The following is a 57,671-nucleotide window of genomic DNA, read 5'->3' on the forward strand; positions in this document are numbered from 1 at the left end:
AGCCACCGCTACGGGACGTAGCCGAATTAAACACAGCCGTAAATAACTGCTGATGCCACTCAAGTCCTACGAAATAGTGATTTTTTTCTAAGGCCCAAATACCGATGACCCCAAAAATAAAAACGGCAAAAAAGGTCGTCGTGGTGATTTTGGTAAATAGGCTGAACGTAAAGTTCGGGTTCTCCTTTGAAAAGTAAGCGCGCACCTCAAGGAGAACAGGAAACCCGATAGCTCCTGCAAAGATAAGCAAAATCGTTACGAGTTGAACGTAATAATCATCCGCAAATGGGATAAGCGACTCTCCTGTTATATCAAACCCGGCATTGGTGAACGCACTCAAGGCGGCAAACGCTCCTTGATAATAAGCTTCTCCAACCGTATCGAAATAGCGAATATAATATGTACCAAGAATGAGCGCACCAATGAATTCAATGGATAACGCGACAAGAAGAATGCCTCGCATTAAATTGACTAACCCTGAAAACTGATTTTGGTTTTGGTCAACCATGATGAGCATTCGTTGAGAAAGGATGATTTTTTTTCCAAATAACATCCAGACAAAGGTTCCAAGCGTCATAATTCCAATTCCGCCGAGTTGAATCGCAAGTGCCAAAAACAAGATCCCAATGTAGCTATAGGTTTCTGAAACATTCACGACCGTAAGACCCGTAACACTCACGGCACTAACCGATGTAAATAGCGCTTCCGAAAACGTAAGATTGACCCCTGGTTGTTGTGAAATAGGCAAAAATAAAAGCACACTAAATAAAAACATCGCAATGATGTATGAGACCATAATCATTCGAAATGGGGTCATAAATTGATTCAATGCTGATTTCATAAAAAATCCCTCCGCGACCACTCGCGCTTAAGTATATCATGTCCAGGATAGACGATCTATAGAGAATGGCAACAAAGTAGTTTATAATATAAGGAGCAGAAGAGAGGGATTAGTTATGAGTACAAAAGAACAAGAAACAACCATGGAAACTGTACAATTATTTGGTTACGATCTACTTCGTAACGATGTTTTGCGCGAGATCCTCGGTTCGGAGCACGATGCCATATTGTATTGGGTTGGCAAATCATTAGCTCGCAAGCATCCGATTGAAACAATGGAAGAAACGTTTGCTTTTTTTGAGAAAGCCAATTGGGGTCAATTGTCAATCCTGAAACAAAAGCGGCAAGAATACACGTTTGAACTCCAAGGCCCGTGGATGACAAAATCAGATCAGCGCTGCTATCAGCTAGAAGCCGGGTTCCTCGCCCAACTCGTTCAAAACTGGTCGGAAACGATCGCTGAGGCTACATATGTCCGAAAAAGAGGCTCTGTTTTAATCGACGTTCATACAGACAAAGGAGACAGCGTTTGATTTTTTTCAGTACCGTTCAAACATAATAGGGTGACTCACATTCATGTGGTCACCCTTTGGTTGTTTTTTTAAACTTCAACAGCAACAGCAGGCTCCTCTTCATGAAGCTTAAATTGCTCATGGAGCATTTCAACCGCCAACACCATTAACTCCTCATCAATAACAGCAGACACTTTTATTTCCGATGTACTTACCATTTTGATCGCGATGTCATTGGCTGCAAGAATTTCGAACATTTTTGCTGCTACTCCTGGATTGGATACCATCCCAGAGCCGACAATTGACACCTTTGCCAACTCTTCTTCATAATCGATGCCTTGAAACGACAGTTCCCCTTTTAATTCTTCTAGGCGAGCGAGTGTTTCTTTTAATGAGCTTTGCGTAATCGAGAAGGAAATCGCCATTCCTGAATCTGTTTGATTTTGGATAATGATATCTACATTAATCCCCGCAGCCGACAAATGGGCGAATAGGGTCGGGAGTGTGTGGATTTCATTTGGTAACCCGTGCACCGTTACTTTTGTCACATCATTTTCAAAGGCAATGCCGCGTACTAGTAAATTTTGTTCCATTGTTCCTTCCTCCTCTATCATTGTTCCTGGCTCATCTACCATGCTCGAGGCGACAAGTAACAGAATCTCATAATTTTTTGCAAATTCAACCGCTCGTGGATGAAGGACACTTGCCCCTAGGTTCGCCATTTCAAGCATCTCATCATATGAAATCGTTTGAAGCTTGCGCGCTTGTTTCACGACCCGAGGGTCTGTTGTAAATACACCTGTCACATCTGTATAAATTTCGCATCGTTCGGCCTTGAGAGCTGCGGCAATCGCGACTGCCGACGTATCTGATCCGCCTCTGCCGAGGGTCATGATCTCTCCTTGTTGATCGATTCCTTGAAAACCTGCGACGATCACAACGTGGCCTTTATCTAGTAATTCATCCATCCGCGCTCTCTCCACTTCCAAAATCCGAGCGTTCCCATGGTGTGATTCTGTGATCATCCCAGCTTGCCAGCCCGTAAGCGATGTCGCTTCCTGTCCCCGTTTATGTAGGGCCATCGCCAAAAGCGCAATCGTCACTTGCTCTCCTGTTGCTAGGAGCATATCCATTTCACGCTTTCGCGGTTCGTCTGTAATTTCGCTCGCTAATCCAACTAACTCATCTGTCGTCTTTCCCATTGCTGATACGACAACAACGACTTTCTTTCCTGAAGCAGCCGTTGCGATGATCCGGTTCGCTACATGTTCAATTCGTTGAACGGAGCCAACAGACGTGCCTCCATACTTCTGTACAATGATTGACATAGGTTTCCCCTTTCTGTTCTTCGCTTGGAAATCGCGCATAAAGAAAACAGGTTCTTAGTCAAATGTTGGGGTGGCATAGGAGGGCGAGCCCCTCTTATCCTACCCCGAATGTCTGATGTTTGAATTGATGATGCAAGAGAATACGGTTTCGCAAGCGATCATAACGCCGAAAACCAAAGGCATTTCTCTTAATCACCTTCGTTTGATTATTCAGTCCTTCAATAAAACCATTGTTTAAGCCAAACGCGAGGCTATTCAAGATCTCGGTCTGCCAGTTCTTCAGCGTCTGAATGGCTCGGTGGAACTCCTTTAACGGGCTCGCCTCCACTCTTCGGTAAAAGGCGTAGAGCCCTTGTTTCACCTCGCTCATTCGTCCTTCCCTTCCTTGCATCTTCGCTTCTTGATACCACCGACGAAAATGTTCTTTTAGCTCATACGCTTCCCTTAAATCAGGGGATAGCTCTAAGTACCGCTCCACCTTCTTCTTTTGCTTATCATCCAGTCCTTCTCTCTCTTTCTGAAACAGATGTTTGATCCGTTTACATCGTTTTCGATGATACGGATGGAACGCTTTTTGCACTCGGCGGCGAACCCCTTCCAGAGCCCAGTAGATGTAACGACAGAAATGGAACGGATCCCCAATGATGAGCGGGTGGCCTAAGGCCTTTTGAACAGCCGACTTGAAGGTATAACTAAGATCCATCACGACCGTTTTTACATGATGACCCTTCTCTTGAAGATATCGTTTAAGCGTATCGGCTTTACGATCCGGTAAGATATCCAGTGGCTTCCGTGTATCTGCATCCGCAATGATCACTTGATATTTCCCCGCATTCGTATCCCCTTTGTAATCATCAATCGCAATCCGAGGAGGAAGGTGATCCACCTTCTTCACGAGGGGGGCCGCCAATTGATCAAACCGGCGCATGGCAGTTGTCACGGACGTTTGGAATTGATTCGCTGTGTCCGTAAAGTTCTTCCCTTGAATGAGCCGTAAGCGAAACGCTTGATTCCATTCCACTGTCTGACGCTGATATCGCTCTACAAAACAGGCTTTCTCCGCAAACCGCTTCCCGCATCTGCACGCGTACCGGCGCTTTCGATAGAATAGATACACCCACCGTTCAAAGAGCTTGAGATGTTGAACTTTTTGGATGCGGTAATCATGGATTCTCTCGGTTCTCTCCCCGCAGGATGGGCAACGATGAGGCGTTCGCGGCATTTCTACATGGAGCGCGATAAAGCCCTCTCGTTCCTCCATCTTTGTGACCTTCACACCTTTTAATCCGGGCAAATCCATGGTAAAATTCATCGTACACGCAGCTCCTATCCTTTCTTTGTTTCTGGACAATTCAAGGATAATGGATAAAGGAGCCTGCGTGCATTTTTTTTGCCCCTCTTTTGTGCAAAAACCCCAACATTTATTGTAGAGCCAGAAAACAAAAACGCAACAGCAGGAAAACTCCTCACCATTGCGTACTGTACACGAAAATAAAAACGTGCGCATTCCCGTAGCTACGTGAGATAGTTCTCCACAGCACTAGTTGGGGCTAGTGTTGTGACAGCCCTATGCTTATTCAACATAGGTCCAGCGCAAATGGGAATGAGCCCCGATCTGCACTTCGGCGAATCCCCCTTTCCAACAGTCGTCAACGATTCTCATTTCTCTCAGACTGTGTACTCTTGGTTTTCGCACCTCTACCATCACTTCAAATTGAAGCGCGGTTATTCAATTGGTTAATATCTTATCAGATGGCTGGAAATCTGACAAGAACTTTTTTTTACTTAGTTTGAAGTTTGTTGTATAACGTCTCTGCTACTGACTTTGGAATGCTAAGGGCTAAAAAGTCGTCGATACTAGCTTCCTTCATTTTTTTCACTGACCCGAAATGTTTAAGAAGTTGGCGTTTCCGTTTTTCTCCGATCCCAGGGACATCGTCAAGCACCGATTGGAAAAACGTTTTCGACCGTGTTTGCCTATGGAACGTGAGGGCAAATCGATGAACTTCGTCCTGAATTCGTTGCAACAAGTAGAATTCGTGACTATCCCGCTTCAGTGGAACGACTTGCGGCGGATCACCTAGTAGCAACTGGGATGTGCGATGCTTTTCATCTTTTGCAAGCCCACAGACTGGAATGCTCAGGCCTAACTCATCGTGCAAAATTTCTTGTGCTGCAGCAATTTGCCCTTTGCCCCCATCAATAACAATTAAGTCAGGCAGCGGTCGTTGCTCCTTTAATAGACGAACGTAACGGCGTCGCACCACTTCCCGCATCGATTCATAATCGTCAGGCCCTGTTACCGTCTTGATTTTATACTTGCGGTATTCTTTCTTATTCGGTTTTCCGTCAATAAAAGCCACCATCGCAGAAACCGGGTCCGTTCCTTGAATATTTGAGTTATCAAACGCTTCGATTCTGTACGGCGTCGGAATGCCCATCGCCTCGCCGAGCTGTTCGACTGCTTTGATCGTCCGCTCTTCATTTCGCTCGATTAAGGCAAATTTTTCTTTCAAGGCCATCGTCGCGTTTCGCATCGCCACATCGACAAGTTCTTTTTTCTTTCCCCTCTTCGGAATGTGAACCGATACATCTAATAGTTGTTCTACGAGGGCTGCATCCGTCCCAGCAGGTAAAAGCACTTCCCCTGGCTTAATATGATCCTTTTGCAAATAAAACTGCCCAATGAAGGTGAGAAAGTCTTCCTCTGCTTCCTTATAAAACGGAAAGATCGATACGTCCCGTTCAATCAGCTTCCCTTGTCTAACGAAAAAGACTTGTACACACATCCAGCCTTTATCGTATGCGTAGCCAAACACATCACGGTCCACACGATCATTCACCATCATCGTTTGTTTTTCCATAACGGCTTCCATATAGCCTAGCGTGTCACGCAATTCCTTTGCCCGTTCAAAGTTCAACTCTTCGGCAGCCTTGTGCATTTTTTTCTCGAGCTCTACTTTCACTTCCTTGTGACCATACTTGAGAAAACGAGTAATTTCTTGTACCATTTGTTCATTTTGCTCAGGTGTGACTTCATATACACAAGGAGCTAGGCACTGACCAATGTGGTAATACAAACAAACTTTATCTGGTAATGTCCGGCATTTGCGCAGCGGGTACAATCGATCGAGCAATTTTTTCGTCTCATTCGCTGCCCCCGCATTCGGATATGGACCAAAATACTTCCCACCATCTTTTTTCAGTTTTCTTGTCGTGACTAGGCGCGGATGCTCCTCATTCGTCAATTTTAAATAAGGGTACGATTTATCGTCTTTTAACATGACGTTATATTTCGGGTCATGTTTTTTAATCAAGTTCATCTCTAAAATTAACGCCTCGATGTTCGACGATGTGACGATGTATTCAAAGTCGGCAATTTCTCCGACGAGGCGTTGGGTTTTCGCATCATGACTTCCAGTAAAGTAAGAACGAACGCGATTTTTTAGCACCTTCGCCTTTCCGACATAGATGATCGTGCCTTGACGATCCTTCATTAAATAACAGCCTGGCTGATCTGGCAAGACGGTGAGTTTTTGTTTAATATGATCTTTCATTTAAGCGCCACCTCTCCCTTTATTGTTGGGGAGAATGAGTATTTTTTCAAGTAAACAGGGTTCCCTTCCTATAGGAACATGAAAAAACATCTGTCCCTATGCTGAGAGACAGATGTTTTTGAATTAAAGATGTTTGTTCAAAAGCTCAGCTAATGCGTCCTTCGGTTGGAAGCCAGTCACTTGATCCACGACTTGACCGTCTTTGAAAACGATCAACGTTGGGATACTCATTACATTGAATTTGCTTGCTGTTTCTTGATTTTCATCTACATCCAATTTTGCAATCTTAACTTTATCGCCCATTTCCCCATCAAGTTCTTCTAGAACTGGAGCAATCATTTTACAAGGGCCGCACCACGGTGCCCAGAAGTCTGCAAGAACAAGACCTTCGCTTGTTTCTTGAGCAAACGTTTGATCAGTAACATTTACAATTGCCATTCGATAACCTCCTCAAAGTTGTTCAACTTTCCTTCACAATTTGCATTATACCACCGCAGAAGATCACTTGCGAACAGTTTGCTTACGGCATGACGGCAAATTCTTATTTAACATATCCGTTGAACGTGTGTTTCAAACATTTTACCGAAATTGTTATATGTTTTCAAGAAGTTTGCACTTCAGCCAGAGCTTGAGTCTTTTTTCGGGTACAAGAAGAGAGAGCTGCCGAATGACAGCTCTCCATAGCCTTAGCTTGATACGAGAACATTTTTTAGCTCTTCTGTCAATAGCGGTACGACTTCAAATAGATCGCCGACAATACCGTAGTCTGCCACTTCAAAAATAGGCGCTTCAGGATCTTTGTTAATCGCTACGATTACTTTTGAGTTGGACATCCCCGCCAAGTGCTGAATCGCACCGGAAATGCCGATGGCGAAATAAAGATCAGGGGTGACGACCTTGCCTGTTTGCCCAATCTGTAGCGAGTAGTCGCAATAGTCAGCATCACACGCCCCACGGGACGCACCAACCGCTGCTCCAAGGACATCGGCAAGCTCTTGTAAAGGCTCAAAGCCTTCCTTGCTCTTGACCCCACGGCCGCCTGCAACGATTACCTTTGCTTCCGATAGATCTACCCCACCAGTCGCCTTGCGAACAACCTCACGAATCGTCGTACGTAAATCCTTAATATCGACCATTAACGAGGAAACATCGCCTGATTTAGAGGCATCCTGCTCTAATGGAGCAATATTGTTAGGACGAATCGTGGCAAATATAATGCCTTCATTGACTTTCTTTTTCTCAAACGCCTTTCCTGAATAGATTGGTCGTGTAAAGACGATCTCGTCCCCGTCTTTTTCTACTGATATTACATCTGAAATTAACCCAGCGCCTAGCTTCATCGCGACTCTTGGCGCCACATCCTTTCCGATGGATGTATGCCCCAAAATCAATGCTTCTGGCGATTCCACGTCCAGCACTTGTAAAATTGCTTGTTGGTAAGCATCTGTCGTATATTGGGCGAGATCAGGATGGTTCACAGCAACGACTCGATCGGCTCCATAGTGGATTAACTGATTTGCGAGATCGCTTATATTTTCACCTAAAAGGACACCAACTACTTCACCGCCATTTGCGACTTCTTTTCCTGCAGCCACCGCTTCAAAAGAGACGTTCCTTAATTCCCCGTCACGCACTTCTCCAATTACGAGTACTTTTCTAGCCATATGATCCCCTCCAGTTAAATCACTTTCGCTTCAGATTTAAGCAATGAAACCAATTCTTTGACCTGTGCTTCGACTTCCCCTTCTAACACCTTTCCTGCTCCTTTTTCCGGCGGAAGAAATACATCAAGCGTCGTCGTTTTTGCTTCCACATCTTCTTCTTCAAGGTCAAGGTCGTCAAGATCTAATGTTTCAAGTGGTTTCTTCTTTGCTTTCATGATGCCTGGTAGCGATGGATAGCGCGGCTCGTTCAGCCCTTGCTGAGCTGTTACAAGCAATGGCAATGACGCTGCAACGGTTTCTTCGTCCCCTTCTACATCACGAACGATTGTCGCCTTCCCATCTTCAATGTCCAAGCTCGTAATCGTCGTTACTTGTGGAATGCCTAACAGCTCCGCGACACGGGGAGCCACTTGTCCTGATCCTCCATCAACCGCTACGTTTCCACCGAGAATAATATCAAACTCTTGATCTTTTAAATATGCTGCTAGCAAAGTAGCTGTAGTATATTGATCCAGTTCATCTAATTCTTCACTATCAATAAGGACCGCCTTATCTGCCCCCATCGCAAGGGCTGTACGCAATTCTTTTTCTGCTTCTTCTTCTCCTACCGTTACGACTGTCACTTCTCCACCATGCTTGTCACGAAGAACAATTGCTTCCTCAATCGCATATTCGTCATAAGGATTAATAATGAACTCTGCACCGCTATCATCGATTTGCCCACTGCTAATCGAAATCTTTTCTTCTGTGTCAAAAGTACGCTTCATTAATACGTAAATGTTCATGTATGAGTCCCTCCCTAGTAATTATTGATCGTTAAAGTTCGGCTTGCGCTTTTCTAAAAAGGCTTGAATGCCTTCCTTTCCATCCGCAGAGTCGAAAGCTTTACCAAAAAGCTCCGCTTCTCGTTCAGACCCTTCTACGAACTTGTCGTCGCAAGCGTATTGAACGAGTTCAAGCACCATCGCTGTCGTGATTAGACTTTTTGCTGCGATTTTTTTCGCCAATGCTTTTGCATCATCGATGAGCGTTTGCTCAGAATGTAGGGAATTAATAAGACCTAAAGTTTTTGCTTCAGATCCAGTGATCGGTTCGCTCGTCAACATCATTTCCAACGCTTTTGCTCGGCCAACGAGACGTGGCAAGCGTTGACTGCCAGCAAAACCTGGGATTAATCCGAGCTGCAACTCTGGTAAGCCGAGCTTCGTATCTTCCGTGGCTAGCCGAATGTGACACGCCATTGCTAGCTCAAGCCCTCCGCCAAGGGCGGCCCCATGAATTGCCGCAATAATCGGTTTTGAGAACGCTTCCATTCGATCAAAAAGACGTTGGCCCTGCTTTGCTAGTTCTGCAAATTCTGAGCCATCCTTCACCTGCAAAAATTCCTTTATGTCTGCACCTGCTGCAAAAAATCGTCCTTCCCCGTGGAGGAGAATAACACGTACGTGATCGTCTTTTTCCACCTGCGTGAGAATGTGATCAAGCTGTTCCAATACCCTTCGAGATAGGGCATTGGCCGGCGGTCGTGCAATCGTAATCGTCGCAACACCGCCTTCGTCAATGGCAAGCTTCAAAGGTTCCACATCTATCACTCCCTTTTCAACGATGGCGCAACCCACCTAGCAAAAGTTGATGAACAGGTTTCACTAATGCGGTTAAATCATATTTGCAATCTTTCATCACCCAGTTTGTGACGACTTCGTCAAGTGTGCCAAAGATCATTTGGCGGGCAAGACGAGTGTCTAACTCTTGGAAAAAGTAGCCCTTCTCTTTTCCTTCCATTAATAGCTCATCGAGAAGGTTTAAGTAACCCTTTAGAACTTCATTTATTTTTAAACGAAGCTCTGTATTTGATTGACGGAGCTCCAATTGGGTGACAATGGCTAATTTATGATCAGCGGCAAGCTGTTTAAAGTGCATGTTTACAAGGATTTTTAACTTTTCTTCTACATCAGTGGCTTCGTTCATTTGCGAACGAATTTTATCAACGAACCTTCCCATTTTTTCTTGAAACAATGAAATGAGAACATCTTCTTTATTGTTAAAATAAAGGTAAATCGTGCCATCAGCTACTCCGGCTGCTTTTGCGATTTTTGATACTTGCGCTTGATGGTAGCCATGCTCGGCAATGACTTGTACTGCCGCATCGATTATTTGGTCATATTTTGGTCCTTTTTTCTTTCCCACAGTCATCTTCCTTTCAGAATGAATGAGTATTCATTCATGATTCTTATTTTAATCGATGACCTGGAATCTGTCAACGCCCCTTCTTTAACTTGATTGTTTTATCCCTTGTTTTTTCGTTTCCTCTTCAATAAGGACTCGTTTTAATACTTTTCCGACCATCGTTTTCGGTAGATCATCTCGAAACTCATATTTCCGCGGGACTTTATATGCGGCAAGATGGGTTCTGCAATAGTCGTTTAATTCTTTTTCTGAGACGCTTTCTCCTTCTTTGACGACAATAAATGCTTTAACAGTCTCCCCCCGATATTCATCTGGAACCCCTATGACTACCGCTTCTTGCACTTTGGCGTGAGCGTACAGAACCTCCTCTACTTCCCGTGGATAAATGTTAAAGCCGCCGGCAATAATCATATCTTTTTTCCGGTCAACAATATAAAAATACCCTTCTTCATCTTTATATCCCATATCGCCTGTATAAAGCCAGCCGTTTTGCAAGGTTGCGTTCGTTTCTTCTGGTCGATTCCAATATCCTTTCATTACCTGCGGGCCCCTAACGACAACCTCACCGATTTCACCTGATGGTAAGCTTTCGCCGGTTTCTAATGAGCGAATGTGCACGTCTGTATCCGGCCATGGGACACCAATGCTTTGGTCCTTTCGCTCTCCCCATACGAGATTGCAGTTGGTTACTGGCGATGCTTCCGTTAAGCCGTATCCTTCCACAAGGCGACCTCCTGTAAGCTGTTCGAACGTTTGTTGAACCTCTGCTGGGAGAGAAGAAGACCCACTGATACAGGCCTCAATGGAGGAAAGATCGTATTTCTTCAGGTCTGGGTGGTTAATGAGCGCGATATACATCGTTGGCGCTCCTGGGAACATCGTAATCTTCTTTTTATCAATCATTTTTAACACTTGTAATGGGTCAAATCGAGGAACAATATGAAGCTCTGATCCTGTCATCAATGTCAAGTTCATCGACGTTGTCATGCCATACACATGGAAGAATGGCAATACAGCTAACGTTCGCTCTTGCCCATCGCGCCATTTGTACATCCATTTTCGGCACTGAATCGTATTGGCTACTAAATTGTAGTGGGTGAGCATTACACCCTTGGCAACCCCTGTCGTTCCTCCAGTATATTGTAGTAAAGCTAAATCTTCCTTCGGATCAATTCGGACAGGGGTTGGATTAGTTGAGCCTGATTGTGCCATTGGAACGAAACGATGAACATGGCTACCATAGCCAATTTTTCCTTTTGGCTTCGGCTTTTGGATAAACGGATAAATCATATTTTTCGGAAATGGCAAATAATCCTTGATAGCGGTTACAATTACGTGTTCAAGTGGTGCTCCCTCTCTCGACTTTATGACCCGTGGATAAAGGACATCTAAACAAACGATAAAACGGGCACCAGAATCGATCAGCTGATGATTCAACTCCCGTTCCACATAGAGCGGATTCGTTTGCACAACAACCCCACCGGCTACCAATACTCCATAGTAGGCGATCACAGCTTGCGGGCAATTCGGCAACATAATGGAGACACGCTCGCCCTTTTGTAATCCTAGTTGTTGCAAATTAGCGGCAAAACGTTGGACCTGCTCATAAAACAACTGATACGTCATCGTTTTTCCTAAAAAATGTAGCGCTACGTGATGAGGGTATGTTGTCGCTGCCTCCTTTATTAAATCATGCAGCGTCTGATTCGGATAGTCGATCGTATGGGGAACTTCCTTCGGGTACGCGTTAAACCATTCTCGGTTCTCTACATCAACCAAGCCGATTCCTCCTTATCCAACCCCTCTCTTTCTAGCATTCCTCTCTTTCTCCATTCTAATGAATAATGATTCATTTTTAAATAGTTTTACTGAAATTTTTTTATTTTCATATAGAAAAAGAAAGATGCTGCACTCCGCACCTTTCTTTTTCAGTTTCATTTATCTGTTTAAACGCTACAAAACTTTAGGGATTTGAGTAATCAGTAAGGCTATGCTTAGAGCAGCTGGGTGCAGACCGAAACTCCCAAAGCCCACTGGCTGAAAGGTCACTTTATTCGTTGCTCACCTTTTGTTGCTCTGCCTTTTTCTTTTCCTCTTCGACTAAGACGCGACGTAATATTTTCCCGACGAGGGTTTTTGGTAGCTCTTCACGAAACTCATAAAGTCGTGGCACTTTGTATGCCGCTAAATGTTTCCGACAAAATGCATCTAATTCTTCTTCTGAGACCGATCTCCCTTCTTTTAAGACGATAAATGCTTTCACCGTCTCTCCGCGATAAGCATCTGGTGCACCGATCACAACCGCTTCTTTAATGGCATCATGCTCATATAAAATTTCTTCAATTTCCCTAGGGTAAATGTTGAAGCCGCCAGCAATGATCATATCTTTTTTCCGATCGACAATGTAAAAGTAACCATCTTCGTCCATATACCCCATATCGCCTGTTAAAAACCAGTCATCTTTAAACACTTGGGCCGTCTCTTCTGGTCTGTTCCAATAGCCTTTCATTACTTGCGGACCACGAACGGCAAGCTCGCCTACTTCGTTGACATCTGCAGGCTCACCCGTTTCCGCAGAAATGATCATAACATCTGTATCTGGCCACGGGATGCCGATGCTTCGTTGCTTTCGTTTCCCCCAAATCGGTGTCGCAATCGCTACAGGGGACGTTTCCGTCAGCCCATACCCTTCTACTAGCTTCCCTCCAGTCAACTGTTCAAATTTTTGCTGCACTTCAAGTGGAAGCGGGGCAGCGCCACTAATACAAGCTTCAACAGATGTTAAATTATAGTCCTGTATGGATGGATCGTTAATTAATCCTACATACATCGTCGGTGCCCCTGGAAATAAAGTGACTTTATGCTTTTCAATTGCTTTGAGAACGTCCTTCGGGTTAAATTTCGGTAAAATCACCATTTTATACGCATTCATGATCGCTAAGTTCATACCAGCGGACATCCCATAAACATGGAAAAACGGCAGGACGCAGAGTATGACTTCTTCTGCACGCTTCGATTTATACATCCAATGGAGCCCTTGAATCGTGTTGGCGACTAAATTGGCATGGGTTAGCATAACCCCTTTCGCTGGTCCTGTGGTTCCTCCCGTATATTGGAGCAGGGCCAAATCATCTGTTGGTGAGACATCCTCAGATGGCTCCGTCGTCACTCCTCCTTGGAGGAACTTTTTAAACGAAAGGGTATTTTCATTATACGTAATGTCAATTTTCATTCCTGTTTGCTTTTTTTGGACAAATGGATAAAGGACGTTTTTCGGAAATGGTAAATAATCTTTAATACTTGTGACAATGACATACTCTAATTGGGTTGCTTTTCTTACTTTTGACACTCTTGGGAACACGAGATCCAAACAGACAATGACTTTTGCTCCTGAATCAACTAATTGATGTTCCAGTTCTCGCTCAACATACAAGGGGTTTGTTTGCACAACGACGGCCCCGATCATTAACGCTCCGTAGTAACTAATAATCGATTGGGGACTGTTGGCTAGCATGATCGCCACTCGATCCCCTTTTGAGATACCTAGCGTTTTTAGCTGATTGCCAAATTGCTTCGCTTGTTCATACAGCTCACGATAGGTCATTTCCTTTCCGAGAAACTGAACGGCAATATGTGACGGGAACTCCTCTGCTGCTTGCTTTAAATACGATTGCAACGTCCTTTCCTCATAGTCAATAGAATGGGGAATTTCCTTCGGATAACTCTTCAACCAAACTCGATCAATTGTCATTGTCTCCTCCTCCTTAATTCCTAATCTCCTTCCCTATGTGTCAGTCTCCTCTCCTTCTATTGTATTGTAATCGCTTACAATTTTGAATCAATTTTTTCAATTTCCATTACTTTTCGTTTCGAAGGGGCCTTTTTTTAGGCGGCCAAGGACAATTGAACGTACGAAAAACCGGATCTACTATCGAAAAAATCGTTGAATCATCAAAAAGATCCTTCGAGAAGGTCATTTACCTAATACTTAAATCATGAGAAAAACGCCCTTTTGATCGATCAAAAGAGCGTTCTTTCTAACTGTTATTACATAATTGGAGCTGATATGACTCTTTTTCAAAAGTAGCACCGCTCATTATACAGCAAAAAAGATCATATAGATGACACCTGCAATAAAAAACGCCGCACAGCAAGCATAGAGGATTTTCATTAGTAACTTCACCGTTTGTTCGCTCCCCTCTTAACCTAAGCTAGCTCCGATAACATACGATAGCCCGACAGAAAGCACCATTGCAATGAATCCGACGGCCTTGTTTCCATTTTTGATCTCTTCATCTACTTTAAAGCTTGGGGTCAAAAACTCAAACATAAAATACCCAAGGAGTAGAAGCAAAAAACCTACAGTGCCCCAGCTAAGCATAACGAGTAACGTATCTGCTTGCTCTATCGAATGGCGAAAGATGTTGGCCACGCCAAAAATTTTTCCACCAGTTGCCATCGCCACTGCCACGTTTCCCCGTTTAATCTCTTCCCAGTTTTTATATTTTGTAACCGATTCAAAAATGGCTAAAAACACGATGAGGGCGAGCACGGCAACGCTATATGCGCCGGCCACCCGCACAATCTCATGTTCAAATAATCCTTCCAATCCTCTCGCCTCTTTTCTCGTCGATCATCGCAATTCGACGACGGTATTCCCGAGCCCGCCTTCATTTGCCCCGCCATCCCTTGCTGATTTGACATGAGGATGACGCTTCAGGAGGTCCTTCACACCTTTTCGTAACGCACCTGTACCTTTTCCGTGAATGATGGAGACTGATGCGTATCCTGCTAACAACGCGTCATCTAAATATTTTTCCACCTTGAGCATCGCTTCTTCGTAACGCTCCCCGCGAAGGTCAAGCTCAGGCTTGACGTGGTGATCACTTCCTCTTATCGTTGCTAATGGTTTCGTCTCGACAGGCTGTGGTCGATCAATAAGTTGAAGATCACTTGCCTCCACCTTCATCTTCATGATCCCCATTTGCACTTGATATTCTGCTTCACTCACTTTTTCCACGATATGACCTTTTTGGCCGAAGCTAAGCACTTTTACTTCGTCACCTGGTTTGAATTCTCGTTTCTTCTCTGCTGTTCGTTTCACTTTTTTCTGCTGTTTTGTCAGCTTTGGCGCAGCCTCCTCCAAATGCTTTTTCGCATCGATGATTTGGTGCTCCTTCACTGAGACTCCTTGCTTTTGCAAATCACGGAGCTCGGAGATGATGACTTCGGCTTCCTCTTTCGCATCTTTCACCGCTTGCTCGGCTTGCTGTTCTGCTTCAGCTAAAATTCGCTCTTTTTCCTTTTCAAGATCATCTAATTTTTTCTGAAGATCGAGTCGGAGCTGTTCTGCCTCCTGTAAAGCTTTCTCGGCCTCTTCCCAGTCGCTTTCTGCTGATTTTTGACTTTGTTCGAGAGAAGCGATCATGCTTTCCACTTGGCTTGCATCCTCATCAATATGTGCCTTCGCCTGCTCGATAATTTTCTCTTCTAATCCTAGTCGTTTTGAAATGGCAAACGCATTGCTTCGCCCAGGAACCCCAATCAGCAAACGATAGGTTGGAGAAAGCGTTTCAACGTCAAATTCTACACTAGCGTTCATGACCCCTTCTCGATTATAGGCGTACCCTTTTAGCTCACTATAATGGGTAGTGGCAACAATACGTGCCCCGCGGCGGTACACGTCATCAAGGATAGCGATTGCGAGTGCCGCTCCTTCTGTCGGATCCGTTCCCGCACCAAGTTCATCGAAGAGCACTAAGCTTTCATGATCTACCTTCCCTAAAATGTCAACGATGTTCGTCATGTGTGAGGAAAACGTGGACAAGCTTTGTTCAATCGACTGCTCGTCCCCTATATCGGCAAACACATGTTTAAAAACTGCAAGCTCCGATTCTTCCTCCGCCGGTACGTGCAATCCAGATTGAGCCATGAGGGTTAACAGTCCGATTGTTTTGAGCGTAACCGTCTTTCCTCCGGTATTGGGTCCTGTAATGACAAGGGAGGAGTAAGAATGCCCGAGCTCTATATCGATTGGGACAATTTCGTCATCAGGGATGAGCGGGTGTCTCCCTTGCTTGATGAGCAAGTAGCCTCGGTTATTCAAAATGGGCTGTGTGGCGCGAATCGCCTTCCCATAGTGTGCCCGTGCCATAATAAAATCCAACTCAGCAAGAACGTCTACATTGACGAACAGATCGTCCACGTGCTCCGACACTTGCATGGATAACTCGGATAAAATCCGCTCGATTTCTCGCTGCTCCTTTGCCTTCGCTTCCCTAAGCTGGTTGTTGATCTCGACAACCGCCTGAGGCTCAACAAACAATGTGGCACCTGACGCCGATTGATCGTGGACGATCCCACCAAATGCCCCGCGATACTCCTGTTTCACTGGAATCACGTAGCGATCATTGCGAATCGTCACAATGGCATCGGATAGCATTTTAGCTGTATTAGAGGAGCGTGTAATCCCCTCGAGCTTTGAGCGGACATTGGCCTCGAAACTACGGATTTGATGACGCAATGTTCGCAGCGTCGGACTAGCCGAGTCCAGAACGTGTCCATTATCATCAATACATTGCTTGATCGCTCGTTCCAAATCCGTAAGTGGGACGATTTGCCGAGCAAACTCCCCAAGCAAGGGAAGGTCGGCCTCCTCCTCCTCAATCATCGTCTCGATGAATTTTTTTAACTGCCGGCCGCCATAAATCGTGCTCGCTACTTCCAGTAGTTCTGAGGCATGCAGTAGGCCACCGATCTTTGCTCGTTTAAGGTGAGGTTTAATGTCAAAAATCCCACCGAGAGGAACATGTCCTTTAAGCCGTAGCATGTTGGCGCCTTCTTGAGTCTGTGCCTGCCAGAGCTTTACTTTATTAAAATCGGTTGACGGTGTTAATTGTTCAACCTTTTTCCGACCAAGGCTAGAAGAAACATGCTCCAGCAATTGCTTTTTCATTTTTTCATATTCTAATACGCGTAATACACGCTCCATGTTGCTACTCCTTTCAAGTACACCTATGGCTGGTGCCGTCGTAAAAAGGCGCAAAATCGTTCAAGGGGCCATGTGTTGATGACCGTTTCTGGACGAATAAGACCTTTTCTGGCAACCCCAACACCGTACTCCATATAAGAAAACGTTTCTTTTGTATGTGAATCCGTATTAATAGCCATAACAACGCCTTGCTCTTGTGCTTTTTTAAGCGCCTCAGAATTCAAATCCAACCGATTTGGATTAGCGTTTAATTCGAGGGCTGTGTTCGTCTCTTTCGCAAGCTCGATCAGCATGTCCACATCAACATCATAACCTTCCCGCCGGCCGATCAGTCTCCCAGTTGGGTGGGCAATGAGATCAACGTGATGATTCACAAGGGCTGTCTTCAGTCGGTCCATAATTTTTTCACGGGGCTGGGAAAAGGACGAATGAATGGAAGCAATGACGAAATCTACTTCTGCCAATATGGGATCCTCATAATCGAGGGTGCCATCTGGCAAAATGTCCATTTCAATCCCAGTGAAAATCGTAAAATCATCATATCGCTCATTTAGTTCACGAATTTTTGCGTGTTGTTCTTTTAAACGTTCCTCCGATAAGCCATTTGCCACCCGCAAAAATTTCGAATGATCGGTGATCGCAATATATTCATACCCTCGTTGTCGAGCGGCTTCGGCCATTTCCTCAATCGAATGAGCCCCATCGCTCCATGTCGTATGCATGTGAAGGTCTGCGCGAATGTCTTCAAGGGTGACAAGAGCATGAGCCTCTTTAAACAGCTCCACCTCTCCTTGATCTTCGCGGGCTTCTGGCGGGATGTACGTTAATCCAAAATGTTTAAAAAACGCCGATTCATCGGCAAAGGTTTTTACGTCCCCTGTCTCCGTGTTCTCCACCCCGTACTCGCTAATTTTTTCTCCACGGGCTTTCGCCAATTGCCGCATCTTCACGTTGTGCTCCTTAGATCCGGTAAAATGATGGAGCGTCGTCGCAAAGGCTTCGTCCTTAACGAGACGGAAATCAACGGAAATAGGATAGTCATATTCCAGTTCAACCGATACCTTTGTATCACCACTCGCAATCGTTTTGCCCATGTGCTTTAGCTGTAGCAGCTGTTCCCGCACGGCTTCTGGATCATCCGTGGAAATGATGTAATCTAAATCTTTTACCGTCTCTCTCATCCGCCGCAAGCTCCCAGCACGTGAAAAGCGATGGATGCTGTCCATTTCCTTGAGCTGCGCTTCAATCTCCACTGCAATTGGGAGGACAAAGGCAATAGGAAACCGTTCAGGCTTGTTCGATAATTCGGCAATCGCGGCTAAAATTTTTTCTTCAGACTTCTTCCCAAATCCGGCTAATTCGCGAACGTTTCCTTGCTCACATGCCTCCTTTAATGTAGCAAGATCAATCACCCCTAGCTCTTGATAAAGTTTGGCGATTTTTTTGCCACCCAAACTCGGAAGCTGGAGAAGCGGGATTAGGCCAGCTGGAACGCTTTCTTTTAATTCGTGCATAAGCGAGGATTCCCCAGTCTCTTTTAAGTCGAGAATCACTTCGGCCGTTCCTTTTCCGATTCCTTTTAACGTAGCCGGATCCTCGATCTCATCCAATGTTCGTTCATCTTGTTCGAGTGCAAGAGCCGCTTTTCGATAGGCGGATATTTTAAACGGGTTTTCCCCTTTAAGTTCCATATAAATGGCGATTCGTTCGAGTGTGCGAATCACATCTTTTTTGTTCATCGTCATCGTCCTTTCTTTCCTCCTCCATGATACCGAGTTTGCCCTATCAAAATCAAACGTTGCTCTCCGTACTTATCCGAGTTTTTATTTAGAAAAACTCGGTTAGGGCTAATTCCTATGGTGAAAACCGTTGTGTTTCTTAAAGTGCAAAAAAACTTCTCTTTGTCGTAAAGAGAAGTCCTATTCCAATTACATTGGGTTGTTAATCCACAAGTTGCGAATAAACTCAGATAAAAATGGTGTATGGTTCATGATAAACTGTGCGACTAACGACTGGTTTAAATGAGTTTGCACCGTCTCGATCGGCAGCAATGCACCAACATAGAGGAGAACAAACATAATTAAATACACTTCAACAAATCCGAGAATGCCCCCGAGCCACCCGTTAACCGAGCGCAATATCGGCAAATGGGTTAAAAAGTCAAGCATCGAGCCGACGATGTGCAATAATATCTTTGTTCCAATGAAAAGAAGGGCAAACGCAATTCCAGAATAATAGACATTTTCAAAGTTAAACGCTTCAATCAACATCGTCACAGGGCTGTCTGGTGAAAATTGAGGGTATGGAATCCATAAACGAATGTAGGTAGCAACTGGAGCATAGTATTTGTAAGCTACAAAAAACGCAGCAACGAAGCCGAGGAGATGTACGAGCTGTAAAATCAATCCCCTCCGCTTTCCGATAAAAAAGCTACATAGCAAAATAAACAATAAAATCACACTAAGCATTTTTTTCGTCTCCTGTTAATCTCTGCTGTTCTAAATAACGAATGTACTCTTCCAATTTTTTTAAATCATCCATCACATTTACGGCCGTTAATACGGCTAGTCTCGTTGTATCTAAGTACGGATTAACCTTCCGTAGTTCACGCATTTTTGCATCAATTTCAGCGGCCACTTCTTTCATGTATTCGGGACTATCATAGCCAGCAACCGTATACTGCTGTCCATAAATCGAGACGGTGGTACGCTGCTTTTCTCTTTGTCTCTCTTTCACCGAAAAGCCTCCTATTCGTCAAATCACACTATCAATAAATCTACATTCTATCATAACACGAAGCGCTATGGATGAAAACAGACATTGTAAAAAGGTGACAAATTCCTTAGAACTTTGTCGCTTCAAGCTTCTTGCCCCCTTTTTTTTGCGATTTGACATTTTTTGATAATGTTATAGAATGGATGGGCCCTTCGTCATGAATCGTAGCACCCTTCCCTTAGGTTTTATATCGGCACGTTTAAAGGATTTTTTGGTAGCAAGTCATTATAAAAGCAAAGTTTTTTGTCAAATGTTGGCGTAGCATAGCAAAATTGAAAGGATCATAGCGAAATACTTATCAACATATAGATACGGTCAAAATCCACATTGGCTTCGTGTATGGTCCACCTTTTCGTTCACACAATTCCCTAATGATTTGTCCAATACTTTTCTTGATCTTACCATGAAGCGAGGATTTTTTTACCATGCTAAAAGCTTTCTGGAGCCCCTGGTAGCCAGACCTTTCAAAACCAACAAAAACAGGCTAAGCGACTCTTAACTTTCGCTTAGCCCTTTTCTTAGCCACTGCTCATGAGTTGGAATATAACTGTCACTGCTTGGAAAGCAAAGCTGATCCCAAATCCGATTAGGACTAGGCCCGCCCCAATCGAAAGCCATTTGATAAATTTCTGATTCAAAAATTTCCGTCCGAAATGGACAGATGTGGCAACCGTTAAATCCCACAACGCGATTCCAATAAAAATAAAACTACTATAAAGCAATGCGTAACTTGAATGTACATTCGTTAAAGTGGTGGTTAAAACCGAACCATAAATTCCAACCCAGAAAACTATATTTAATGGATTAGAAATAGCAATTAAAAATCCAGATAAGAAACAACGCCACTTGCTTACTGATTGGATTCCGTCTGAAATGATGACATTTTTAAATGCATCTCTAATACTTTCATAGCCTAGATAGCTTAAAATAGCGAATCCAAAAACCCATAAGATAAATTGAGCTAATGGAGCCGTAAGAAAGCTTGAGATTCCTATATAAATTAGGATCATTAAAACAACGTCGGCCGACATTCCACCGAGTCCTACCGCCCAGGAATGCCAGAACCCACTTTTGATTCCCCTTTTGATCATTTCAACATTAATTGGCCCAACGGGTATAGAAAGAGCTAGGCCTAATACAATATAGCTTAGTAGATTCATTGATTATTTTTTCTCCCTGTTATTGGACATCTCATTACACTTTCCTCATTTGTTTCAGGTAACACATATTGTTTCCACTCTCTGCTATCAGGGTCGCCGTAATCTCCGATATCGGGATGACTAGCAATCTTATCATACTTTTTTAATCTCTCGCGAATTACTTCTCTTACTTTTCTACCCTTTGCTGTATCTCCTGTTATATCATCTAAAGTACCCCTGGGTTGCATCGTTATTTCTAACCCATAAGGTGTATAACGACTTTTTCGATCATTATAGAAAGGTGCACGACAAACTAAAAAAATGGGTTCGCCTGCAAAACAAAACTCCCATTTAGGATCGTTTGGATCGTTTGGTATATCTGGAGGCCAGACACTTGGATCATTGACATTTAAAAAATTGATTACATTCCAGAACTGTTTTTTATAGTCTTCTGAAACTCCACCTTCTATGGGTTTGAAAAATAATACAAGTGTTGTACGTTTTCCAATAGATCTATAACTTTTTATATATTCATAAACCGCATTTTTTACCCTATGTAACTCTTTTTCATCATAAGCTGACTCTGCAAAAATATAACGTATAAGTCCATTTTTTTCCGCTTCAACAGCAAAATAACACGGATATGGCTCAGTTACATCTAGCAAAGAACGTCTAAAATCATAATATGTTCTTACCATCCATTCTTCTAATTCCCCATTCCCAATACAGTCAGCCAATTTTTCTTGATCTAACAAACAGCCAACTTTCAACAAAACAATCAACTCCTATATATGATTAATATTGTTAATTAATCCATATTATATCTTTAATTTAAATTTTATTCAATATCATAATTCATAATCATTTATAATTATTAATCAAAGTAAGAGGATCTAATATTTAGATCTGTTCACAGCATCAAGGGAGAGGGTGTGCAATTTGAAGGTTGCTGTATAAAACAATTGCTGACTTGATATTATTAGGTTTCTCTTTTTTATTACTAAATTATACCATATATCAAAGGACTAACACGATTTTGTCTCATCATTTAGTATCCATTCTTTCAAAAAAAGCCAGCCTGCAATGAGGCTGACTCCTTCTCAATGATTATCCACGTAAAACAGCTCCAGTTGATGCTTCGAGCTCTTTTAAAATTTGCTCGTGAACCGCTGTGACCTCTTCATCCGTTAATGTGCGCTCCGGATCAAAGTAGGTGAGGGAGAAGGCAATGGACTTCTTCCCAGCTTCCATATGCTCTCCTTCATAGAGATCAAACAGATAAACATGTTTTAGCCATTCGCCGCCGTTCGCCTCAATCACTTGCTGCAATTGGGCCGCTGTTACGTTCTCGTCAACGACAAGGGCGATATCACGCGAGATCGCTGGGAAGCGAGGAAGTGGTTCATAGGCGACCTCAGTCCCTTCCTCTGTCAACAGGGATTCTACATCTAATTGGAACACGTACGTTTCTTTTAAGTCTAACTCGCTTTGTCGCTCAGGATGAATCTGACCGGCAAAACCAACGGCTCTACCATTTACTTTTACGTTTGCCGTTCGCCCTGGATGCATCCCTGGCTGCTCCCCACGTTCAAACGTCACCTTTTCTGATAAGCCTAACTCTGCGAACATTCCTTCAAGAATGCCTTTTACGACAAAGAAGTCGACGGCTTTTTTCTCTCCTTGCCATAAATGCTCCGTCCAAAGCCCAGTCAATGCACCTGCAAGCATTTCTCGTTCCTCTGGCTGTTTTGTTAACGTTTCTTCCTTGCTTAAAAACACAGATCCGAGCTCGTAAATAAACAACGCTTCTTGCTTTCGGTTCAAGTTGTATTGCACCACATCAAGCAAATGTGGCACTAAGCTCGTTCGCATGGTGCTTCGCTCTTCACTCATCGGCATGGCTACACGAATCGGTAAGTAATCTTCATTTTCCCCTTGAAGTCCCTTTGCCTTTTCTTCACTCGTTAATGAATACGTCATCACTTCAAATAAGCCTGCCCCTTCTAAATACCGGCGAATTTTTCGACGCTTCTGTTGATAGTCCGTTAAACCACCACGAGTTGTTCCTCCTACCGGGAACGTTGTCGGGATGTTGTCATAGCCATATAAACGGGCCACTTCCTCAAATAAATCTTCCTCGATTCGAATATCGCCTCGTCTCGACGGGGCTGTTACTTCGAACGTATCGTTTTCAACCGTATAAGCAAAACCGAGTCTGTCAAAAATCGCTGCCACTTCATCGTGAGAAAGTTCCATACCAAGACGTTGATTCATGTGGGGAAGATTCAAAGAAACGACTGGTTCTTCAATCGCAAGCTCGCCAGCTTCGACGACACCACCAACAACGGTGCCTCCAGCTACTTCCGCGATGAGTGTGGCCGCTCTTGCCGCTGCTTCCCTCACCCGTTTCGGATCAACCCCCTTTTCAAACCGTGAGCTTGAATCACTCCGTAGTCCCAGATCCCGAGAGGCTTTCCGCACCGTAGCCGGATCAAAATAAGCCGCTTCAAGGAGTACCGTTGTAGTATCTTCCTGCACCTCAGATGTAGCTCCCCCCATGACACCAGCAATGGCCACAGGATCACGTCCATTTGTAATGAGCAGGTGGTCTGCTTGTAACGTCCGTTCTATATCATCTAGAGTAACCATTTTCTCTCCTTCTTTTGCAAGGCGAGTGACCACTTTGTTTGATCCTAAGCGATCGTAGTCAAACGCATGAAGCGGCTGACCGTATTCAAGGAGAACATAGTTTGTTACATCGACGACGTTGCTAATCGGACGAATGCCAGCAGCAATGAGACGATTTTGCAGCCATAAAGGCGATGGTCCGACTTTCACATTTTTAATAATCGTCGCCCCGTAATACGGGTTCTTCTCGATATCTTCAATTTCAACCGATACATAATCGCTTGCTTGACCATCAGTTCCACTACTTTCGGCAGTAGGCCAATGAACCTCTTTGTCGAAGAGCGCCGCCACTTCATAGGCCACTCCGTACATGTTTAAACAGTCGGAACGATTCGGCGTCAAGTCCAACTCAAGTACTTGGTCATAGCGATTGAGAGCTTCCAAAGCGTCGCTCCCGATTTCAACGTCGTCTGAAAAAACATAGATGCCGTCAGCGAATTCTTTTTGCACAAATTTATTTTCTACGCCAAGCTCCTGCAATGAACAAATCATCCCTTGGGATAGCTCACCGCGAAGCTTTGCTTTTTTAATTTTAAAATTACCCGGGAGAACGGCTCCAACCTTGGCGACAGCCACCTTTTGACCCGCTGCGACGTTTGGCGCACCGCACACAATTTGTACAGGCTCTTCTTCCCCAATCTCTACTTGACATAGGTTCAATTTATCTGCATTTGGGTGCTGGCGACATTCAAGGACATGGCCGACGACCACCCCTGTTGCTCCTTGATTTAAGTCATGAATGATGTCAACCTCAATCCCCCCGCGCGTCAGCTTTTCCGCTACTTCCTCTGCGGAAATACCGTCAAGATCGACGTATTGCTTTAACCATTGATAGGATACTAACATGTTTGAATTTCCCCCTTACACTCGCTTGAATTGTGCCAAGAACCGGCGATCATTTGTATAGAAGTGGCGAATATCATCGATACCGTATTTCAGCATGGAAAGTCGCTCAACTCCCATACCAAATGCAAAACCACTATATTCATTCGGATTAAAGCCACTCATTTCAAGGACGCGCGGATGAACCATCCCAGCGCCTAAAATTTCAATCCAACCTGTTTGCTTACAGAAGCGGCACCCGTCCCCGTGGCAAATTCCGCAAGAGACGTCCACTTCAACAGACGGCTCAGTGAACGGAAAAAAGCTTGGGCGCAGACGAATGGAGCGCTCTTCCCCGAAGAATGATTTAGCAAAGGCTTGGAGCACTCCTTTTAAATCACTCATACGTACCCCATGGTCGACGTAAAGACCTTCGATTTGCATGAATTGGTGAGAGTGTGTCGCATCATCGTCATCGCGGCGAAACACTTTCCCGGGACAAATGATTTTAATCGGCCCTTTTCCTTTATATTTTTCCATTGTTCTCGCTTGAACAGGGGACGTTTGTGTACGAAGCAGCAGTTCATCCGTAAAATAGAAGGAGTCTTGCATATCACGGGCCGGGTGATCCTTCGGTAAATTTAACGCCTCAAAGTTATAATAATCGGTTTCAATTTGTGGTCCTTCCGCAACAGAGAAGCCAAGTCCGATGAATAAGTCTTCCACTTCTGTGATCGTCGCAGTTAACGGATGGGCCCCCCCTTTTAATACTGGGCGACCTGGTAAGGTGACATCGATTGTCTCCTCTTGAAGCTTACGGTGAATCTCCGCTTGCTCCAAAGCTTCCATTTTGGACTCAATCGCCTTTCCAATCGCTTCACGAACGTCATTTGCCAATTGGCCAATAACTGGACGCTCTTCTGGTGAAAGCTTTCCCATGCCGCGTAGCACTTCCGTTACGGGCCCTTTTTTTCCTAGGTATTTGACACGAATCTCTTGCACCACTTTTTTCTCTTGTGCCTGCTCAATTTTTTTGATCGCGTCATCACGCAACGCCTCTAATTGTTCTCTCATGTACCATATCCTCCTTTAATACCAATCGAATGTTAGGTTAAAGCAACAAACGTTAAGGCCAAGTTTAAAATGATGGCAGCTCATCCTTTATAGAAATTAAACTTTTCTGCAAGTGCAAAAAAACCTTCGTTCCCAAACAAGGGACGAAGGTTTCGCGATACCACCCTAATTGATGCACAAACTGAGTGCATCCTCTTCATTTCCATAACGGCTGTTGCCGGGATCACCTTAACAAGCTATGCGCTTGTGTTCCAGTGCCTGCTCCAGAGCGAATTCAGCTGTCCTTTCCATCGAGGTGCTTTCAGTCGCTGGCATCTCGTCCCTGGTTGGTAGGGTTCAGCTTACTACTCTCTTTCCACGCATTTTCATACTATTTGGATGTGTCTATTATAGTGAAATTCACTTGAGGTTGCAACTCCATTTGGCGCCTAATCTCGCAAATAATAAAGGAGAATTCCTGTTGCCACCGCTACGTTTAACGACTCAGCCTTCCCGTAAAGAGGGATGTACAAGTTTTGATCAGCTTTATCCAATAGCTCTGGCTCAACACCTTCTCCTTCATTTCCCACTAGCAAAGCAAATCGCGCTTGCGGCTCAATCGCTGTGTAAGTGCTTCCTCCTTCTAAGGCTGTTCCGAAAACAGGGATTCCGGCTTCTTTAAATTGATCCACCCACCCGTGAAGATCTCCTTTAATAACCGGTAAGTGAAAAATCGAACCTTGGGAAGCGCGAACTACTTTGCTGTTGTAAATGTCAACACTCCCCTCACTTACAATGACAGCCGACATCCCTGCCGCATCGCACGTCCGAATCATTGTTCCCACATTACCTGGATCTTGAACGTGATCAATGCAAAGAAACATCCCTTCTAACTCTTGAAAGCTAGGCTCGTCTGGAATGTGACAAATGGCCGCGATCCCTTGTGGTGTTTTTGTTTCTGTTAAATCAGCCATGACCCGATCGCTGACGAGGATAACGTCCCGCTCATCTACATGCCAAGCGGTCGGGAGAGTCACCGATTCAGTCACTAAAATCGTCTCAATCGTAATAGTGGATTTTAATGCCTCCTCCACAAGATGATATCCTTCGATCAGAAACTGTCCTGATTGATCCCGTCCTTTTTTTGTATGTAATTTTTTCCATTTTTTGACTAGTTCATTTTTCGGTGAATCGATTTGTTTCATTCTATACTCCTTTTTTATCCGTTTGTCCACATCTTACCCAATATTTTCGTTATAATCCAGACTTCAATCAGACATACTAATCTCGAACGACCATTTATAAAGCTGAGGTGATCAAAATGAATTTTAATTTACGTCAAGCAATCATGGCAAACATTCAAGGAAGTAACGAACAAGAGGTTGAAGCAACGATTGTTGACGCCATTCAAAGTGGTGAAGAAAAAATGCTCCCAGGTCTCGGTGTCTTATTCGAAGTATATTGGAAAAACTGTAACGAGCAGCAAAAAGACCAGTTGTGTGAACAAATTAGTCAAGGCTTACAGTAACGCGCTCTCGCCTCTCCATGAAGCATATCATGGGAGGCTTTTTATTTATAGAGAGGGCACCATTCCTCTCATCGTCTATTCTCTCCATGTTGACGATGAAATAGACCTCACGCACGGAGAGTGGGCACAGATACCAAATGAGTCACATACCATAAGTAAAAGATAGCTACCATCATAACATTACAGCTATGAGAGTATTGGAACCGGAGTGATCATCATGTCGCCTTTCGCCCCTTCAGAGCTTTCCTGTTATTTATCCGATGAAATGGGACAGCGTCTTGACCCCTTGAAAACTAATGCGATTCACTATAAAGAAATCGTTTCGCGGCGAAAGCAGCTCCTCGAACTAACCAAGCTTCAAACAGGCGAAACGCTCTTCCTTCAACAGGTGACGATTACGATTAGTGGTTTTGTCGTCGTCACCACCAATCAACTATCATCAAATCCGATCTCTTTTTCAGCGACAAAAGAGTTACTTATTTCAGCTCCGAAAGAGGTGACGTTAACATTTTCTGTAAAGCAATGCCGTTGTGAAGCATTGTTTTGTCCTCAAGAAGATGAGAAAGAAGAACAAATCAAAGTGATCATCAACATAGATACCATTGTAGATGCAGAGAAGCAAAGGAAAATTCTATTAAGTTCTAAAACAGGCTCTGCTCCTTTTAAGGAAAAAATGTGTATTGAGACAATGAACATTTTTGACTCAGTAAGCTTTCAGCAGAAGATTACCGTTTTCACAAATAAGCCAATGGATTCTTCTACTTCCCATATTTCAGGGCATATCGTCCAGCACTGCTCCGAGCCGGCGAAAGTTTATTTTCGAGCCGTAGATCCGTTTCCATCCGCCCAGATTCAAATTGAAAATCATTCAGACTGTCCTATGAAAGCCATTGTGCATGTAGATTACGAACGTAAAGTCAGTCAAATCATTGAAAAGTATCAAAAAGTTCTCTTTGATGTTAGTGAAATCCAGCGACTCGTCATTAAAGGTGACGGGGAAGGTGGCGTTTGTGAAGGCGCTTTTTCCTTATTTTTATCCCATAAAAAAAAGCCAGTCTCACGCGATAGCGATTTAGACTAGCTATTTCATTTAAGATGTTTACAGATCCTCTTGATACATGTAAAATACAAAATCAGTCATGACAGAAGCATCTCCTAGCTGATGCAACATCGCAGATATGTTTCCTCTATGATATGTTCCATGGTTTGCTGCATGAAGGACAATTTCCGCTAAGCTCGTTTCACGTTCTCCCACATAAGGATTGTTCAATAAAATTCTTCGTTCTAAATTCTCTTCTTTTTCCAAGAAGGACAAGAACCGTTCGGACAATGTACGATAAGCAGCTTCCAGTTCCTCTAAGGGCAGGGCATCCGTTTCATGCTGAAGCTGAAAAACCTCTTCAAGGGCCACCCCCATGTCCTTCCCCTCAAGGATATCAAGCCATAAATACTCAACTAAATAAAGATGAGAACAGACCTTTGCCAATGAAGGAAAAACACTCTTGATTTCCTGTTCATATTTTTCAGGTGATATCGTTTGTAAATGTTCCATGATTCGCCCATTAGCCCACACATTGTATTGATACAGAGTTTTTGCATGATTGCTCATTATAACGTCCTCCTCAATATTTATTGTTTCTACTGTCATCTTATCGAAAGGATACATTGTACTTATGAGCTAATTCAGAAGCAGAAATCACCTCGTGATTCAACAACATGTAAATCATCGACAGCAGCCGTTCCAATTTCATACATGGTCACCTGCTTTACAAGTTCATGAAAAAACTGTGGACCACTCTACTTTCACCCTTTAGGTGGTGAAATCCTCTAACGGCATTCATTTTTTTCAGCAATAGGCCTGTTCAACAGTGATTGAAGAATCTATTAGATAGGGTAATTTGAACCTCACAAGACCGATACGAACGTCTCCCTGTCCCTATTTCTTAAACACCGTTTCTCCTACTTTCATGACAAAAAGCTGATGCTCAGGTAATTGACATCTTTTCCATTCATGCAATAAACGCGCCAACGCTTCTGGTCCTGTATCATCAGCGAGCCGATACGTGCCATAATGCATTGGCACAAACGTTTTCGCTTGTAATTCAACGAAGGCTTTGACTGCATCCTCTGGATTAATATGAGAAGCATATGTAAACCACTCTGGCTCATAAGATCCGATCGGCATGAACACTGTATCGAGCGCAAATTTTTTCCCGATCTCTTGAAACCCGCGAAAGTATCCTGTATCCCCCACAAAATAGTTCGTTTCTTCGTCCGATTCAAGCACCCATCCTCCCCAATGGGACGTATTCGTATCAAATAGGCTCCGCCGCGTCCAATGCTGAGCAGGGACGAAGTGAATTGTTAGGTCTTGGTGCTGAAACGTATCCCACCAATTGGCCTCTTCGACACGGTGCAACCCTTTCTTCTGAAACAATAAGTTTAACCCAGCAGGCACGTAAAATATTGGTTCACCTTTTAAACTTCGCAATGTTGAAAATTCAAGATGATCGTAATGACCGTGGGAAATGACGACGATATCGATTTCAGGAAGCTCATCGATCGACAATCCTGGCGAAATCAACCGCTTTGAAAATCCTAAGTATTTCGCAAAGACGGGGTCGGTTAAAATATTCAACCCTTTCATTTGCAGCAAAAAGCTCGAATGACCGATCCACGTATAGGACGTTTTTGTTCGGTTCTTTTTAAGCTCCTCCACGTTTCTTTCATCGGCTCTCGGAATGTGGATGCTCAAATCCTTTGATTTACTCCATCGTTCCCGTAAACATTTCCATATCTCTACCAACGTTTTATTCGTTCCAACTTCATCAAGGTTTTGATATCGCTTTGGCAAGGAGACTCCTCCTTAATGATTCGATGCTTAAAGAATAAGTAGGTTTAGTATATTGTAAAACCCCCTTGATCAAACATAGGAAACGAAAAGGACCATATTCTATAGTTTTTATCAACGTAAAAAAAGTGCGCCTCTTCCTCAAAGAGAGTGCACTTTTTCGGTTATTATGCAGCGAGCAGGCCGCATGTAGGGTCTGAACGACGAAACGCTCCATTATCTGGGAGAACAGCCACCTTTCTTTCCTGCCCACTAACGACCATCGTACGAGCATACACTCCTTGATCGATGAGGTCGATAACTGTATCAATTTCTCCAGCCTCATAAGCGACCGCGATCGCCCGAAGCCACGCTTTTGCTTCTTCTCCATTTGGAAGGGGCGAATTTTCTGTCTCGAGATCATCTCGAACGAGCGCAAGAGACTTCCGCGCCCTGCGGAGAGCTGCTTTCACCGCTCCTTCCGTTTTTTCTACCATCTTTGCTGCTTCTGACGTACTGTAGCCAAAAACATCACGTAGTAAAAAGACCGACAACTGCAAAGGGGATAAGTGGTTTACCAATGCGAAGAAAGCCCGTTCCATTTCAAAAAGCCCTTGTTCTGGCGGTGTCACCTCGGGTTTCTCCTGCTTCAAAATTCGCGCGAAAACGGCCTTTCTCCGCGATTGATCAATCCATTGGTTTTTGGCCACACGTAGTAAAAAAGCTTCCGGGTTCTGATGCCCTTGTTTTTTTAACGTCTCGATCGCTTTTAACCAAGTCTCTTGAGCTAGATCTTCGGCATCCCAAGTAGATTTTGTCACAAATAAACAATAGCGGCTAACCGTATCGTGAAGTTGCTTGAGGTGTTTTCTGTCGTTCATCAATCGATCCTCCTTATCACCATCATTATACAAGTAAACGAACAACACTGAAAAAAGATACCCCTGTTCTCAATATTTTTTCCACCGTATCTTTTCGTGATCCTCCGTCGTTTACAACATGAACAGACTAAAAGACAATGGAGGTTTTGAACATGAATGGATATGTACCTTATGTTATCGAGCAATCAGGACTTAGCGAACGGTCCTATGACATTTACTCAAGGCTGTTAAAGGATCGAATCGTGTTTCTAGGAGCCGCGATTGATGATCAGATAGCCAACAGCATTGTCGCCCAATTGTTATTTCTTGAAGCGGAAAATCCGAAAAAAGATATTTATCTCTACATCAACAGTCCCGGTGGATCAACTTCTGCAGGATTTGCCATTTACGATACGATGCAGTTTGTAAAGCCGTCGATTCATACGATTTGCACAGGTATGGCTGCTTCCTTTGCCGCCATTTTGCTTCTCGCAGGAACGAAAGGGAAGCGCTTCGCCCTACCGAACAGCGAAATTATGATTCACCAACCTTCGGGAGGAGCCCAAGGGCAGGCGAGCGACCTCGCCATTACAGCAAAGCGGATTTTAGGCATACGGGAAAAGCTCGTTACTGTCACGTCAGAACGAACAGGACAATCACCTGAAAAAGTCGCAAAAGATATGGATCGCGATTATTTTATGTCTGCCGAAGAAGCGTTAGAATATGGGATCGTTGATCAGATCATTACGTCAGTCTAACTAGGGAAGCCAAAGGCCAACAGAGCGATGGCCTTTGGCTTTTTGTCTTACCTGCTTACCTTCCAGGAATACTTGAAACGCCATTGTCACAGTTTTTTTTAAGACATCTCTAGTTCTTCTGCTCCATATACAAAACTTCCCACAGGTGACCGTCTACATCTTGAAAGCTCCAGCTATACATAAAACCGTGGTCCATCGGATCATTGGCCGGCTTGCCACCCGCTTCAATGGCCTTCGTGACGATCTCATCTACCTGCACTCGGCTATCTGCTGAAATGGCGATGATCACTTCTCTTGAGGTTTCCGTATCCGTCACTGGTTGGTTTGTAAAAGATTGAAAAAATTGTTCTAAGAGCAGCATCGCATAAATGTTTTCTCCGATCACTAAACAAGCAGCCTTGTCATCCGAATATTGTTCGTTAAATTCAAAACCGATGGAAGTGAAAAATTCCTTTGTTTTGTTTAGATCTTTTACCGGCAAATTCACAAAGATATGTTGTGCCTTCACTGTCATATCACTCATCCTTTCAATTCATTTTTTTCACAAGGTGATTGTAGCATGTAACAACGAGCGACATTTCTCACGGATTGCTATTTAGAGGATGATTAAAAACTTTACCTAAGAATCTTCTCATTGCGTTTCAAGCATATCTGAATGTTCACTTTACAATCTCTTGATTTATCAACAGTGAAATCTGGCAACCTTAGCATTTGCTTTCATGTTGTACGCTAAAGTTGTAAGGCAAAAAACGAGGAGGAATGTTTGAATGACGATAAAGATCTCACCAGAGATGACGGTTGAAGAGGTAGGTGCCGCTCTTCAACGAGAGCTTGATAGCCGTTGGCAGTTCGTATGGGAGAAACACCTAGATGAGCTTCAAAAGCTTTATCCTGAACATGGGGATGCCACCTACGGTATGTATTTCGATAAGCTCCTCCCTCCCATTTGGGAGCAGGTGGAGCAGCAAGATTTTTACTCGGCTCTTGAGCCAAAGGAAGACGATTATCTGATTGGCGGATGCTTAAATTTCAGACATTCCATGGAGAAGGAACACTGGGGATCTCCTGGGCATAACATTCGCGTCTTTTGGATCGTGTTAGCAAATCAACATGACGAACATGTCGGTTCATTGCTTCTAGAAATTCATCATTCCCATGAACGATTTCACCTCCCAGCTCCGCCGAGGATTCGGATCTGCCAGGAAACCATACGAGAAAAAATAACCGCACACATTCGCCAGTTACAGGAACAAGTATAACTGTTGAAAAGGGGCCGATCCGCTTAATGGAATCAGCCCCTTCTGTTTACCCTCGTCTCAACCGGTCTAGAATATCTAAATGAGTGGATAAAATCGCATCTAAATGTTCCGTAATCACACGAATGTCAAGATCCCACCACTTGATGCGAAGCAATGCTTGAATGGTTTCTTCGGAAAACCTTAGACATGAACCGATCGATTCATAATTATGTTTATTTTCGCACTCTATTTCTGCTTGGCTTCAATGTATTATGAATCGGCGGTGATCATAATCACCCTTTAACCTGTCTAAATGTAATCATTCATAGCGCAACGATTCGATTGGGTTTAACTTCGCGGCTCGGTTGGCCGGAAGAAGACCGAAAATGACACCGATAAGCATCGAAAACAGCAGGCCTCCAACAATCACTTGGACGGAAATTAACGACGGCCAGCCAGCAATCGTCGATACTAATGTAGCAATTCCTGAGCCGATTATGATTCCGAGAATTCCACCAATGAGCGTTAAAATTACCGCTTCGATGAGAAATTGAATTAAAATTTGCTGTCTTGTCGCACCGAGTGATTTACGAATCCCGATTTCTCGCGTTCGTTCCGTCACCGATACGAGCATAATGTTCATGACACCGATCCCGCCGACAAACAGAGAAATGCCTGCAATTCCACCGATGATCATTGTCATAATTCTCGTGATTTGACCGATGCCTTCTGCAATTTCTTCCATGTTCAGCACTTGATAGGCCTCTTCTGTTCCATTTCGGGCATTTAAAATCTCTGTCGCCTTTTCTCCCGCTATTTGCAAGTTTTCGAGGGAATCTGATTTGATCGTTACTTGACTAAAATCACTTTTCCCGTAAATGTTTCGCCACGTTTCCCATGGGATGTACACCTCTTGAACATTAAAAGCAAACAGTCCCGTCGGTGGTTCAAGCAGCCCGATGATTTCCACCGGCTGATTCCCAATCCGGATCACCTGTCCGATCGGGGACACTTCGTCCTCAAACAGTTCTTCGGCGATCCCTTCTGAAATAAGCGCAACCCGTCTACCGCCTAAAATATCACCGGTGTGAATCGCCACCCCTTTCGTGACGTTAAACGGATAGACATTTAAATACGCTTGGTTGACCCCGATGATTGAAGCATCTGTTTGCTCCTCTTGAAAACGAACCGATCCATATTCCGAGCTAAACGCAACCACATGCTCGACCTCATCGATTTTCTCTAGTTCGCGAATGTCTTCTTGGCTGAAGGGAGGCTCTTGCCATACGTTCGGATTTGCCTGAATTTCCTCTTCGGACGGCGAGTAGTAAATGTCAACGGTGCTTTCTTCACCTGCAATTTGTGATTTTAAAAGGGCTTCCCCACCTTGGCCGATCGCCACGACGATAATGACCGCTGCAACACCGATCACGATGCCGAGCATCGTGAGCACTGACCGCATTTTATGGGCTTTGATCGAATGAAGCGCCATGCGGATATTTTCAAAAATACTCATGGCTAGTCCCCACCATTTCTTACAGTCTCCACGATTTGACCATCGCGGACAAACACCGTTTGTTGCGTATATTCAGCAATTTCTGGTTCATGGGTGACGAGGGCAATCGTCGTTCCTTCGTTATTTAATGAACAGAGTAGTTCCATGATCGTTTCACTCGTTTTCGTATCTAGTGCACCCGTCGGTTCATCCGCTAAAATAATATTCGGTTCATTAACAATCGAGCGAGCGATCGCCACCCGTTGCTTTTGTCCCCCCGATAACGAATTAGGCAGGTATGTCATCCGCTCCGCTAACCCTACTCGCTCCAAGGCATGCGCTGCACGTTCTGTTCGCTCCTTTTTCTTCATCCCTGCATACACCATCGGCAGTTCAACATTTTGCAAAGCGGTGAGCCGCGGAAGCAAATGAAATTGTTGGAACACGAAACCGATGTGACGATTTCGTATTTTCGCAATTTCCTGCTCTGAATAATTCGTTAAATCCTTTCCATCGAACATGTAGCGCCCACTTGTCGGCTGATCGAGACAGCCAATAATGTTCATAAGCGTGGATTTCCCTGACCCTGAAGGCCCCATAATCGCCAGAAAATCTCCGCTCGCGATTTCTAGATCAATCGCCGATAAAATTTCCACCATTTCGGTACCGACCCGAAATGACTTTGTCACACGTTCGAGCTTAATCAACGCTCACCACGTCCATTCCGTCTGTGAGCACACCATCGCTCACAATCACTTGATCAGTTTCTTCCAACCCGCGAATTACTTCAATCCGCGAATTTTCCACAAGTCCTGTTTCTACTTCAACTTGTCTTGCCTTCCCGTCTTCCACCACATATACGTAGCTGCCTTCATCTCCTTGATGAACAGCCTCAAGTGGAACCGTTAACGCCGTTTTTTCTTCTGTCACAATGTGCATAATCATCTGATAGCCTGGCTTTAATTTTGATTGATCCCCGCTTAATTGAACGGTAATCGGGTATTGAACGATGCCAGCATCGTTACCTAATGTCTCTGCCTCACTCGGGAAGTAGCTCACCTCTTTTACCGTGCCTTCCCACTCTTCTTCCGGCAGTGCGTCAGAGGAAATACGTACCTCTTGCTCTTCAGAAATGACAAGAGAGTCGTATTCTGAAATTTTCCCTTGAAGCTGGAGTTCGCCTGCGGAGGCAATCTCGAGGACTGGCTTTGTCATGCCATCTTGCCCTTGCTGCAAGTGGTCGTTTACCGTCATGACCGTGCCATCCCCGCGACTTTTGACAACCAGATCCTTTTTCTGCTCTTCAAGTCCATCCTTTTGGATTTGTAGCTGACGCAAGTCTAAATTCGCGGAGCGCTTCTCAAAGTCTAGCTGATCCTTTTCCGGTTGGATCGTTTTATCCGCCTCTTCCTTACCCAATTCATCTCGAAGCTCTTTCTCTTTCTTTTGCAGCTCTTTTTCCTGCTTCTCCAAATGATTGATCCGCAAGTAGCTCGACTCAATTTGCAACTCTAGTTGAGATCGTTCTGTCTCAAGCTGACGGCTTGAATATTCGATTAACGGTGTGCCTTCCTCCACTTCGTCACCGACTTCTACTAAAATTTCATAATCATTCCCTAGACTAGCATCAGCGTATACGCGCTGCATATCGACTAGTTCAACGGTACCAGGGACCATAATTTCAGCCGAGATCGTTTCCATTTCAGGGGAAACCACCTCAACCGATGCTGCACTTTCTCCCATCGAATTCATCACGCCGATAGTGGCTACAGCTCCGATGCCAAGCACGAGCGCCAGACTAATGAGAAGCTTCTTTTTGTTCATATAAACACCTCTAAACCCCTGTTCCCGTTAAGCTTAAGAGAATCATGATCACGAAGAATATAGTGACAATAACCCAAGAAGCTAGTTTTCCAAAGCCTGCAACCTTTTGTAAACCGAAAGCCAAAATGACAAATCCCCAAATTGTAAAGATTTCAATCGTATTTAAAAGTGGAAACAATGCGTGATCCATCTCAACAAAAGTCCCTAGACTTGTAAAAGTAGATAAAAGGCTCAATCCGAATAAAAAGGCGATGACACTATTCAACAATCCACCCGCTAACGAAATAAATCCAACAAATAGATTCATAGAAAACAGTTGCTTAAAGGTGACATCCTTTGCTGCAAGCTTGGCGATTAATAATTGAACTGCCGCTGAGATGAGTGGCACTAATAGGATTGTAAATATCCCCCCCATAACCACCGTCATGCGAACAAAAACTTCAAACCCTTCCGGCATCATGGCAAGCTCCTCGGGAGTTGCTAAATCTGTCATGTTGAGACCAAACGCAACAAGTAAAGAGGAGACTAGGCCGATCGCCATAAAAATCAATAAAGGCACTAGCACCTTCGGATTTTGTTTGATTCGTTCTAGTTGGACAAGGGGACTCGTGAAAATCCCGATAATGGATGGCTTCTCGCCACCTGCTCCGTTCTCATGTTCCATTACTTCATTATTCACTGACATTTGATCACCCCATAAATCTTTGTTTAAACACCCACTCATACTTACGCATTATCGTTTAAATGGTTTCATTTTTTTACATAGGTACTCTAAATATTTCAAAAAATAGACGGCTGTACCGGCGGTTTTCGTCACTAAACGATCTAACGAAAACCCTCTCAGAGCGTAATCGCTTCTGAGAGGGCAATTTTATGATGCTTTAAAACTTTTCGCCATTCTCTTTAAATCCTACGCATACCATGGTTGCGTTGGTCGGTTAGAGGGATAACCGAAAGTGGCGCGATACGCTTTTCTTTCTGTGGTAAAATCAAACCAATGTTTCTCACTCTCTCGATCGTTCGCATGATGGACAATACAGCGGAAGCAGTCTTCTACACAAGGGTCGACCCAATAGCCGTAAAGTTTTTCTAGTCGATCCACCATCTCGTCTCCTTTTTCAAACTTAACTGCTTCCAAGTCAAAATAATCTAAATCAACAACCATTTGCGCCACTTTCGGACCGATAGAAGGAATCGTTTGAAAGATGGCCAAACCACGAAGGTATCGAGCCCGTGTCACCGGCGAATGTAAGTATGTAGCCAATGCTTCTACTTCCAAATAGGCAAGATCGCTTAGCTTCACCTTTTGCCTTCGTAGACTCTTCCGTTCCTCATCGGTTAATGGTAATTTAGGCGTCTTCATCTATGCACCTCCTTTATCCTGTGTATTGGCACTAAGACCCCCATTTCAAAATCGGTGAAAAATAAAAAGAAACCCTCCAGCTAATATTCGTTTTGACTATCTTCAACAGCTACGAAGAAAATCCTGCCTCGCATGAACGTGAAGCAGGATTGGTTTGATTAATCAAATGTAATGCGGTTCACGGTGTCACGATCAAGCTTTTTAATCACTTCAACGATCAGCTTCACCGTGTTTTCGTAATCATCACGATGCAAAATACTCGCATGAGAATGGATATAGCGTGTAGCAACAGTGATCGAAAGGGCAGGCACCCCGTTAGCGGTTAAGTGAATAGCCCCAGAGTCTGTGCCGCCACCAGCCATTGCATCAAATTGGTACGGAATGTTGTGCTCATCGGCGATGTCAGTCACAAAGTCACGAAGCCCTTTATGAGAAACCATGGAAGCATCATATAAAACAATCTGTGGCCCTTCTCCCATTTTGGCGAGAGCTTCCTTCTCCGTTACTCCAGGGGTATCACCAGCAATTCCTACGTCCACGCCAAAACCGATATCAGGCTTAATGTAATGAGCAGATGTACGAGCACCGCGAAGGCCTACCTCTTCTTGCACCGTTCCAACACCATACACGACGTTTGGATGGTTAGTTCCCTTTAGTTCACGAAGTACGTCAATGGCAATGGCGCATCCGATGCGGTTATCCCACGCTTTGGCCATTAGGTATTTCTCGTTTTTCATTACTGTAAAATCACAAACAGGAACGATGGAGTCACCAGGGCGGACGCCGAACTCGAGCGCTTCTTCCTTGCTTGCCACACCGATGTCAATAAACATATCCTTTTTATCGACAGGTTTTTTACGCGCTTCCGCTGGCAAAATATGTGGAGGCTTTGATCCAATGACTCCTGGAATGTTTCCTTTTTTCGTCATGACCGTCACCCGTTGAGCGAGCATGACTTGCTCCCACCAGCCGCCGACTGTTTGAAAACGGAGAAATCCTTTGTCATCAATGCTTGTCACCATAAAGCCAATTTCATCGAGGTGGCCGGCAACCATAATTTTCGGTCCGTCTTCTTTCCCGACCTTCTTTGCCACCAAACTACCAAGCTTGTCGGTTGTCACTTCATCTGCAAATGGTTCGATATGCTTCCTCATTACATCTCGTGCTTCCCGTTCATTCCCTGGAATACCGTTTGCGTCAGTAAGTTCTTTTAACATCTGCAATCGTTCGTCTAATTGTGCCATGAATATGTTCCTCCTTTAACCTTTGATTTCCTATGTATAAGTCTGAGAAGCAGTCACCTGCCTCTCTAGTATAAACGAAAAATGTTTCGGGACTCAAATTATTTTAAAATCAAATTAATAGCCCTCATCTTGTCGCTGATGGTTCACTTTATTTTTATCTAAATACGCTTTTTCTATTTCTACCGTTGAGAAGTTTAGTTTTTCTCCTAAAGCGATGTAGTGACTAAAAAGCGTTCGAAACGCCTGTTCTGTTCGTGACTGCTCTAGTTCTGAAATCGCGCGAAACACAAGGAGGAACTGCTCGGTTAACGTGTTTGTCTCATGATCCATCTGTTTGATTTCAACATCGGTCATTCGTAGCGTCAGTCCAAGTGTAAGGACAAAATGAAGACCATCCACATACTCTTCTAAGATGACGGTTGTTGGGGATGGCCCCTTCTTACTCCAGTATTTGAAGCAGCGTGTTTCATTCGCCAGTTCACCAATCTCTACCTTTAAAGCAAGAAGCTGCTCATGGAACAAGTCGTATCCCGTCAAGCCGTGCTCTGTTTGAATCCGTTCGTTAAGCGTTTGTTGCAGCGTAAAAAGTTTGTTCAAGTTCACGTATAATCCCCTCTCATTGATTCAATTAATTTCATTATATCAGGGCATGAGCCATTTGGTTGAAAAAAAGTGAAACCCATAGCAGAGCTCATCCGTATATTTTATAATAAAAGCACCTATGTTTGTTTTTCGGCTTTGAAAACAAAGCTGACGAAAGGAGAAGCAGCCTATGGTGATTGCGTTTCGCCTTCTGATCTTAATCGCTTTGATCATTTTAATCTACTCTGCGATTCGCTATTTGTTTCACCCAAAACGAAAGTTAGAGCAAGCTCATGATCGCCATCAATTTTTCTTTTATGATGACGAAAAAGAAGTAAGGAAAAATTTTCTCATTACTTATAAAGGTGTCATGTTTGAAGGAGAGAAGTATTTAGGGACGACAGAAACCTCTTTCGAAATCGTATCGATTTATGTATGGGCTCGCTCGACTGATCGGCTAAAAGGATTGGAGCGTCAAGACTTCCGCTTTATTGAAGAAGAAATTTTGTTACGCTATCCGACGGCTCGAATCGAATGGAAAAGCCCCGTGAAGGAATTTCTCAAAAAGACCGACGAACAACCACCTACCCCTTCGCCTTAGGGAACGTAAAAATCCTGTGGAGCAAGAACCACAGGATTTTTACGCTTTGAAAAACTCTTGCCATGCGTAGCGCTGTTCTTTTCTTCGTGCCATAAAACAGAGTAACCCAATGAACAACGCAAACACGACCGTTCCTACAAGGGGTAATTCATGAATCATATCGCCAAACAATGTATAAATGATAGCAGGTGGCATACTTAAGTAGAACGATATTTTCATATACTCCCGAAACGTTGGACGTGTCTCCATCACATAAAGGGACACAAGGTGAAAATGAATAAATGGCACGATACGAAGCAGCATCATTTGCGGCAGGCTCAAGCTCTCTTTTTCTCCTAAAAACCGCTTTTTCAACTGACTCACTTTGGCTAAGAAACGAGGAAAACCATGGACAATCCCGTAAAAGAGGGCACTCGTGGCTGTTAAACCGATAATGGAGTATAGTGAACCGTAAAAAGATCCGAACAAATAACCACCTACGAGACAAATGATGATGACAGGAATGAAAAAGACTTGTCTAAACACATGAAGCATGATAAAGAGAACAGGGGCCAACCACCCACTTTGTTCAATTACTCTCAATGATGTTTCGAACATCTCTTCCATAAGGGCCCCCTTTCTTGACATAGTTAGTCTATGAACGAGTGTCATAAAAGATGTAGGCTAGGATCATAAGCTGGACAACGATTAAAAGAGGAAGTCCGACTGAAAAAGAAACATGTTTTGTTTTATGTCGGAAATATCTCATTCCCGCAAAGACACCGATCGAACCGCCTAGCAAGGCAATGAGCCAGAGCGTTTTTTCAGGGGTTCGCCATCTTCCCGTTCTTGCTTTCTGTTTATCAAGCCCCATGACCGCAAAGCCAATTACCGTTAAACTGCCTACGTAGAGAAAAAAAACGAACAGGAACTCTCCCACTAGCTGTACAGCCTCCTTCGAAAACGAAGACATGTAGCTTCGTTTCTCCTTCTTCCAATGAAAAAGAAAGACGCAGCCACGAGTTGACTGCGCCAGTATTCATTAGTTGTTTAAGCTTGCTTTTGCTTTTTCAGCAAGTTGTGCAAATGCTTTTTCGTCGTTGATTGCTAGATCTGCAAGCATTTTACGGTTCACGTTAATTCCTGCAAGCTTTAACCCGTGCATTAAACGGCTGTAAGAAAGACCGTTCAAACGAGCAGCTGCATTGATACGTGTAATCCACAGCTTACGGAAATCGCGCTTTTTCTGACGACGATCACGGTAAGCGTATTGTAAAGATTTCATTACTTGTCCTTGAGCGGACTTGAAAAGTGTATGTTTAGAACCGAAATAACCTTTTGCTAGCTTTAATACTTTCTTACGACGACGACGAGCGACATAACCGCCTTTTACTCTTGGCATCGTAAAACCCTCCTTCTATCTGAACCGAATCAATTATTTTTTGTACGTTAACATTTCGCGAATACGCTTGAAGTCACCAGAGTGAACGATCGCAGATTTACGCAATTTACGCTTCTGCTTTTGAGACTTGTTCGCGAACAAGTGGCTTGTAAATGCGTGGGAACGCTTGAGTTTCCCAGATCCTGTTTTCTTAAAACGCTTCGCAGCGCCTTTATGAGTCTTCATTTTTGGCATAACTGAACTTCCTCCTTCAAATCATTTCTGTCGCAGCTTACTTGTCCGTCTTTGGAGCAAGTACCAAGAACATACTGCGACCTTCCATTTTCGGCTTTGCCTCAACGATCGCAATATCTTCACATTCTTTGGCAAGGCGTTCAAGAACATTACGCCCAATTTCGGAATGGGTAATGGCACGTCCGCGGAAACGAATCGCTGCTTTTACCTTGTCTCCCTTGCTAAGAAACTTGCGTGCATTGCGAAGCTTCGTATTAAAGTCATGGTCTTCAATCGTTGGGCTCAGACGAACTTCTTTCACGTTGATCGTCTTTTGCTTCTTACGAGCTTCCTTGTCTTTCTTTTGCTGCTCATAGCGGTATTTTCCGTAATCCATAATACGGCATACCGGCGGCTTTGCGTTCGGTGCCACACAAACTAAGTCTAGATTCACGTTACGAGCCATATCCAAAGCTTCTGCTTTTGACTTGACGCCAATTTGGTCACCATTTGCACCAATAAGACGCACTTCGCGAGCGCGAATTCCTTCGTTGACCAGCATGTCTTTACTAATAATGAGCCACCTCCAAAGGTTTTTCCAGGACGAGATCAAAGCATGGAAAAGCGCCATAAAAGACGTTCTCCAAAGCATCGTCTCCAACACAAAAGAGTGTGGGCATACGACGCCCACACTCATGTTTGTCATCATGAGACATTATTACATGTAGACCTGCCAACTGCGCTGTGCGTCGATCAGGTGAGAAGCGGGCGCTCCTTCTTGCTTTGAGTCCAGTATCAATTTTCTTGTTAACTTTATCATAATCCTATAGAGGTGTCAACTGATCTTTTTATGCGTGACCTGTTTTATTCTATCGAATTGCTTATCCAGTTGCAACCCCTATTTTTTTGCCTCACGTGCCACATGGCGAACAAATTCGTCCAAGCCCATAGAGGAAGAGTCCTTTTCTCCATATTTCCGGACATTTACCCCATTTGCTTCCACTTCCTTATCCCCGAGAACGAGCATGTAAGGGATTTTTTGCATTTGCGCTTCACGAATTTTGTAGCCGATCTTCTCATCGCGCTCATCAATTTCAACACGGATTCCTGCTTGCTGTAAAGTCTCTTGTACGTTTTTCGCGTAATCAAGATGAGCTTCAGGCGAAACAGGAATGACCTGTACTTGAACAGGTGCAAGCCACGTCGGGAAGGCCCCTTTATATTCTTCTAACAAAAAGGCAACAAATCGTTCCATCGTCGACACGACGCCGCGGTGTACAACGACTGGGCGATGTGGTTGTCCGTCTTCTCCAACATAAGTTAAATCAAAACGTTCAGGAAGTAAAAAGTCGAGTTGGACCGTCGACAACGTCTCATCTTTGCCTAACGCTGTGCGCACTTGGACGTCAAGCTTTGGTCCGTAGAAGGCCGCCTCGCCTTCCGCTTCGAAATAATCTAATTCTAGCTCGTCCATCGCTTCTTTTAACATTCCTTGCGCTTTATTCCACATGTTGTCATCGTCGAAGTACTTTTCTTTATCTTCAGGGTCACGATACGATAAGCGGAATGAATAATTCTTAAGCCCGAAATCTTCGTAGACGGCTTGAATCAAGCGAACGACACGAACAAATTCATCCTTAATCTGATCCGGTCGACAAAAAATATGGGCATCATTCAACGTCATTCCGCGCACCCGCTGCAGTCCCGAAACAGCTCCAGACATTTCATATCGGTGCATAAGCCCAAGCTCCGCAATCCGTAACGGTAACTGGCGGTAGCTGCGCATTTCTGTTTTATAGACCATCATATGATGCGGACAGTTCATCGGGCGGAGCACGAGCTCTTCGTTCTCCATTTCCATTGTCGGAAACATATCATCCTTATAGTGATCCCAGTGCCCTGATGTTTTGTAAAGCTCAGAGCTTGCAAGAACAGGGGTATACACATGTTGATAACCTAGCTTTTCTTCCTTATCCACAATATAGCGTTCAATAATCCGGCGAATGGTTGCGCCTTTTGGTAACCATAGCGGCAAGCCTTGACCTACTTTTTGGGATAGCGCAAAAATGCCTAGCTCTTTTCCTAGCTTGCGATGATCCCGCTCTTTCGCTTCTTCTAGCAGGCGAAGGTGTTCGTCAAGATCCGCCTTTTTAAAGAAAGCTGTTCCGTATATACGTTGCAGCATTTTATTGCTGCTATCCCCACGCCAATAAGCGCCTGCAAGATTTAACAGCTTGAATTCTTTAAGCTTGCCTGTTGATGGCACGTGGACACCGCGGCAAAGGTCGAAAAACTCGCCTTGCTCATAAATGGTGATCGTTTCATCTTCTGGAAGATCATTAATCAGTTCAATTTTGTAAGGATCGCCAACTTCCTCATAGCGAGCGAGCGCTTCCTCTCGGCTCACAACGACGCGTTCAATCGGTAAGTTTTCCCCGATGATTTTTTTCATTTCTTTTTCGATTTTCGGTAAATCTTCAGGTGTAAGCGATTCGTCCATATCAACATCATAATAGAATCCACCTTCTATGACAGGTCCAACCCCGAGCTTTACATTTCGGTCTTTAAATAAACGCTTAAGCGCTTGAGCCATCACATGGGCTGTACTGTGGCGCAAAACCTCTAAGGCCTCGTCACTTTCTGGAGTAACAATCGTAATCGTTCCGTCCTGTTCAATCGGTGTATTTAAATCAAGCAAGGTGCCGTCAAGCATCCCCGCCAGCGCTTTTTTCTTCAATCCCGGACTAATCGAGCCAGCAATCTCTGCGGTCGTCGTTCCCTTAGGAAACTCCTTCACAGCTCCATCTGGAAACGTAATGTTGATCATGTCAGCCATTTTTGTCAACTCCTTTTTCATTTTTTCGCGTTCAGGTATGATGAGAAACAAAAAACACTCATCCCCAAAAAAGGGACGAGTGTTACTCGTGGTTCCACCCTTGTTCCTACAAAACGAAAAGCATTCCCGTTTTGCAGCTCAAGATTGTTCATAACGACATTTATGCCGGCAGCAGATACTTAGACCATCGTTCCCTGCTGCAGTTCAGAGGTGGTAAGTTACCATTTCGAGTTAGGGAGTTGCACCAACCCTCCCCTCTCTAAAAACCGTCCATGGAACCCATGTCCTCATCATAACCATTTAACGAATGCTATCTTGTTGATATGTAGTATTATAGGGAGGGATGATGAGAAAATCAAGGGCTGTTCAAACATTTTATTTGAAATGATCCACAGACAGCTAGATACTACCGGTAACAGCTACTCCTCTCGATGTTGATGAGGGGAGTCCTTTAGTGGAAACACCTTTAGGCGTTCTTGAAAGATTGCCTGCAGCGTTAAAATCACGCCGTGCTCTTCATCGTTTGTGAACACCTTTACCGTTTCAGGAAGCATGCTCACGAGCGGACTTATGACCATCTCCTCCACGCTTAAACCATGTTCAAATACTAGCTCTTCCTTGAGGTCATACACGATTTCGTCCGTGGAAATTAAGCGAAAGTGCTCATCGTAAAAATGAAACCGCTCGTCGTAAACAGCGTAGATGACGCCACGTTTTGGTATACGGGAGTGAATGAATTGGCGAAGGGTCTCGACCATGCTTTGGTATTCTTGCTCCATCATATATTCGTCAATCGCCAGCTCGACACAATCAATGAGCAATTCCCCATACTCACGTAACCTGAACGTTAAAAACGGATCATAGTAAAACGTCATATTCTCTTCTATATGCTTGGAGAAAGCTTGATAAATATACTCACGGCGATTCGTAAACATGGACAAGGATGGCATGTCTTCCAAATCTCCTTCTAGTATCGAGCGGGCAATCGCCACAATTTGTTCCTTCTCTTCTTCATCTGTGAAATAAAACATGTTCTCGATAATGTCGAGAAGCCATTCTTCTTCCTTTGTGCTAATGACATAATCGGTAAAGATGGACGCTAGTAACGGTTGAAAAGAATCATAAAAGTTCACATACTGGTTTTCATAATTCACATAGAGCGTCTCATCCCCGCCCGCTTCTATTCCTCCTTTCAACCCGAGTTCCGCGTACTTTGTTAAGTAGCCTTGCAACTGCTGAAACAGTTGATGACAATCATGTGCTTTTTCAAAATGAATCGAAATCAACGTGACTCCTCCTTATTCCCCTCTGATCCTACCGGTCGCCTCCTTTCATCTTCGTAAGATCCTCCGCTTTCAGAGGGTCAACCGGTCCTTCTTTGGTTAACGTATGCTCAACTCTTTGCTTGTAGACAGACTCTACTCCCATCCTATGACAGGGGACTTAAAACATGATGATTGTTTTTCGTCTTTTCTTGCCGTTCTTTAGCGAACGAAGCAGCCTTGCCACATCAGATCGTTTCTCCTATCCACTGAAGCCTTAGAAAAACATAGCATCCCGCCCGTAGTTTTAATGATAGAAGGATCGTTTTCTGAACTATTTTTGAAGGCAACATCCTTAAAGTGGAAAAAGCTCGGTTCTGGCCTAAAACGCCAGTTACCGAGCATAAGCAGATCCTTTTCATTTCAGGATAAGGAAAAATTAGCTTTTCGCCATATCCTATTGCGAAATCCAGATACTTTAATCCATCTTACGTTAGGAAAACTCTGCGATTGCCGAGCCGAAGCTGCCCCTTTCACTTAAGTCCCGCATGCTAATGCATAAGGGGCTGTACCTCCACCTGCTATGCAGGTGGAGGTTTATCAGTTAATTTTGCATGACGAAATCTTTTTCTGCCGCTTCCTTGTCTTCAAACGTACGGATGATTTCATAGCTTGTTGTCCGTTGAGCAGGAATTTTTCCCGCTTCGCGGATCAATTGCAAAATTTTGTTCGTATTGACTTTATGGGTCGTCCCAGCAGCTGATACGACATTTTCTTCAATCATCGTACTGCCAAAATCGTTACAACCATACTGAAGCGATAGTTTTCCAACCTCTGGCCCCATCGTTACCCATGACGATTGGAAATTCGGAATGTTATCGAGAAACAGCCGAGATATGGCCACGTTTTTTAAGTAATCACGCGGGGTAAGCTTTTTCGTTTTGTACATTCCCGTATTTTCAGGCTGGAATAACCATGAAATAAAGGCAGTAAAGCACTCGGTTTCATCTTGGGCATCCCGAACACGCTGTAAGTGAAGCGCTCGTTCTTCAAAGGATTCGCCAAAACCGATAACCATCGTTGCGGTTCCGTGCATGCCGACTTTTTTCGTCGCTTTCATTGCATTGATCCATTGTTCCCATGTTATTTTAAGACGGCTGACACGGAGGCGCGTTTCTTCGGTTAAAATTTCAGCCCCGCCTCCTGGCATACTATCGAGCCCGGCCTCATGTAGCTCTCGCAGGACTTCCTCGACGGACATGCTCGATACTTCTGCAATTTTCCACACCTCTGCAGGAGAGAAAGAATGCATCCAAATGTTCGGGAATCGCTCTTTAATGTTTCTAAGTAAATCGGTGTAATAATCGATTGTTAAATCAGGATTCGTTCCACCTTGCATGAGAATTTCTGTCCCGCCCACATCGATGGTTTCTTGGATTTTTTTAAAAATGACTTCATCGTCAAGGACATAGCCTTCCTTATGACCAGGTGCGCGGTAGAACGCACAAAAGCGACAGTACGTATCGCAAAAGTTTGTATAGTTCACGTTCCGTCCGATAACGAACGTTGTTATTGGCTCGGGGTGCCATTTTAACATGATTTGATTGGCGGCTGCGCCCATTTTTTCTACTTCATCGCTTTCATATAGCTTCACTGCATCTTCCATTGAAAGACGTTCTCCGTTCACAGCACGCTCCAAGATTCCGTCAATACTCATCAAAAAACCCCCAGATTTTGAAAGTCTACTAGCTTCATACTATCATAGTTTGCCTGGAGAATCACGACTGATGTTCCCTGCGATTTTGTCCTTGAACCATGACAGAAACTGTGTAGTGACGAATGCGCTCCATGACACGCTTTGCCTTTAATAACTCCGTACCACTTTTATCATTGTAAGCTAAATGCTCCTCCAACTCATCATAGTCATAGTTTGACGTGAATAGTGTAGGAAGCTTCTCCATGATCCGATATTGTAAAATGACACCGAGTACATCGTCACGAACCCAGCTTGTCATCGTTTCTGCTCCAATGTCATCAAAAATGAGCACTTGTGCATTTTTGACAAAATCGAGCTTTTGCTGGAAGGTTCCGTCTCCAATCGATTGTTTTAGCTCTCGAAAAAAATCAGGAACGTAGACGATGGTTGAGTCGATCCCACGGTCTTTTAGCTCGTTGGCGATCGCCCCCATCAAGAACGTTTTCCCGACCCCAAACTTCCCATAAAGATAAAGCCCCATCCCATCTTCACCTGGCTTCGCTGAGAGTGCAAATTCGAGCGCGCGATGACTCGCAATCGAACGTCCTGGTTCGCTTTCTACGTCGTCAAACTTCGCTTCGAGAATTTCTTTCGGAATGTAGAGTGACCGGATAAGAGAACGTTTTTTCTTTTCTCGCTCCTCCTCCTCTTTTAACGGACAAGGGGAATAGCTTAATTCAAGGCTATCACGCTCAACGTAGAGGGTCGGTTGGTAACCCTTCATCAAATTTGGACACTTTTGAAGCCCAGGACAATGTGCGCAGTGGCTTTGCTCTTTTTGGTATTCATACAGCTTAGACAAACCTTGCTCAAGTGTTATAGGGGATAAGGAAGGGTGTTCCTCCAGAAACAACTGAACATGTGGGCTGCGAAAAACCGCCTCTTTTAGTTGCGTAAACTGCTTTTCAAATGAACGGTTGCCCGTCATGTGTTTCAGCGATGATTGAATGGATTCCATCTACCCTTCCTCCTTCCATTGTTTTCGCTGGCGTCGTTCTTCCATCAGTCGCTCAAAACGACGTCGCTCTTCGTCTAAATCCATGGTGCTTGCTCCAAGATTCTCGCGGACCGCCGACTGTTGCTCCTGTAGGCGTTTCTCCTCCTCAATGAGCCATTTCGGCAGCTGATCACGGCGTGGATTTTTCTTTTTCACCGTTGTTTTCCCTGATGTCTTTGCACTGTCTTGCTTTTTCCATGTTTCCAGCTTTCGATGCTCTTCTTTTGCCAATGTCATCGCTTCTGTCACCGTCTTTACTTTTTTCCGTGCCCAGTGACCCGCAATTTTTTCGATTAGTGATTTGGATAGCTTCATGTCGTTACGCAAGAGCACATAGTCAAGCAACACGTTGACGACGCCTGGGAGCAATTGATAGTCCACAATTAAACTTTCGACGATTTTCAGATCGGCGAGAGGTACCTTTGCTCCATCGGATCGGCTTTCAAGCAATGTGAGTGGCGGCGTCGTTTCATATAAGGCAATTACTTTTTCTTCTTCTGTTTGAGGTTGCTGGTTCGCCATCGTCCGATGCTTAAGTGGATGAGTTTGCAGCGCTAACGTTGGGGGCTCATTGCCATGCTCTAGCTTGTACCATTCTTGCGTACGTTTGCGCAACTCTCCAATATCCACCTCATCATCATGAACAAGCGACTGCTGTAAAATCCGGCTCATCTGCAATGGCTCAATCCGATAGACGAATGCAAGGCGTAAAATCGTCTCCTTTACTTCAGGAGTAAGTGTATGCTCTGGCACGATAAAGCTTGATAAGTCCTTTTTCAACAGTTCAAAATCAAATGACTTCTCGGTGAAATGAAAAGATTCACCCTTACGTTCTGAGACAAATTGTTGGTGCTCATATAAGGCTAACGAGTCGACCATTTCTGATTCATGGTTTGAGACGATTTCAGAATGATGGAGCGAAGTAAACACTTCATCAAACCCATACGTCGTCTCGGTAAACGTTTCTTTATCAATAACATCTACAACAAACCGTTCCCGCAGTTTACGATATTGCGTTTTTCCGAGCTTGTTAAATAAATAAACACTCAGTACATCATTTTCAAAAAATTGTTGTGGCGGCATAGGAGGCTGTAACTCATATAAGTATGTCGTCACTCCGTCGGCTTTGGTTTTAAATGTTCGTAGAAGTCCAATCGCTTCAAGCTTTTTTCTTTCTTGAAAAATAGCAGGTAAATCGACGCCCATCATAAGCATGAGTTGACGGTGGGTTTGTTCTTCACTCCAATAATCATCTCGTTTTAACTCACTCCATAGCGTCATATATAAGCTGTAGGCGATCGAACCGACGAGCGGTTGGTACAAAAGGGTTAACACTTTTTGATGGACTTCATGCAAATAGTCTGCCGTACGCACCATATAGCGGTCTACAGGTAATAACTCTTTCCAATGCCAAGTCATGTCACTCACCTCCTTAGAGCAAAAAAGAGCTTGAAGCAAATTCGCTTTAAGCTCCTCGTTATCGATCGTCTCGTTCCATAAGTTCCTTCAGCTCTTGAATAAATACGTTGATATCTTTAAATTGTCGGTAGACAGAGGCGAAACGAACGTACGCTACATCATCCACATTGGCTAACCGTTCCATCACTAACTCGCCAATCTCTTTACTGTCGACTTCATTTTTCCCTTGACCACGAAGCTCCCGCTCCACCTCATTGACGATCCCTTCTAACGTTTCCAATGGGACGGGACGCTTTTCACACGCGCGAATCAAACCGCGCAAAATTTTATCTGAGCTAAATTCTTGCCTCGTTCCATCCTTTTTGACAACGATCAGAGGAACTTCCTCAATCATTTCAAAGGTCGTAAAACGATGGTTGCACGATTCACATTCACGCCGTCTACGAATGGAACGACCTTCGTGAGCTGGCCTCGAATCGAGCACCCTTGTTCCATTATGATGACAGGCTGGACATCGCATCGAATCATCTCCACTACTGCTTGTTAGCAGTCTTCCTTTTTACACGTGCTTACAGAAAATCTCTTTTAATCATAGTAAAAATGAAAAAAAGTGACAAGCCTTGTATAACAAAAAGAGCAGGATTCCTTATGTTAAGATAGGAGATTAGGCCCTTTATCCTTCAGCTATAGAAGCTCGTCGCCAAGGCCCGAACCAATATAAGGAAGCTCTTTGTCGAGCTGTTCATAAAGCGAGAGAATTCGCTTCTTACTATGTCCAAAATCAGACGGTAAGATCGTGTCTGTAGAACAAGAAAAGTCTACAGCCGTACGAAATGGCTTTACCATGACAATCGTTGCGACAAGCAGTGACTTTTGACCAGATGTGGACTGGGCAATCACTTCCCCGCGCTCTTGCTCTACCCGTTTTACCGTAAATCCTGATTGCTGCATCACCCGTTCAACAGCGGCAATCGCCTTATCTTTTGTTGTTTTGTAATAATGGGTTTGCAGCGAAGGATTGCTATGATGTTCGGTTGTCTCCGTTCGACTTGAAACAAGTTGACTCAATGTTTCACGAAATCCCACGTTCTTCACCAACTTTTTTATACATTATTGTTTATATCATACCATAAAGTTGACGAACAATGGGATTGAAACTTGTCCGTACGTTTATTTTAATCAAGTTATGAACGCCTTATTTAAAAATGGCTCGGCGTTTTAAACGTATAAAAAAGAGATGCGCTCGGCACCTCTTAGCATTCGTTTATAAAACCTTGACTTTTGGTTTTTCAAGCTGAATAGGACCCATACCCCTTGGCAGTTCCACTACTTCAGTCGTCGTAGCTTTCAACGCCTCAGCAATATAATTCGATGCGACGTTTGGATCAATTCGATCCCCACACGTATAAACGTCAATACTCGCATATCCGTGCTCTGGGAAGCTGTGAATCGTTAAATGCGACTCTGATATGATGACAACACCACTTACACCTTGAGGGGCAAACTTATGAAAGGCCACCTCACGTACTTCTGCTCCCGCTTTCAGAGCTGCATCAACGAAAACTTGTTCGATGAAGCTTAAGTCGTTCAACTTATCCACGTCACAACCCCAAAGTTCAGCAATCACGTGACGTCCCATTGTATCCATGAGTTGAATCCCCCTTTACAAAAAATTCATGCCTTCTCAAGCATGTAGGAACGTTTATTACACGGGGGAAAGTTAGTCCAAAGAGGTCCTAACCCTTTCTGTAGTAAACGTACTCCTATTTTGCTTTCGTTTCATGTTCACGGAAAATAGTATACTTTGTTTAATCCTTCTTTGCAATAACAACTTTTTCATTTTCTACGGTCACTTGACATCGTCCACTTTTTCCCGTTGAGAAGGCTTTGCTTATTGGGATTCAACTTATAGGATGACCACTTTTTTTTATGAATATGCCTTAGAACGCGATCACTTTTGCTGGCTTTTTAAGCTCTTTGGCGACGAGTTCGACTAAGTCGACAACTCGTGTGGAATACCCCCATTCATTATCATACCATGCGAGGACCTTCACCTGGTTTGTATCTTCCATCACCATCGTCGATAAACCATCAACAATGGCAGAGTGTTCGTTTCCATTAAAGTCAATCGAGACTAACGGCTCTTCTGTAAAACCGAGAATTCCTTTCATCGAACCTGCTGCCGCTTGTTTTAACACATGGTTCACTTTTTCTGGCGTCACGTCCGCTTTCACCTGAACTACTAAGTCAACAAGAGACACATTCGGGGTCGGTACACGTAAAGCCATTCCTGTTAGTTTTCCTTCTAATTGTGGTAATACTTTGCTGATGGCTTTAGCAGCACCAGTGGATGTCGGAATTATCGATTGACCACATGCCCGAGCTCGTCGTAAATCTTTGTGGGGATTGTCGATGTTTTTTTGATCATTCGTATATGCATGAACCGTCGTCATCATCCCGCTTTGAATTGTAAACGCTTCATCCAAAACTTTTGCTACTGGGGCCAAGCAATTCGTAGTACATGAAGCATTTGATATAACGTGATGCTCTTCTGGCTTATAGTCATTTTCGTTTACTCCAACGACAACGGTTACATCTTCATTTTTCCCAGGAGCTGTAATGATTACTTTTTTCGCGCCTGCTTCTAGATGATAACCTGCTGTCTCTTTTGTTTTAAATTTCCCAGTCGCCTCAACAACGATGTCCACTTCTAGATCTTTCCACGGAAGTACTCGAGGATCTCTAGAATTGACTAGCTTTATTTCCTTGCCATTAACAACAAGCGCATCATTTTTAATCTCAACGGTTCCTTGGAATGGACCATGAACACTGTCATATTTTATTAAATGGGCGAGGGTTTCAGCAGGATAGGAAGCGTTAATCGCCACCACATCAAACTGTTTGTTTTCTACCGCTTTGCGGAATACCATTCTGCCTATACGACCAAATCCATTAATCGCTACTTTCACTTTCATTGGAAATCCCCTCTCTTATTATGACATACTAATAATTCATTTATAATAAATAGTATATCACTTTTATTCGAAAAGGACGATTATTTCTTTAAATTTTTTTGAAATCCACTAAAACTTGGCGAATGCAGAGAGGATAGGAATCAGACCTGACGCCAAAGATAAATTTTTTCTTAAAATAAAAAGACCCCTGAAGACTATTGATCTTCAGGGATTACCTTCCAACGTTTTAAAATGTCAATAAGCTGCCTTTTTGTTGCATCCAATGTGCCCGAATTATCAATGATTGCATCGGCACGATCCCGTTTTGATTCAAGGGGGCGCTGTGAGCGAATCCGGTGAATCGCATCGTCCTTTCCCGCTTGATCTCGATTCATTAATCGCTGTAACTGTGTGTGCTCATCTACATAAACAAGGAGCACTTTTTCAACAAGATAAAACAAATTGCTTTCATATAGCAAGGGAATATCGAATACGATTGTCTTTTCCCCTGAACGAATCAACTGTTCTTTTTGCTGCTGCATTTGCCTCCGTACAGCTGGGTGGACGATTTCATTTAGGACGCGACGCTCTTCCTCTTGTTGAAACACAATCGATCCAAGGGCTTTGCGATTTAGCGTCCCGTCATCGTTTACAACCCCTGTGCCAAAATGGGTGACAATGGCCTCATAGGCTGGCATACCTGGTTCTACAACGTCACGAGCCACTTGGTCTGCATCGACAATTGGAAGACCTAACTCCTCCATCATTTTCGCTACACTGCTTTTTCCACTGGCAATGCCCCCAGTCAACCCAATCATCATCTTGATTCGCTCCTTCTACATCCACCTACATCATAAGATTAAAAACACCAATGAGAACTAATAACAAACCCGGTATGAAGGAAAAGCGCTTGATCCAATAAGAATCAGCAAAGCGATAACCACTTTTCATGCCAAGGCTTACGAACAGAGCACTCATCACCGCTACACTCACTGCCATATACAGTGGGTGGAACCCGATTAATGCCGCTCCGATTCCTGCACCGAAGGCATCAAGAGAGAGAGCGATGCCTAAAATAACCGCTTCTCTACCTGTAATGGCTCCTGAATTATCAAAATCTGCGACCATCGGCTTGCGTAAGATGCGAATCACGACACCAAGCATTTTAATTTCAAAATTTAAAATGACGTGATCGTCCTTCGTTTTATGCCCGTTCTTTGCAGGACGAAACGCTTGATAAAGCGCCCAGCAACCGATCAAAATTAAAATGATCCCGCCGAGAGACTCTGCTATAGCCGGTGATAAATACTGCTGAATCGTCATCCCGAAGCCCATCGCAATCAAAATGGAAACGGCGGAACATCCAGCAATAAATAGCAACGATTTAAAAGGGATTTTCATCTTCCTCAAACCGTATGTCAAGCCGACTCCAAAGCTGTCTAAACTAACAGCAAATGCAAGAGCTAGCAAGGAAACTAAATGGATCATGACATGAGCTCCTTCCTCTACTACTATCAGCTACGATAGTATATGGCAGGAGCCTATCCGAGGTACGTTATTTTTGGCATACAGAACAGAAATGTGTACCTCTTCCCCCAACGACCGTCTTCGTAATTGGGGTTCCGCACTGGCGGCAAGTTTCGCCCTTGCGTCCGTATACATCGAGTCGCTGCTGAAACATGCCCATTTCCCCTTGTCCGTTGACATACGATTTGATCGAACTACCACCAAGGTTCACCGCTTCCGTCAATGTATTTAAAATCGCTTGGTGGAGAATCTTCACCTCAGCAACGGTTACATCTTTCGCTAATCGTTCTGGGTGAATTCGCGCCCGAAATAGCGCCTCATCCACATAGATGTTTCCCAGTCCAACAATAATTCCTTGATCGAGCAAAGCCGATTTGATTTTGCGGGATGTTTTAGATAAGCGCTCGGTTAGAAGCTTGGCGGAAAACTGATCAGAGAACGGCTCCACTCCTAGTTTGGCCAAAGGCGGCTCCATTTGTTCCCTTCCGCTCTGAAAGAGGTGCATCGTTCCAAATTTACGGACATCTTGGTAGCGAAGCTCGGTGCCATCTCCAAAGACGAATCGAACGTGGGTATGCTTGGCTACACTTTCATTTTGTTGATACAACCCGTAGCGCCCTTCCATTCGCAAATGGCTCACTAGGGTATAGTCATCTAAGTGAAACAGAAGAAACTTTCCTCGTCTCCCCATGGAACGGATCGTTTGCCCTTTGAGCAGCCACTTAAATTGATCCACATCGTCAGGTCTTTTGATCATTTTCGCCCACCCGACATCGACTTGTTCAATTGTTTTCCCAATTACTAACTCGGCGAGGGTTCGCCGCACCGTTTCCACCTCTGGTAATTCTGGCATCTTCGTATCTCCTTACTCCAACTTACTTTGCATCATACCATGTGTCACCGCAAGCCACGTCCACCTTTAGGGGCACGCGTAATTCCACAGCTTGCTCCATAACAGAAGTCACAAGCTCTGTCATTTGCGCCACTTCTTCCTTCGGCACCTCAAAAATTAATTCGTCATGCACTTGCAACAGTAATCGGCTTTGCAAGTCTTCTTCGTCCATCCGACTCGCCATCTGAACCATCGCTTGCTTTATAATGTCAGCAGCTGTTCCTTGGATCGGTGTGTTCATGGCTGTACGCTCTGCAAAGCTACGTTGATTGAAATTGCGACTCGTTAAGTCAGGCAAATAACGGCGGCGCTTCAACAGTGTTGTCACATAACCCTTCTCTCGAGCTTCATCGATGACGTGATCGAGGTACTCCTTTACCTTCGGGTAGCTAGCAAAATAACGCTCGATGAACGTTGCCGCTTCCTTCCTAGTGATGCCAAGGTTTTGGCTCAGTCCATAATCGCTAATGCCATACACAATTCCGAAGTTGACCGCTTTCGCACTGCGACGCATGTTGGACGTTACTTCTTCCTGGCTAACATGAAATACGTCCATCGCCGTTTTCGTGTGGACATCCATATCTTCACGGAACGCTTCCATAAGCTTTTCATCTTCGGCAAAATGGGCAAGGACGCGCAATTCAATTTGCGAATAATCAGCAGCAAGAATGAACCAGTCCTTTTCCGATGGAACGAAGGCTTTGCGAATTTTACGTCCTTCCTCTAAGCGAATCGGGATGTTTTGTAAATTCGGATCTGTCGAGCTTAAGCGACCGGTTTGAGTTAGAGCCTGATTGAAGCGGGTATGAACCTTCCCAGTCCCCTTGTGAACAACTTTCAGCAATCCGTCAATATACGTAGAATTTAGCTTACCGAGCTGCCGATAGTGAAGTATGTGATCAATGATCTCGTGTTGCCCAGCTAGCTTCTCTAACACATCAGCAGACGTTGAATACCCTGTCTTCGTCTTTTTAATGACTGGAAGCTGTAACTTCTCAAATAAAATTTCACCCAGTTGCTTAGGTGAGTTTATATTGAATGATATGCCAGCTAATTCGTGGATCGTTTGCTCAAGCTCCTCAAGACGAGCATTTAAGTCCGCACCCATTTGCTCAAGCTGCTCAACATCGACTTTTACACCTGTTGTTTCCATTCGTCCTAAAATGACCGAAAGCGGCATCTCCAATTCGTTGAACAACCCTAGCTGCTCATTTTCTTTCAGCTTCTCTTCAACGTGCTCCTTTAATTGAAAAATCGCGTCCGCTTTCCGCGCCAGGTGTTCTCCTAGCTCTTTCTCGTCAGGAATCCGGCGTTTAGCCCCTTTCCCATAAACCGCCTCATCTTCATGCACGTGACCTTTCCGGTGATGTTTCGTCACATCGCTCACTTCATGAAACGATGTGGACGGGTCTAATAAATAGGAGGCCATTTGCAAGTCAAATGTACTACCAGCTAGTTCAATGTTTTTCCAGCCTAACGCAACGACCGCACGCTTCGCATCAAACAACCACTTCTCCTTGCGTTCATCCTTTAACCATTGAATAAGCGCTTCCGATCTGAGAGCTTCATCTGTTGGAATGTAATAGCAACCATTGTTATGGGCGATCGCCAGCCCTAAAATGTCGCCTTGATGGTAGTTCTCATCCAACACTTCCACAACAAGGGCAGCTTTATCCGCTAAATGCGCCTCTTTTACCTCACGAAGCGTTTCATAGTTCAAAGACTGGAGTTCTTCCTTTTCAATCCCTTCTCCGTCTGCATCGACTTTGTCGAGCAATGAGTTAAAATCAAGCTCCTTGAACAATTTCACAACTTCTTTTTTATCATATTCACCAAACGTAAACGAATCTGCGTCCAGCGTCACTGGGGCTTCCAGATAAATCGTCGCCAACTTCTTGCTCATAAGGGCTTGGTCACGATGTTCTTCCAGTCGCTCCTTCATCTTTTTCCCTGAAATTTCGTCGATGGACTCTAGTACTTTTTCAACCGAACCATATTCCTTTAACAATTTCAGCGCTGTCTTTTCTCCGATGCCTGGAACGCCCGGAATATTATCCGAACTATCCCCCATGAGACCTTTCATATCAATAATCTGCTCTGGTGTAATTCCATATCGTTCTTCAATGCCTTTTTCATCATAGACATCAATCTGTGTAATTCCTTTTCTCGTCAAAGCGACCGTCACATGGTCAGACACGATTTGCAACAAGTCTTTATCACCGGTAAAGATTTTCACTTCAAAGTTTTCTTGACTCGCCTGTTTTGCCAATGTACCGATGAGATCGTCCGCTTCAAAGTTTTCCACTTCAACACGGGCAATGTTAAACGCATCCAAGAGCTCGCGAATGAGCGGAAATTGCTCTGAAAGCTCTGGCGGCGTTTTTTGCCTTCCACTTTTGTACGCATCATATGTATCATGCCTAAATGTGGTCTTACCCGCGTCAAAAGCAACAACCATGTGAGTTGGCTTTTCGTCTTCCAACACCTTTAACAGCATCATTGTAAATCCATACACGGCATTCGTATAAACACCTTTATCGTTATTAAGCAATGGC

The 57,671-nt window shown here is 44.1% G+C and carries 56 protein-coding genes, 2 pseudogenes, 1 riboswitch and 3 other annotated features (2 of these 62 cut by a window edge); of the genes and pseudogenes, 6 read left to right on the plus strand and 52 right to left on the minus strand.

The genetic code is table 11. The annotated features are described in order from the left end of the window. Window positions 1-841, minus strand: the 5' portion of a protein-coding gene (locus FED51_RS15720) for a TrkH family potassium uptake protein (RefSeq protein ID WP_083445472.1). It extends 509 nt beyond the left edge of the window; the window shows 841 of its 1,350 coding nt (coding positions 1-841); its start codon is at window positions 839-841; the stop codon falls past the left edge of the window. 115 nt (window positions 842-956) lie between these two features. Between FED51_RS15720 and FED51_RS15725 the strand changes: the two genes are divergently transcribed. Then, window positions 957-1,373, plus strand: a complete 417-nt coding sequence (locus FED51_RS15725) for a YslB family protein (RefSeq protein ID WP_010899239.1) — start codon at window positions 957-959, stop codon at window positions 1,371-1,373. A gap of 68 nt (window positions 1,374-1,441) precedes the next feature. On the opposite strand, the gene FED51_RS15730 is transcribed toward FED51_RS15725, so the two are convergent. From FED51_RS15730 to FED51_RS15825, 21 genes and pseudogenes are all read right to left on the minus strand, one after another. After that, window positions 1,442-2,680, minus strand: coding sequence for an aspartate kinase (locus FED51_RS15730; protein ID WP_053430554.1), 1,239 nt, complete (start codon window positions 2,678-2,680; stop codon window positions 1,442-1,444). Window positions 2,681-2,774: 94 nt separating this feature from the next. Next, a complete protein-coding gene (locus FED51_RS15735; RefSeq protein WP_138090673.1) occupies window positions 2,775-3,992 on the minus strand; it encodes an ISL3-like element IS651 family transposase in 1,218 nt (405 codons plus the stop codon). Between the two features lie 205 nt (window positions 3,993-4,197). Beyond that, a riboswitch (Lysine riboswitch) is annotated at window positions 4,198-4,389 on the minus strand. A 72-nt stretch (window positions 4,390-4,461) separates the two neighbouring features. Continuing rightward, window positions 4,462-6,237, minus strand: a complete 1,776-nt coding sequence (gene uvrC, locus FED51_RS15740) for an excinuclease ABC subunit UvrC (protein ID WP_053430553.1) — start codon at window positions 6,235-6,237, stop codon at window positions 4,462-4,464. A 123-nt stretch (window positions 6,238-6,360) separates the two neighbouring features. Beyond that, window positions 6,361-6,675 carry a thioredoxin gene (gene trxA / locus FED51_RS15745; protein ID WP_010899242.1) on the minus strand — a complete coding sequence of 105 codons (315 nt, stop codon included), beginning with the start codon at window positions 6,673-6,675 and terminating at the stop codon, window positions 6,361-6,363. Between the two features lie 248 nt (window positions 6,676-6,923). Continuing rightward, the gene (locus tag FED51_RS15750; RefSeq protein WP_053430552.1) at window positions 6,924-7,901 is read right to left on the minus strand and encodes an electron transfer flavoprotein subunit alpha/FixB family protein; all 978 of its coding nucleotides are present in this window, start codon (window positions 7,899-7,901) and stop codon (window positions 6,924-6,926) included. Window positions 7,902-7,915: 14 nt separating this feature from the next. Beyond that, window positions 7,916-8,686: an electron transfer flavoprotein subunit beta/FixA family protein gene (locus tag FED51_RS15755; protein ID WP_053430551.1), complete on the minus strand. Its 771-nt coding sequence runs from the start codon at window positions 8,684-8,686 to the stop codon at window positions 7,916-7,918. A 21-nt stretch (window positions 8,687-8,707) separates the two neighbouring features. Beyond that, a complete protein-coding gene (locus tag FED51_RS15760; protein ID WP_010899245.1) occupies window positions 8,708-9,484 on the minus strand; it encodes an enoyl-CoA hydratase in 777 nt (258 codons plus the stop codon). Between the two features lie 16 nt (window positions 9,485-9,500). Continuing rightward, complete coding sequence (locus FED51_RS15765) at window positions 9,501-10,088, minus strand: fatty acid metabolism transcriptional regulator FadR (RefSeq protein ID WP_010899246.1); 588 nt, start codon at window positions 10,086-10,088, stop codon at window positions 9,501-9,503. An 84-nt stretch (window positions 10,089-10,172) separates the two neighbouring features. Further along, window positions 10,173-11,867, minus strand: coding sequence for an AMP-binding protein (locus FED51_RS15770; RefSeq protein WP_010899247.1), 1,695 nt, complete (start codon window positions 11,865-11,867; stop codon window positions 10,173-10,175). A 271-nt stretch (window positions 11,868-12,138) separates the two neighbouring features. Further along, window positions 12,139-13,839 carry a long-chain-fatty-acid--CoA ligase gene (locus FED51_RS15775; RefSeq protein WP_010899248.1) on the minus strand — a complete coding sequence of 567 codons (1,701 nt, stop codon included), beginning with the start codon at window positions 13,837-13,839 and terminating at the stop codon, window positions 12,139-12,141. A gap of 450 nt (window positions 13,840-14,289) precedes the next feature. Next, entirely contained in the window at window positions 14,290-14,697 is a 408-nt protein-coding gene (locus tag FED51_RS15780; protein ID WP_010899249.1) for a DUF350 domain-containing protein, read from the minus strand. 24 nt (window positions 14,698-14,721) lie between these two features. Beyond that, window positions 14,722-17,079: an endonuclease MutS2 gene (locus FED51_RS15785; RefSeq protein ID WP_010899250.1), complete on the minus strand. Its 2,358-nt coding sequence runs from the start codon at window positions 17,077-17,079 to the stop codon at window positions 14,722-14,724. A 23-nt stretch (window positions 17,080-17,102) separates the two neighbouring features. Then, window positions 17,103-18,818, minus strand: a complete 1,716-nt coding sequence (gene polX, locus FED51_RS15790; RefSeq protein ID WP_010899251.1) for a DNA polymerase/3'-5' exonuclease PolX — start codon at window positions 18,816-18,818, stop codon at window positions 17,103-17,105. A 189-nt stretch (window positions 18,819-19,007) separates the two neighbouring features. Continuing rightward, window positions 19,008-19,547: a CvpA family protein gene (locus tag FED51_RS15795; RefSeq protein WP_010899252.1), complete on the minus strand. Its 540-nt coding sequence runs from the start codon at window positions 19,545-19,547 to the stop codon at window positions 19,008-19,010. Beyond that, window positions 19,540-19,815, minus strand: coding sequence for a cell division protein ZapA (gene zapA, locus FED51_RS15800; RefSeq protein WP_010899253.1), 276 nt, complete (start codon window positions 19,813-19,815; stop codon window positions 19,540-19,542). Before zapA ends, FED51_RS15795 begins: the two co-directional genes overlap by 8 nt. A 329-nt stretch (window positions 19,816-20,144) precedes the next feature. After that, window positions 20,145-20,257 (minus strand): annotated as a pseudogene (locus FED51_RS21430) (IS200/IS605 family transposase); the annotation flags it as partial. A 115-nt stretch (window positions 20,258-20,372) separates the two neighbouring features. Then, a complete protein-coding gene (locus FED51_RS15805) occupies window positions 20,373-21,014 on the minus strand; it encodes a LysE family translocator (protein ID WP_134228535.1) in 642 nt (213 codons plus the stop codon). Next, on the minus strand, window positions 21,011-21,775 hold the full coding sequence (locus FED51_RS15810; protein ID WP_412733915.1) for a YqcI/YcgG family protein: 765 nt from the start codon (window positions 21,773-21,775) through the stop codon (window positions 21,011-21,013). The genes FED51_RS15805 and FED51_RS15810 overlap by 4 nt, the downstream gene beginning before the upstream one ends. 325 nt (window positions 21,776-22,100) lie before the next feature. After that, window positions 22,101-24,527 (minus strand): phenylalanine--tRNA ligase subunit beta, encoded by a 2,427-nt coding sequence (gene pheT / locus FED51_RS15815; RefSeq protein ID WP_053430548.1) that lies wholly within the window; start codon window positions 24,525-24,527, stop codon window positions 22,101-22,103. 15 nt (window positions 24,528-24,542) lie between these two features. Beyond that, window positions 24,543-25,577, minus strand: coding sequence for a phenylalanine--tRNA ligase subunit alpha (pheS, locus tag FED51_RS15820; protein ID WP_053430547.1), 1,035 nt, complete (start codon window positions 25,575-25,577; stop codon window positions 24,543-24,545). Window positions 25,578-25,713: 136 nt separating this feature from the next. After that, window positions 25,714-25,944: a binding site (T-box leader), on the minus strand. Window positions 25,945-26,005: 61 nt separating this feature from the next. Next, a complete protein-coding gene (locus tag FED51_RS15825; protein ID WP_010899256.1) occupies window positions 26,006-26,761 on the minus strand; it encodes a TrmH family RNA methyltransferase in 756 nt (251 codons plus the stop codon). A 116-nt stretch (window positions 26,762-26,877) separates the two neighbouring features. Between FED51_RS15825 and sspI the strand changes: the two genes are divergently transcribed. Together sspI and FED51_RS15835 are read left to right on the plus strand one after the other, a co-directional pair. Beyond that, a complete protein-coding gene (sspI, locus tag FED51_RS15830) occupies window positions 26,878-27,084 on the plus strand; it encodes a small acid-soluble spore protein SspI (protein ID WP_010899257.1) in 207 nt (68 codons plus the stop codon). Between the two features lie 217 nt (window positions 27,085-27,301). After that, window positions 27,302-28,165, plus strand: coding sequence for a hypothetical protein (locus FED51_RS15835; RefSeq protein ID WP_010899258.1), 864 nt, complete (start codon window positions 27,302-27,304; stop codon window positions 28,163-28,165). Window positions 28,166-28,183: 18 nt separating this feature from the next. On the opposite strand, the gene FED51_RS15840 is transcribed toward FED51_RS15835, so the two are convergent. The 4 genes and pseudogenes from FED51_RS15840 to FED51_RS15855 form a co-directional block, all read right to left on the minus strand. Then, a complete protein-coding gene (locus FED51_RS15840) occupies window positions 28,184-28,693 on the minus strand; it encodes a DinB family protein (protein WP_010899259.1) in 510 nt (169 codons plus the stop codon). Window positions 28,694-28,736: 43 nt separating this feature from the next. Further along, window positions 28,737-28,835: pseudogene (locus tag FED51_RS15845) on the minus strand (helix-turn-helix transcriptional regulator); the annotation flags it as partial. 185 nt (window positions 28,836-29,020) lie between these two features. Continuing rightward, the gene (locus FED51_RS15850) at window positions 29,021-29,938 is read right to left on the minus strand and encodes an MBL fold metallo-hydrolase (protein WP_010899260.1); all 918 of its coding nucleotides are present in this window, start codon (window positions 29,936-29,938) and stop codon (window positions 29,021-29,023) included. A gap of 164 nt (window positions 29,939-30,102) precedes the next feature. Further along, complete coding sequence (locus FED51_RS15855; protein ID WP_053430546.1) at window positions 30,103-30,795, minus strand: RNA polymerase sigma factor; 693 nt, start codon at window positions 30,793-30,795, stop codon at window positions 30,103-30,105. A 152-nt stretch (window positions 30,796-30,947) separates the two neighbouring features. Between FED51_RS15855 and clpP the strand changes: the two genes are divergently transcribed. Further along, on the plus strand, window positions 30,948-31,532 hold the full coding sequence (gene clpP, locus FED51_RS15860) for an ATP-dependent Clp endopeptidase proteolytic subunit ClpP (protein WP_010899262.1): 585 nt from the start codon (window positions 30,948-30,950) through the stop codon (window positions 31,530-31,532). 109 nt (window positions 31,533-31,641) lie between these two features. Here the strand turns inward: clpP and FED51_RS15865 are convergent, their stop codons facing one another. Continuing rightward, window positions 31,642-32,046 (minus strand): VOC family protein, encoded by a 405-nt coding sequence (locus FED51_RS15865; RefSeq protein WP_010899263.1) that lies wholly within the window; start codon window positions 32,044-32,046, stop codon window positions 31,642-31,644. A gap of 253 nt (window positions 32,047-32,299) precedes the next feature. Here FED51_RS15865 and FED51_RS15870 point away from each other — a divergent pair, with 253 nt between their 5' ends. Then, entirely contained in the window at window positions 32,300-32,791 is a 492-nt protein-coding gene (locus tag FED51_RS15870) for a DUF6022 family protein (RefSeq protein WP_053430545.1), read from the plus strand. A gap of 298 nt (window positions 32,792-33,089) precedes the next feature. Here the strand turns inward: FED51_RS15870 and FED51_RS15875 are convergent, their stop codons facing one another. The 7 genes from FED51_RS15875 to FED51_RS15905 all read right to left on the minus strand — a co-directional run bounded on the left by FED51_RS15875 (window position 33,090) and on the right by FED51_RS15905 (window position 39,299). Further along, complete coding sequence (locus FED51_RS15875; RefSeq protein WP_053430544.1) at window positions 33,090-34,286, minus strand: ABC transporter permease; 1,197 nt, start codon at window positions 34,284-34,286, stop codon at window positions 33,090-33,092. A 2-nt stretch (window positions 34,287-34,288) separates the two neighbouring features. Then, entirely contained in the window at window positions 34,289-34,972 is a 684-nt protein-coding gene (locus FED51_RS15880) for an ABC transporter ATP-binding protein (RefSeq protein WP_010899266.1), read from the minus strand. After that, window positions 34,965-36,089, minus strand: coding sequence for an efflux RND transporter periplasmic adaptor subunit (locus FED51_RS15885; protein ID WP_138090675.1), 1,125 nt, complete (start codon window positions 36,087-36,089; stop codon window positions 34,965-34,967). Before FED51_RS15885 ends, FED51_RS15880 begins: the two co-directional genes overlap by 8 nt. Before the next feature lie 10 nt (window positions 36,090-36,099). Further along, window positions 36,100-36,774 carry a YknW family membrane protein gene (gene yknW, locus FED51_RS15890; RefSeq protein ID WP_053430543.1) on the minus strand — a complete coding sequence of 225 codons (675 nt, stop codon included), beginning with the start codon at window positions 36,772-36,774 and terminating at the stop codon, window positions 36,100-36,102. Window positions 36,775-36,999: 225 nt separating this feature from the next. Then, on the minus strand, window positions 37,000-37,452 hold the full coding sequence (locus FED51_RS15895) for a helix-hairpin-helix domain-containing protein (RefSeq protein ID WP_053430542.1): 453 nt from the start codon (window positions 37,450-37,452) through the stop codon (window positions 37,000-37,002). A gap of 158 nt (window positions 37,453-37,610) precedes the next feature. Next, a complete protein-coding gene (locus FED51_RS15900) occupies window positions 37,611-38,696 on the minus strand; it encodes a M42 family metallopeptidase (RefSeq protein ID WP_010899276.1) in 1,086 nt (361 codons plus the stop codon). A gap of 114 nt (window positions 38,697-38,810) precedes the next feature. After that, window positions 38,811-39,299: a dUTP diphosphatase gene (locus tag FED51_RS15905; RefSeq protein WP_053430541.1), complete on the minus strand. Its 489-nt coding sequence runs from the start codon at window positions 39,297-39,299 to the stop codon at window positions 38,811-38,813. Between the two features lie 169 nt (window positions 39,300-39,468). Between FED51_RS15905 and FED51_RS15910 the strand changes: the two genes are divergently transcribed. Beyond that, on the plus strand, window positions 39,469-39,879 hold the full coding sequence (locus FED51_RS15910; RefSeq protein WP_010899278.1) for a hypothetical protein: 411 nt from the start codon (window positions 39,469-39,471) through the stop codon (window positions 39,877-39,879). Window positions 39,880-39,918: 39 nt separating this feature from the next. On the opposite strand, the gene FED51_RS15915 is transcribed toward FED51_RS15910, so the two are convergent. From FED51_RS15915 to polA, 18 genes are all read right to left on the minus strand, one after another. Beyond that, entirely contained in the window at window positions 39,919-40,485 is a 567-nt protein-coding gene (locus FED51_RS15915; RefSeq protein ID WP_053430540.1) for a TVP38/TMEM64 family protein, read from the minus strand. Window positions 40,486-40,513: 28 nt separating this feature from the next. Beyond that, window positions 40,514-40,831 carry a DUF1294 domain-containing protein gene (locus tag FED51_RS15920; protein ID WP_233443841.1) on the minus strand — a complete coding sequence of 106 codons (318 nt, stop codon included), beginning with the start codon at window positions 40,829-40,831 and terminating at the stop codon, window positions 40,514-40,516. Window positions 40,832-40,900: 69 nt separating this feature from the next. After that, a complete protein-coding gene (rplT, locus tag FED51_RS15925) occupies window positions 40,901-41,260 on the minus strand; it encodes a 50S ribosomal protein L20 (protein WP_010899281.1) in 360 nt (119 codons plus the stop codon). A 33-nt stretch (window positions 41,261-41,293) separates the two neighbouring features. After that, entirely contained in the window at window positions 41,294-41,494 is a 201-nt protein-coding gene (gene rpmI, locus FED51_RS15930) for a 50S ribosomal protein L35 (protein WP_010899282.1), read from the minus strand. A 37-nt stretch (window positions 41,495-41,531) separates the two neighbouring features. Continuing rightward, window positions 41,532-42,035: a translation initiation factor IF-3 gene (infC, locus tag FED51_RS15935; RefSeq protein ID WP_041821749.1), complete on the minus strand. Its 504-nt coding sequence runs from the start codon at window positions 42,033-42,035 to the stop codon at window positions 41,532-41,534. 96 nt (window positions 42,036-42,131) lie between these two features. Beyond that, window positions 42,132-42,259 (minus strand) — a sequence feature (ribosomal protein L20 leader region). Between the two features lie 112 nt (window positions 42,260-42,371). Further along, window positions 42,372-44,309 carry a threonine--tRNA ligase gene (gene thrS, locus FED51_RS15940; protein WP_053430539.1) on the minus strand — a complete coding sequence of 646 codons (1,938 nt, stop codon included), beginning with the start codon at window positions 44,307-44,309 and terminating at the stop codon, window positions 42,372-42,374. A 68-nt stretch (window positions 44,310-44,377) separates the two neighbouring features. Continuing rightward, window positions 44,378-44,612 (minus strand) — a binding site (T-box leader). Between the two features lie 116 nt (window positions 44,613-44,728). Further along, complete coding sequence (gene ytxC / locus FED51_RS15945; RefSeq protein WP_010899285.1) at window positions 44,729-45,595, minus strand: putative sporulation protein YtxC; 867 nt, start codon at window positions 45,593-45,595, stop codon at window positions 44,729-44,731. Window positions 45,596-46,175: 580 nt separating this feature from the next. After that, window positions 46,176-47,288, minus strand: coding sequence for a cyclic dehypoxanthinyl futalosine synthase (gene mqnC / locus FED51_RS15950; protein WP_053430538.1), 1,113 nt, complete (start codon window positions 47,286-47,288; stop codon window positions 46,176-46,178). A 61-nt stretch (window positions 47,289-47,349) separates the two neighbouring features. Then, window positions 47,350-48,285, minus strand: coding sequence for a primosomal protein DnaI (dnaI, locus tag FED51_RS15955; RefSeq protein WP_010899287.1), 936 nt, complete (start codon window positions 48,283-48,285; stop codon window positions 47,350-47,352). Continuing rightward, window positions 48,286-49,743, minus strand: coding sequence for a replication initiation and membrane attachment family protein (locus FED51_RS15960; RefSeq protein WP_053430537.1), 1,458 nt, complete (start codon window positions 49,741-49,743; stop codon window positions 48,286-48,288). A gap of 58 nt (window positions 49,744-49,801) precedes the next feature. Beyond that, complete coding sequence (nrdR, locus tag FED51_RS15965; protein WP_010899289.1) at window positions 49,802-50,263, minus strand: transcriptional regulator NrdR; 462 nt, start codon at window positions 50,261-50,263, stop codon at window positions 49,802-49,804. Window positions 50,264-50,427: 164 nt separating this feature from the next. Then, on the minus strand, window positions 50,428-50,829 hold the full coding sequence (locus tag FED51_RS15970; protein WP_010899290.1) for a DUF1499 domain-containing protein: 402 nt from the start codon (window positions 50,827-50,829) through the stop codon (window positions 50,428-50,430). Window positions 50,830-51,007: 178 nt separating this feature from the next. Further along, window positions 51,008-51,391 (minus strand): adenosylmethionine decarboxylase, encoded by a 384-nt coding sequence (gene speD, locus FED51_RS15975; protein WP_053430536.1) that lies wholly within the window; start codon window positions 51,389-51,391, stop codon window positions 51,008-51,010. A 292-nt stretch (window positions 51,392-51,683) separates the two neighbouring features. Then, window positions 51,684-52,718, minus strand: coding sequence for a glyceraldehyde-3-phosphate dehydrogenase (locus tag FED51_RS15980; RefSeq protein WP_053430535.1), 1,035 nt, complete (start codon window positions 52,716-52,718; stop codon window positions 51,684-51,686). Between the two features lie 194 nt (window positions 52,719-52,912). Beyond that, window positions 52,913-53,518 carry a dephospho-CoA kinase gene (gene coaE / locus FED51_RS15985; RefSeq protein WP_276403780.1) on the minus strand — a complete coding sequence of 202 codons (606 nt, stop codon included), beginning with the start codon at window positions 53,516-53,518 and terminating at the stop codon, window positions 52,913-52,915. A 25-nt stretch (window positions 53,519-53,543) separates the two neighbouring features. Beyond that, window positions 53,544-54,185, minus strand: coding sequence for a sporulation membrane protein YtaF (ytaF, locus tag FED51_RS15990; protein WP_010899294.1), 642 nt, complete (start codon window positions 54,183-54,185; stop codon window positions 53,544-53,546). 67 nt (window positions 54,186-54,252) lie between these two features. Beyond that, on the minus strand, window positions 54,253-55,077 hold the full coding sequence (gene mutM, locus FED51_RS15995) for a DNA-formamidopyrimidine glycosylase (RefSeq protein WP_010899295.1): 825 nt from the start codon (window positions 55,075-55,077) through the stop codon (window positions 54,253-54,255). 22 nt (window positions 55,078-55,099) lie between these two features. Then, window positions 55,100-57,671, minus strand: the 3' portion of a protein-coding gene (gene polA, locus FED51_RS16000; RefSeq protein WP_053430533.1) for a DNA polymerase I. The gene runs 59 nt beyond the window's last position; the window shows 2,572 of its 2,631 coding nt (coding positions 60-2,631); its start codon lies beyond the right edge, outside the window; it ends in the stop codon at window positions 55,100-55,102.

Origin of the sequence: Halalkalibacterium halodurans (assembly GCF_005671335.1) — a bacterium.
Taxonomy (GTDB): Bacteria; Bacillota; Bacilli; order Bacillales; family Bacillaceae_D; genus Halalkalibacterium; species Halalkalibacterium halodurans.

Coding starts and splice junctions, on each gene's coding strand:
- FED51_RS15725 (WP_010899239.1), top strand. CDS start 957: ATGAGTACAAAAGAACAAGAAACAACCATGGAAACTGTACAATTATTT.
- FED51_RS15730 (WP_053430554.1), bottom strand. CDS start 2,680: ATGTCAATCATTGTACAGAAGTATGGAGGCACGTCTGTTGGCTCCGTT.
- FED51_RS15735 (WP_138090673.1), bottom strand. CDS start 3,992: ATGAATTTTACCATGGATTTGCCCGGATTAAAAGGTGTGAAGGTCACA.
- uvrC (WP_053430553.1), bottom strand. CDS start 6,237: ATGAAAGATCATATTAAACAAAAACTCACCGTCTTGCCAGATCAGCCA.
- trxA (WP_010899242.1), bottom strand. CDS start 6,675: ATGGCAATTGTAAATGTTACTGATCAAACGTTTGCTCAAGAAACAAGC.
- FED51_RS15750 (WP_053430552.1), bottom strand. CDS start 7,901: ATGGCTAGAAAAGTACTCGTAATTGGAGAAGTGCGTGACGGGGAATTA.
- FED51_RS15755 (WP_053430551.1), bottom strand. CDS start 8,686: ATGAACATTTACGTATTAATGAAGCGTACTTTTGACACAGAAGAAAAG.
- FED51_RS15775 (WP_010899248.1), bottom strand. CDS start 13,839: ATGACAATTGATCGAGTTTGGTTGAAGAGTTATCCGAAGGAAATTCCC.
- FED51_RS15785 (WP_010899250.1), bottom strand. CDS start 17,079: ATGGAGCGTGTATTACGCGTATTAGAATATGAAAAAATGAAAAAGCAA.
- polX (WP_010899251.1), bottom strand. CDS start 18,818: ATGAACAAAAAAGATGTGATTCGCACACTCGAACGAATCGCCATTTAT.
- FED51_RS15795 (WP_010899252.1), bottom strand. CDS start 19,547: ATGCTTAGTGTGATTTTATTGTTTATTTTGCTATGTAGCTTTTTTATC.
- FED51_RS15805 (WP_134228535.1), bottom strand. CDS start 21,014: ATGAATCTACTAAGCTATATTGTATTAGGCCTAGCTCTTTCTATACCC.
- pheT (WP_053430548.1), bottom strand. CDS start 24,527: ATGTTAGTATCCTATCAATGGTTAAAGCAATACGTCGATCTTGACGGT.
- pheS (WP_053430547.1), bottom strand. CDS start 25,577: ATGAGAGAACAATTAGAGGCGTTGCGTGATGACGCGATCAAAAAAATT.
- FED51_RS15825 (WP_010899256.1), bottom strand. CDS start 26,761: ATGAAACAAATCGATTCACCGAAAAATGAACTAGTCAAAAAATGGAAA.
- sspI (WP_010899257.1), top strand. CDS start 26,878: ATGAATTTTAATTTACGTCAAGCAATCATGGCAAACATTCAAGGAAGT.
- FED51_RS15835 (WP_010899258.1), top strand. CDS start 27,302: ATGTCGCCTTTCGCCCCTTCAGAGCTTTCCTGTTATTTATCCGATGAA.
- FED51_RS15840 (WP_010899259.1), bottom strand. CDS start 28,693: ATGAGCAATCATGCAAAAACTCTGTATCAATACAATGTGTGGGCTAAT.
- FED51_RS15855 (WP_053430546.1), bottom strand. CDS start 30,795: ATGAACGACAGAAAACACCTCAAGCAACTTCACGATACGGTTAGCCGC.
- clpP (WP_010899262.1), top strand. CDS start 30,948: ATGAATGGATATGTACCTTATGTTATCGAGCAATCAGGACTTAGCGAA.
- FED51_RS15865 (WP_010899263.1), bottom strand. CDS start 32,046: ATGACAGTGAAGGCACAACATATCTTTGTGAATTTGCCGGTAAAAGAT.
- FED51_RS15870 (WP_053430545.1), top strand. CDS start 32,300: ATGACGATAAAGATCTCACCAGAGATGACGGTTGAAGAGGTAGGTGCC.
- FED51_RS15875 (WP_053430544.1), bottom strand. CDS start 34,286: ATGAGTATTTTTGAAAATATCCGCATGGCGCTTCATTCGATCAAAGCC.
- FED51_RS15885 (WP_138090675.1), bottom strand. CDS start 36,089: ATGAACAAAAAGAAGCTTCTCATTAGTCTGGCGCTCGTGCTTGGCATC.
- yknW (WP_053430543.1), bottom strand. CDS start 36,774: ATGTCAGTGAATAATGAAGTAATGGAACATGAGAACGGAGCAGGTGGC.
- FED51_RS15895 (WP_053430542.1), bottom strand. CDS start 37,452: ATGAAGACGCCTAAATTACCATTAACCGATGAGGAACGGAAGAGTCTA.
- FED51_RS15900 (WP_010899276.1), bottom strand. CDS start 38,696: ATGGCACAATTAGACGAACGATTGCAGATGTTAAAAGAACTTACTGAC.
- FED51_RS15910 (WP_010899278.1), top strand. CDS start 39,469: ATGGTGATTGCGTTTCGCCTTCTGATCTTAATCGCTTTGATCATTTTA.
- FED51_RS15915 (WP_053430540.1), bottom strand. CDS start 40,485: ATGGAAGAGATGTTCGAAACATCATTGAGAGTAATTGAACAAAGTGGG.
- FED51_RS15920 (WP_233443841.1), bottom strand. CDS start 40,831: ATGTCTTCGTTTTCGAAGGAGGCTGTACAGCTAGTGGGAGAGTTCCTG.
- rplT (WP_010899281.1), bottom strand. CDS start 41,260: ATGCCAAGAGTAAAAGGCGGTTATGTCGCTCGTCGTCGTCGTAAGAAA.
- rpmI (WP_010899282.1), bottom strand. CDS start 41,494: ATGCCAAAAATGAAGACTCATAAAGGCGCTGCGAAGCGTTTTAAGAAA.
- infC (WP_041821749.1), bottom strand. CDS start 42,035: ATGCTGGTCAACGAAGGAATTCGCGCTCGCGAAGTGCGTCTTATTGGT.
- thrS (WP_053430539.1), bottom strand. CDS start 44,309: ATGGCTGACATGATCAACATTACGTTTCCAGATGGAGCTGTGAAGGAG.
- mqnC (WP_053430538.1), bottom strand. CDS start 47,288: ATGAGTATTGACGGAATCTTGGAGCGTGCTGTGAACGGAGAACGTCTT.
- dnaI (WP_010899287.1), bottom strand. CDS start 48,285: ATGGAATCCATTCAATCATCGCTGAAACACATGACGGGCAACCGTTCA.
- FED51_RS15960 (WP_053430537.1), bottom strand. CDS start 49,743: ATGACTTGGCATTGGAAAGAGTTATTACCTGTAGACCGCTATATGGTG.
- nrdR (WP_010899289.1), bottom strand. CDS start 50,263: ATGCGATGTCCAGCCTGTCATCATAATGGAACAAGGGTGCTCGATTCG.
- speD (WP_053430536.1), bottom strand. CDS start 51,391: ATGGATACAATGGGACGTCACGTGATTGCTGAACTTTGGGGTTGTGAC.
- FED51_RS15980 (WP_053430535.1), bottom strand. CDS start 52,718: ATGAAAGTGAAAGTAGCGATTAATGGATTTGGTCGTATAGGCAGAATG.
- coaE (WP_276403780.1), bottom strand. CDS start 53,518: ATGATGATTGGGTTGACTGGGGGCATTGCCAGTGGAAAAAGCAGTGTA.
- ytaF (WP_010899294.1), bottom strand. CDS start 54,185: ATGATCCATTTAGTTTCCTTGCTAGCTCTTGCATTTGCTGTTAGTTTA.
- mutM (WP_010899295.1), bottom strand. CDS start 55,077: ATGCCAGAATTACCAGAGGTGGAAACGGTGCGGCGAACCCTCGCCGAG.